The sequence below is a fragment of the Streptomyces sp. NPDC046716 genome (assembly GCF_040645755.1).
Taxonomy (GTDB): domain Bacteria; phylum Actinomycetota; class Actinomycetes; order Streptomycetales; family Streptomycetaceae; genus Streptomyces.
The window spans coordinates 57,672-107,719 of sequence record NZ_JBEYYU010000030.1 but is presented as its reverse complement, the minus strand read 5'-3'; the positions used below and the strand labels follow the sequence as shown (position 1 = coordinate 107,719).

48 protein-coding genes (1 of these 48 only partly in view) are annotated in these 50,048 nt (G+C 72.1%); 29 read left to right on the top strand and 19 right to left on the bottom strand.

Going from position 1 to position 50,048, the window contains the following annotated elements:
- Positions 1-89 precede the first annotated feature (89 nt).
- The 7 genes from ABZ930_RS22880 to ABZ930_RS22850 all read right to left on the bottom strand — a co-directional run bounded on the left by ABZ930_RS22880 (position 90) and on the right by ABZ930_RS22850 (position 8,697).
- A complete protein-coding gene (locus ABZ930_RS22880) occupies positions 90-1,280 on the bottom strand; it encodes an amidohydrolase family protein (protein ID WP_361550545.1) in 1,191 nt (396 codons plus the stop codon).
- A gap of 170 nt (positions 1,281-1,450) precedes the next feature.
- A complete protein-coding gene (locus tag ABZ930_RS22875; RefSeq protein WP_361550543.1) occupies positions 1,451-2,125 on the bottom strand; it encodes a GntR family transcriptional regulator in 675 nt (224 codons plus the stop codon).
- Between the two features lie 85 nt (positions 2,126-2,210).
- Complete coding sequence (locus ABZ930_RS22870; protein WP_361550542.1) at positions 2,211-3,308, bottom strand: amidohydrolase family protein; 1,098 nt, start codon at positions 3,306-3,308, stop codon at positions 2,211-2,213.
- A gap of 124 nt (positions 3,309-3,432) precedes the next feature.
- A complete protein-coding gene (locus ABZ930_RS22865; protein WP_361550540.1) occupies positions 3,433-5,124 on the bottom strand; it encodes an FAD-dependent monooxygenase in 1,692 nt (563 codons plus the stop codon).
- Complete coding sequence (locus ABZ930_RS22860; protein ID WP_361550538.1) at positions 5,085-5,993, bottom strand: alpha/beta hydrolase; 909 nt, start codon at positions 5,991-5,993, stop codon at positions 5,085-5,087. Before ABZ930_RS22860 ends, ABZ930_RS22865 begins: the two co-directional genes overlap by 40 nt.
- 209 nt (positions 5,994-6,202) lie before the next feature.
- Positions 6,203-7,675, bottom strand: coding sequence for an aldehyde dehydrogenase family protein (locus ABZ930_RS22855; protein WP_361550536.1), 1,473 nt, complete (start codon positions 7,673-7,675; stop codon positions 6,203-6,205).
- Between the two features lie 62 nt (positions 7,676-7,737).
- Positions 7,738-8,697 carry an amidohydrolase family protein gene (locus tag ABZ930_RS22850; protein ID WP_361550534.1) on the bottom strand — a complete coding sequence of 320 codons (960 nt, stop codon included), beginning with the start codon at positions 8,695-8,697 and terminating at the stop codon, positions 7,738-7,740.
- Between the two features lie 109 nt (positions 8,698-8,806).
- Between ABZ930_RS22850 and ABZ930_RS22845 the strand changes: the two genes are divergently transcribed.
- Both ABZ930_RS22845 and ABZ930_RS22840 read left to right on the top strand, forming a co-directional pair.
- The gene (locus ABZ930_RS22845; protein WP_361550532.1) at positions 8,807-10,387 is read left to right on the top strand and encodes a bifunctional 3-(3-hydroxy-phenyl)propionate/3-hydroxycinnamic acid hydroxylase; all 1,581 of its coding nucleotides are present in this window, start codon (positions 8,807-8,809) and stop codon (positions 10,385-10,387) included.
- A 59-nt stretch (positions 10,388-10,446) separates the two neighbouring features.
- A complete protein-coding gene (locus ABZ930_RS22840) occupies positions 10,447-11,262 on the top strand; it encodes an IclR family transcriptional regulator (protein ID WP_361550530.1) in 816 nt (271 codons plus the stop codon).
- 68 nt (positions 11,263-11,330) lie between these two features.
- Here ABZ930_RS22840 and ABZ930_RS22835 read toward each other — a convergent pair whose 3' ends face one another.
- The 3 genes from ABZ930_RS22835 to ABZ930_RS22825 form a co-directional block, all read right to left on the bottom strand.
- Positions 11,331-12,182, bottom strand: a complete 852-nt coding sequence (locus ABZ930_RS22835; RefSeq protein ID WP_361550528.1) for a MarR family transcriptional regulator — start codon at positions 12,180-12,182, stop codon at positions 11,331-11,333.
- 416 nt (positions 12,183-12,598) lie between these two features.
- Positions 12,599-13,237: an HAD family phosphatase gene (locus ABZ930_RS22830; protein ID WP_361550526.1), complete on the bottom strand. Its 639-nt coding sequence runs from the start codon at positions 13,235-13,237 to the stop codon at positions 12,599-12,601.
- Between the two features lie 165 nt (positions 13,238-13,402).
- Positions 13,403-14,131, bottom strand: coding sequence for a YoaK family protein (locus ABZ930_RS22825; RefSeq protein ID WP_361550525.1), 729 nt, complete (start codon positions 14,129-14,131; stop codon positions 13,403-13,405).
- 309 nt (positions 14,132-14,440) lie between these two features.
- On the opposite strand from ABZ930_RS22825, the gene ABZ930_RS22820 reads away from it, so the two are divergent.
- From ABZ930_RS22820 to ABZ930_RS22810, 3 genes are read left to right on the top strand one after another with little or no spacing between them, the layout of a single operon-like run.
- The gene (locus tag ABZ930_RS22820; RefSeq protein WP_361550523.1) at positions 14,441-15,313 is read left to right on the top strand and encodes a 4'-phosphopantetheinyl transferase superfamily protein; all 873 of its coding nucleotides are present in this window, start codon (positions 14,441-14,443) and stop codon (positions 15,311-15,313) included.
- Between the two features lie 14 nt (positions 15,314-15,327).
- A complete protein-coding gene (locus ABZ930_RS22815; protein WP_361550521.1) occupies positions 15,328-16,251 on the top strand; it encodes an alpha/beta fold hydrolase in 924 nt (307 codons plus the stop codon).
- Positions 16,248-17,588: an MFS transporter gene (locus ABZ930_RS22810; RefSeq protein ID WP_361550519.1), complete on the top strand. Its 1,341-nt coding sequence runs from the start codon at positions 16,248-16,250 to the stop codon at positions 17,586-17,588. Before ABZ930_RS22815 ends, ABZ930_RS22810 begins: the two co-directional genes overlap by 4 nt.
- Here the strand turns inward: ABZ930_RS22810 and ABZ930_RS22805 are convergent.
- The 6 genes from ABZ930_RS22805 to ABZ930_RS22780 all read right to left on the bottom strand — a co-directional run bounded on the left by ABZ930_RS22805 (position 17,481) and on the right by ABZ930_RS22780 (position 24,334).
- Positions 17,481-18,884, bottom strand: a complete 1,404-nt coding sequence (locus ABZ930_RS22805; RefSeq protein WP_361550517.1) for a response regulator transcription factor — start codon at positions 18,882-18,884, stop codon at positions 17,481-17,483. The genes ABZ930_RS22810 and ABZ930_RS22805 overlap by 108 nt on opposite strands.
- Positions 18,885-18,896: 12 nt before the next feature.
- Entirely contained in the window at positions 18,897-20,558 is a 1,662-nt protein-coding gene (locus ABZ930_RS22800) for an ABC transporter ATP-binding protein (RefSeq protein ID WP_361550515.1), read from the bottom strand.
- Positions 20,555-21,412, bottom strand: a complete 858-nt coding sequence (locus ABZ930_RS22795) for an ABC transporter permease (protein ID WP_361550553.1) — start codon at positions 21,410-21,412, stop codon at positions 20,555-20,557. Before ABZ930_RS22795 ends, ABZ930_RS22800 begins: the two co-directional genes overlap by 4 nt.
- Before the next feature lie 53 nt (positions 21,413-21,465).
- The gene (locus ABZ930_RS22790; protein WP_361550513.1) at positions 21,466-22,419 is read right to left on the bottom strand and encodes an ABC transporter permease; all 954 of its coding nucleotides are present in this window, start codon (positions 22,417-22,419) and stop codon (positions 21,466-21,468) included.
- 49 nt (positions 22,420-22,468) lie between these two features.
- Positions 22,469-24,097, bottom strand: coding sequence for an ABC transporter substrate-binding protein (locus ABZ930_RS22785; protein WP_361550511.1), 1,629 nt, complete (start codon positions 24,095-24,097; stop codon positions 22,469-22,471).
- Between the two features lie 120 nt (positions 24,098-24,217).
- On the bottom strand, positions 24,218-24,334 hold the full coding sequence (locus ABZ930_RS22780; RefSeq protein ID WP_361550509.1) for a putative leader peptide: 117 nt from the start codon (positions 24,332-24,334) through the stop codon (positions 24,218-24,220).
- 198 nt (positions 24,335-24,532) lie between these two features.
- On the opposite strand from ABZ930_RS22780, the gene ABZ930_RS22775 reads away from it, so the two are divergent.
- From ABZ930_RS22775 to ABZ930_RS22675, 21 genes are all read left to right on the top strand, one after another.
- Positions 24,533-25,018 (top strand): nuclear transport factor 2 family protein, encoded by a 486-nt coding sequence (locus tag ABZ930_RS22775; RefSeq protein WP_361550507.1) that lies wholly within the window; start codon positions 24,533-24,535, stop codon positions 25,016-25,018.
- A gap of 810 nt (positions 25,019-25,828) precedes the next feature.
- A complete protein-coding gene (locus ABZ930_RS22770; protein WP_361550505.1) occupies positions 25,829-27,163 on the top strand; it encodes a LuxR C-terminal-related transcriptional regulator in 1,335 nt (444 codons plus the stop codon).
- A 230-nt stretch (positions 27,164-27,393) separates the two neighbouring features.
- The gene (locus ABZ930_RS22765) at positions 27,394-27,930 is read left to right on the top strand and encodes a nuclear transport factor 2 family protein (protein WP_361550504.1); all 537 of its coding nucleotides are present in this window, start codon (positions 27,394-27,396) and stop codon (positions 27,928-27,930) included.
- 36 nt (positions 27,931-27,966) lie between these two features.
- Positions 27,967-28,392, top strand: a complete 426-nt coding sequence (locus ABZ930_RS22760) for a hypothetical protein (protein ID WP_361550502.1) — start codon at positions 27,967-27,969, stop codon at positions 28,390-28,392.
- Between the two features lie 49 nt (positions 28,393-28,441).
- Positions 28,442-29,626: an acyl-CoA dehydrogenase family protein gene (locus tag ABZ930_RS22755; protein WP_361550500.1), complete on the top strand. Its 1,185-nt coding sequence runs from the start codon at positions 28,442-28,444 to the stop codon at positions 29,624-29,626.
- A 9-nt stretch (positions 29,627-29,635) separates the two neighbouring features.
- The gene (locus ABZ930_RS22750; protein ID WP_361550498.1) at positions 29,636-31,129 is read left to right on the top strand and encodes an FAD-dependent monooxygenase; all 1,494 of its coding nucleotides are present in this window, start codon (positions 29,636-29,638) and stop codon (positions 31,127-31,129) included.
- Between the two features lie 31 nt (positions 31,130-31,160).
- Complete coding sequence (locus tag ABZ930_RS22745) at positions 31,161-31,484, top strand: TcmI family type II polyketide cyclase (protein WP_361550496.1); 324 nt, start codon at positions 31,161-31,163, stop codon at positions 31,482-31,484.
- Positions 31,484-32,776 (top strand): beta-ketoacyl-[acyl-carrier-protein] synthase family protein, encoded by a 1,293-nt coding sequence (locus ABZ930_RS22740; RefSeq protein WP_361550494.1) that lies wholly within the window; start codon positions 31,484-31,486, stop codon positions 32,774-32,776. Before ABZ930_RS22745 ends, ABZ930_RS22740 begins: the two co-directional genes overlap by 1 nt.
- Entirely contained in the window at positions 32,773-34,014 is a 1,242-nt protein-coding gene (locus ABZ930_RS22735) for a ketosynthase chain-length factor (RefSeq protein ID WP_361550492.1), read from the top strand. Before ABZ930_RS22740 ends, ABZ930_RS22735 begins: the two co-directional genes overlap by 4 nt.
- 1 nt (position 34,015) lies before the next feature.
- Positions 34,016-34,285 carry an acyl carrier protein gene (locus ABZ930_RS22730; RefSeq protein WP_361550490.1) on the top strand — a complete coding sequence of 90 codons (270 nt, stop codon included), beginning with the start codon at positions 34,016-34,018 and terminating at the stop codon, positions 34,283-34,285.
- Positions 34,286-34,299: 14 nt separating this feature from the next.
- Positions 34,300-35,097 carry a 3-oxoacyl-ACP reductase FabG gene (gene fabG, locus ABZ930_RS22725; protein WP_361550488.1) on the top strand — a complete coding sequence of 266 codons (798 nt, stop codon included), beginning with the start codon at positions 34,300-34,302 and terminating at the stop codon, positions 35,095-35,097.
- A 41-nt stretch (positions 35,098-35,138) separates the two neighbouring features.
- Entirely contained in the window at positions 35,139-36,074 is a 936-nt protein-coding gene (locus ABZ930_RS22720) for an aromatase/cyclase (RefSeq protein ID WP_361550486.1), read from the top strand.
- 3 nt (positions 36,075-36,077) lie between these two features.
- The gene (locus ABZ930_RS22715) at positions 36,078-38,063 is read left to right on the top strand and encodes an SDR family oxidoreductase (RefSeq protein WP_361550484.1); all 1,986 of its coding nucleotides are present in this window, start codon (positions 36,078-36,080) and stop codon (positions 38,061-38,063) included.
- A 42-nt stretch (positions 38,064-38,105) separates the two neighbouring features.
- Entirely contained in the window at positions 38,106-38,276 is a 171-nt protein-coding gene (locus ABZ930_RS22710) for a hypothetical protein (protein WP_361550482.1), read from the top strand.
- Between the two features lie 2 nt (positions 38,277-38,278).
- On the top strand, positions 38,279-39,289 hold the full coding sequence (locus ABZ930_RS22705; protein ID WP_361550480.1) for an LLM class flavin-dependent oxidoreductase: 1,011 nt from the start codon (positions 38,279-38,281) through the stop codon (positions 39,287-39,289).
- A complete protein-coding gene (locus ABZ930_RS22700) occupies positions 39,282-40,493 on the top strand; it encodes an MFS transporter (RefSeq protein WP_361550478.1) in 1,212 nt (403 codons plus the stop codon). The genes ABZ930_RS22705 and ABZ930_RS22700 overlap by 8 nt, the downstream gene beginning before the upstream one ends.
- Complete coding sequence (locus ABZ930_RS22695; RefSeq protein ID WP_361550476.1) at positions 40,490-41,107, top strand: NAD(P)H-dependent oxidoreductase; 618 nt, start codon at positions 40,490-40,492, stop codon at positions 41,105-41,107. The genes ABZ930_RS22700 and ABZ930_RS22695 overlap by 4 nt, the downstream gene beginning before the upstream one ends.
- A 39-nt stretch (positions 41,108-41,146) precedes the next feature.
- Positions 41,147-42,043 carry a TIGR03621 family F420-dependent LLM class oxidoreductase gene (locus ABZ930_RS22690; protein WP_361550474.1) on the top strand — a complete coding sequence of 299 codons (897 nt, stop codon included), beginning with the start codon at positions 41,147-41,149 and terminating at the stop codon, positions 42,041-42,043.
- 23 nt (positions 42,044-42,066) lie between these two features.
- Positions 42,067-42,270: a ferredoxin gene (locus ABZ930_RS22685; protein ID WP_361550551.1), complete on the top strand. Its 204-nt coding sequence runs from the start codon at positions 42,067-42,069 to the stop codon at positions 42,268-42,270.
- Complete coding sequence (locus ABZ930_RS22680) at positions 42,267-43,487, top strand: FAD-dependent oxidoreductase (protein WP_361550472.1); 1,221 nt, start codon at positions 42,267-42,269, stop codon at positions 43,485-43,487. The genes ABZ930_RS22685 and ABZ930_RS22680 overlap by 4 nt, the downstream gene beginning before the upstream one ends.
- Positions 43,488-43,509: 22 nt before the next feature.
- The gene (locus tag ABZ930_RS22675) at positions 43,510-44,703 is read left to right on the top strand and encodes a cytochrome P450 (RefSeq protein ID WP_361550470.1); all 1,194 of its coding nucleotides are present in this window, start codon (positions 43,510-43,512) and stop codon (positions 44,701-44,703) included.
- Between the two features lie 74 nt (positions 44,704-44,777).
- Here the strand turns inward: ABZ930_RS22675 and ABZ930_RS22670 are convergent, their stop codons facing one another.
- Together ABZ930_RS22670 and ABZ930_RS22665 are read right to left on the bottom strand one after the other, a co-directional pair.
- Positions 44,778-45,194 carry a helix-turn-helix domain-containing protein gene (locus tag ABZ930_RS22670; protein WP_361550468.1) on the bottom strand — a complete coding sequence of 139 codons (417 nt, stop codon included), beginning with the start codon at positions 45,192-45,194 and terminating at the stop codon, positions 44,778-44,780.
- 91 nt (positions 45,195-45,285) lie between these two features.
- The gene (locus tag ABZ930_RS22665; protein ID WP_361550466.1) at positions 45,286-46,761 is read right to left on the bottom strand and encodes a DHA2 family efflux MFS transporter permease subunit; all 1,476 of its coding nucleotides are present in this window, start codon (positions 46,759-46,761) and stop codon (positions 45,286-45,288) included.
- Between the two features lie 146 nt (positions 46,762-46,907).
- On the opposite strand from ABZ930_RS22665, the gene ABZ930_RS22660 reads away from it, so the two are divergent.
- The gene (locus ABZ930_RS22660; RefSeq protein ID WP_361550464.1) at positions 46,908-47,597 is read left to right on the top strand and encodes a TetR/AcrR family transcriptional regulator; all 690 of its coding nucleotides are present in this window, start codon (positions 46,908-46,910) and stop codon (positions 47,595-47,597) included.
- A 17-nt stretch (positions 47,598-47,614) separates the two neighbouring features.
- Here ABZ930_RS22660 and ABZ930_RS22655 read toward each other — a convergent pair whose 3' ends face one another.
- Entirely contained in the window at positions 47,615-48,493 is an 879-nt protein-coding gene (locus tag ABZ930_RS22655; protein ID WP_361550462.1) for an SDR family NAD(P)-dependent oxidoreductase, read from the bottom strand.
- Between the two features lie 159 nt (positions 48,494-48,652).
- Here ABZ930_RS22655 and ABZ930_RS22650 point away from each other — a divergent pair, with 159 nt between their 5' ends.
- Positions 48,653-49,258 carry a TetR/AcrR family transcriptional regulator gene (locus ABZ930_RS22650; RefSeq protein WP_361550460.1) on the top strand — a complete coding sequence of 202 codons (606 nt, stop codon included), beginning with the start codon at positions 48,653-48,655 and terminating at the stop codon, positions 49,256-49,258.
- 29 nt (positions 49,259-49,287) lie between these two features.
- Positions 49,288-50,048: the 5' portion of an EamA family transporter gene (locus tag ABZ930_RS22645; protein ID WP_361550549.1), read on the top strand. Its footprint extends 190 nt past the window's final position; only the first 761 of its 951 coding nucleotides appear in the window; it begins with the start codon at positions 49,288-49,290; the stop codon falls past the right edge of the window.

Genomic DNA, 50,048 nt, shown 5'->3' with positions numbered 1-50,048 from the left:
CGCCCGCCTGCTGGACATCCGCACCAGCCCGGTCGCCGAGCGGATCGCCGCCGCCGCGGACTTCCTCGACGCGGGGTACGAGGTCCACTTCAACCGGCGGGCGCGTACTCCACGCCGCCCACCCACACGCGCCGGATCGCACGCGTCGCGGTGATGTCCGCCAGCGGGTCGCCGTCGATCAGCACCAGATCGGCACGGCTGCCGGGACGGACGCCGCCCCGGTCCCGCAGCCCGAAGGACTGCGCGGGCAGGCCGGTCGTGGCGCGCAGGGCCTCACGGGTGGTCAGCCCGGCGCGTACCAGCAGCTCCAGCTCGTGGTGCAGGCTCGTGCCGAACGGCGGCTGCACGGGGATCCCCGGGGTGTGGTTGGAGTCGGTGCCCGCCAGGATCCGGGCGCCGGCCCGGCGCAGCGCGGCCACGCTGCCCTCCGCGGCCGCGTAGCTCCACCCGGGCACGCCGAGGGCGGCGAATCCCTCCATCATGGTGAGGGTGGGCACGGCGACCGTCCCCGTGGCGGCGTAGCGCGCCGCCGTCGCGTCGGAGAGCGGGTTGTCGAGCGGAACGTGGTGGATCATGTCGACGCCCGCGTCCAGCGCGCGGCCCACGGTGAGCGTCGAGGTCGCGTGCGCCATGACGAGCCTGCCGAACGAACGCGCCGCCACCGTGACGGCCTTGATGGTGGCGGGGGAGAGGCCGGGCTCATCGACGATGATCTTGATGTAGTCCGAGCCCTCGCCGATCCGGGCACGGACGAAGGCGACGGCCTGGTCGGGACCGGTCAGAACCGCGTTCGCCGGGAAGCCGGGGATCTGGCTCTGCGGGCTGCCGGGCGCCACGGCGGGGGTGCCCGCGCTGCGGATGTCGGTCAGGCCGGGCCTCCTGCGCAGCGAGTCGACGAGCGACGGCGGGAAGCAGGCCATGTCCAGCCCCGTCGTGACGCCCTGACCGGCCAGCTGCTGCAGCGTGGTGACGTCCTGGAGATGGAGGTGCGCATCGATCAGCCCCGGCAGCAGCACGGCGCCCGCGCAGTCGATCTCTCGCGCCCCGAGCGCGCTCAGCCCGATCAGGCCGTTGTCGATGACGACGGTGCGCGGCGAGGTGAGCCGGTCCCCGTCGAAGACCCGGACGTGCGTGAGCGCGACCTTCGCGGCGACGTCGGCGGAGCGTTCCTGTGCGTGGGCGACGGTGGGGACGGCGAGCGCCGGCAGGGCCGTGGCGCCGGCCGTGGCCGCCGCGGCCGTCTTGAGGAAGTCACGCCGGTTCGTGTGCGGGATACACATGGTGGTGCCTTTCTGCGGGAGGGATGCGGAAAGTGCGGCGTTCGTGCGTGATCGACCGTCACCGCTATATGTGATAACAGCGACGTGATGATGAAGTTCAGGTCAGGGGGCGTCAGGTCCGGGTGGAGCAGGGAGAGGCGCTGCTGCCTGCCTGCCTGCCTGCCCGCCGGTCAGGACAGGGCGGAGAAGGCGATCTTCTCGTTGCGGGCGAGGTGCTGCTCGACGGCCGCGGCGACCTGCTCGGGGTCGCGGGTGCGGAAGGCCTCGAGGAGGGTCACGTGAGCCTTGCCCCGCCGCTCGTGCTCGGTCGGGTCGGGGTCGAGCCGGCCGAAGCCGATACGGATGTAGCGCTCGCCGGCCCGCCAGAGCGTCGTCAGGACGCGGATGTCCCAGGACGTCGCGGCCGGTGCCAACAGTGCGAGGTGGAAGGCGTGATGGTCGTCGTAGATGTCGGCCATGCCGTGCTCCCGGGCGCCGAAGTCGGCGGCCTGGGAGGCCAGTCGGTCCAGGTCCTCGTCCGTCAGCAGCGCGCACGAGCGCCTGGCGATCTCCGGCTCCAGGGCCCGCCGGAGACGGTAGATGCCGTGCAGGTCGTCGAGGTCGAGCGGGGCGATGACCGCGCTGCGGCCGGGCCGCATGATGACCAGGCCCTCGCTCTCCAGGCTGCGCAGCGCCTCCCGGATGGGGATGAAGCTGATGTCGAGCATGCCGGCCAGCTCGCGCAGCGAGTACTCCGCGCCGGGGGCGAGGCCGCCCGCCAGGATCGCGCGCCGCAACTCCTCGGTGGCCTGCTCGGCCACGGACCGTGACGTGATGGGCTGCACGGTCCCTCGGGGTGTCGCCACGCTGATTCCCTCGCTTCGGCCGCCTGCTGGTCGATATCAACTATAGCGAGGCCGCCCGCGCCGGCTGTGGGCATGACAGGAGGCCTCACAGCTTCAGGATCCGCTCGGCGTTGCCGTGCGCGATCTTTCTGCGCTGAGCGGGCGTCAGCGGCGCGCGGCGCAGGAAGGCGACGGCCTGTTCGCTCTTCTCGAAGGGGTAGTCGATGGCGAAGAGCACGTGGTCGATGCCGACGACGTCGATGGCGGCCTGGAGCATGGTGTCGTCCATGACCCCGGACGTGGTGACCGAGATGTTGTCCCCGAAGTACGCGGAGGGCGCCCTCTTGAGCGGTACGCGCGTGGTGATGTTGCGGATCTGCACATCGAGCCGGGGCACGTGGAAGGGGAGGAACTCGCCCATGTGGCCCACGATGAGCCGGGCTCCGGGGAAGTCGTCGAAGACGCCGCCGAGGAGGATCCGCAGGGCGTGCCCGCCCGTTTCGGCCGCCCAGCTGTAAAGGGGGCCGACGAGTTCAGGGCGGTCCTTCAGCAGGCCCCAGTCGCCCGTCGGCGCCGGAGTGGGGTGCAGATAGAGGGCGGCCCCCAGTTCCTCCAGCGCGGCCCACACCGGGCGGAACCGCGGCTCGTCCAGGTACTGGCCGTTGGTGTGGCCGTTGACCAGGAAGCCGGCCATGCCGAGGTCGCGCATCGCCCGCCGGGCCTCCCGGACCGCCGCCGCGGGGTCCTGGAGGGGCAGGGCGGCGAGACCGCCGAAGCGGGTGGGGTGGGCGGCGATGATCCCGGCGAGCGCGTCGTTGGCGACCTGCGCGTCGCGTACGGCGACGGCCGCGTCGGGCTGCATCTGCACGCCGGGCGGGGTGAGGGACAGCACCTGTACGGTCACGCCGTTGGCGTCCATGTCGGCGAGGCGGTACTCGGTGATGTCCGGCAGCCGCTTCAGCCACTCGCGGGTGACCTCGGGCTTGAAGGGGATGGCTCCGCCCAGCGCGCTGCCCTGGGTGATGAGACCGGGCAGCATGACGGCTTCCTCGATCGCGACGATCCTGAGCGGTCCGCCGGGTCCCGGCCGCCCACCGTGCGCCTGCGCGGTCTCGGGGGCCGTGAGCTGGCCGGCGCCGGCCAACGCGGCCGTTCCCGCCGCGGTGTTGAGGACCTGCCGACGGGTCCACGGATGTCTGCTCATGTGCGCTGCTTCCTTCTGGGGAGAGGGGAGATCGGGTGTACGGAGAGAGCCCGCCCCGGCCGCGGGGCAGTTACCTCGGACAGGGCGTGCGGCCGGGGCGGAGTCGGTGGCGGGTGACGGAGCGTCAGGCCCGCTGCGGTGGCGCGCTCGCCGCCCGACGGGCGGCGATGCCGCGCAAGGCGTCGACGAGAGCGGGGGAGTCCTCGGGCAGGGCGTCCCCCAGCCAGCCGATCACCTGGTCCGGACGGACCAACGCCAGGCGCGCGCCGAGTACTTGGGTGCAGCGGGCGGCGACCGGACCGGTCAGGCGCACCACGGTGACAGGCGCGTCCCCGGGCAGGGCGGTCTCGTGGACCGCGGTGTCGCCGAGGACGAGGAGGGTCAGCCGGTCTCCGAGGGTGTCGTAGAGGGAGCGGCCGTCCTCGAGGAACACGTGCGGCAGGCGGGCACCCACCCGCGCCCCGGCGTCAGGTGCGCCGCACGGCACATCGGGTTCCGGTTCCGGGGGAAGGACCGGTGACGCGGTGATGCGCTGACCGAGCACCAGGTCCAGGGAGTGGAACTCCGCCTTCTTGGTCTCCTGGATGCGCCGGGCCGCCGCCTGCCGGGCCTCGGCGCCCGCCGCGTCCGACGCCTCCAGGTTGTCGGCCAGCAACTCGGTCGACAACACCCGCATGTTGGCAGTCGCCTCCAGGATGACGCGTTCCTGGACCGGGCGGCGCTCGACCTCGTAACTGTCGAGCAGTCCCGGCCCGCCCCAGCCGTCGAGCACCGCCGCGATCTTCCAGCCGAGGTCGACGGCGTCGCCGATACCGGTGTTCAGTCCGTGGCCGCCGAAGGGCGGGTTGAGGTGCGCGGCGTCGCCCGCCAGGAACACCCGGCCGCGCCGCATCCGGTCGACGATCTGCATGCGCGCGGTCCACGGGTCGGTGGACAGCACGGTCGCCCGCACCGGGCGGCCCGCGAAGGCGTCGACGAAGCGGAGGGCGTCGCGCTCCCCGGCCGCCCGGTCCACGCCGAAGGCGATCGCCCACCAGGTGTCCTTCCGGTCCAGCGGGCCGACCAGTGCCGGAGCGTCCGGGTGGACGACCCAGTACTGCACGGCAGGCCCGTGCCGTACGTGGTCCCACAGGCCGGGACACGTGAAGACCATGCCGAAGTTCGGGCGCAGGGCCTCGCCGCCGACGTAGCGGGCCCCGATCTCGTCCCGCACGACGCTGCGCGGACCGTCGCAGCCGATCACGTAGTCGGCCGTCACGACGGCTCCGTTCCCGGCGCCGTCCTCCACGGTCACGGACACCAGGTCCTCGCTCTGGCCGACGGCGGCGACCTTCGAACCGAGGACGAGCCGGCACGTGGGCAGCTCGCGTACGGCCTCGCGGAGCACCTCCTCCAAGACGTACTGCGGTGCCTGCTGGCCGACCTCCGCGAACCGGTCCCCGTCGGGCGCGAGCCCCAGGACACCGGTGAAGCGCGACAGTTCCCTTCCCGCGAGCGACGTGCAGAACACGACGTCCTGGGACCAGGAGACGGGCAGCGGCGCGCGCTCCCGCAGCCGGTCGGCCAGACCCCAGCGGCGCAGGTGCTCCATCGTGCGGATGTTGAGGGTCTTGCAGCGGGGGCGCGCCCGGGACACCGTCGGACGGGGCTCGACGACGACACACTCGACACCGCGCCGGCCCAGCTCGACGGCGGTCGCCAGTCCGACGGGGCCCCCGCCGGCGATCAGGACCTGCGTGCGCCGTGGCGGCCCGTGGGTGGGTTCGGCGGCGGACATCAGGTCCCGGCCCCGGCCGGCCGTCGCGTCGCGGCCCACTGCGCGCACTCCTCGGCGAACGCGAGTTGCCGCAGGTGCAGCGCGTGGCCGAGCGTGTGGTGATCGATGCAGTGCCCCGTGCCGCGAGCGACACCGGCGTCGACGAACGGGGCCGCCGTGAACAGGCCGGCGAACCGGGCGACGTTCTGCGGCCCGCTGCTCCACAGGGCGTCGAACTCGGCGAGCGCGTTGTGCACGGGGACGCGGACGTTCGGCGCGACGTGCGGCAGATGCTCACGGGGCCAGGCCGGGGCCTGGACCAACTCCCGCACGGGGACGGGCGCGTAGGACGCGTGTGCCCGCTCCACCGCCTCGGGAGTGCGGGTGTGCGCCGGACCGAACATCACCGAGTCCCGCTCCCCGTACGGCAGATCGACCGTCTCGTCAGGGGGGAGGGAGCCGAGGGCCTCGGCCGCGCCGCCCGGCGGGATGACGGCGCCCATGCCGGTCGCCGAGACCCCGATGAGAGGGAACCCCGGGCCGCCTGCCGCGATCATCAGCGCGATCATGCCGCCGATGGAATGGCCGACCAGGAACACGGCGTCGGCCGTCAGGCGCGCGGCGGCCTGCGCGACCGCGTCACCGAGCAGTTCGGCGTGGCGCGCGAAGGTGTTGGCGTCCGGGGCGAACGGTGTGCTGCCGCCGTATCCGGGGCGGTCGAAGGCGACCACCGGGTGTCCGTGCGCGACGGCGGTGTCGAGGAAGGATCCCTCGGAGGAGCCCGCCACGTCGAAGTAGCGGGCGGTGTACGTGCCGCCGTGCAGGGCGGCGATCAGGGGCTTCCCGGTCGGTTCGGCGGGTGCGGCGGCGAGCGCCGTGATCTTGTGTCCGTCGACCTCGAAGGTCAGAAGGTCGCGCTGCTGGGCCATGTGGCCTCCTGCCAGGGTGTGTTCCAGCGTGCCGCGCGGCGGGAGAGCGGCGCGCGGTGAACGACAACGCACTGTTCGCGGGGGAGCCCGTGGCCCCCGGATCCGCGGGCCCGCACGCCTGGTGCGGGCGGCGGCGGGGTGCTGCGAGCGTAGGCGTTATATGTAATAACAGCAAGGGTCGAGAGCGGCCCGGATACGAAGACCGACGTTCAGCCGTGCTGCTGCGGCAGATAGTCCTGGGTGATCTGCTTGTGCTCCAGGAAGTCCTCCACGGACGCCAGTCCGCCGAGGCGGCCCACGCCGCTCGACTTGTAGCCGCCCTCCTCGAACTCCACGGTCAGATTCGCCCAGCTGTTGACCGAGACGAGACCCGCGTCGAGCTGTCGCGCGACCCGCACCGGCCGGTCGGCGTCCCCGGTCCAGACGCAGGCGCTCAGGCCGTACTCGGTGTCGTTGGCGAGGGCGACGGCCTCCGCCTCGGTGTCGAAGACCTGAACCGTCTGCACCGGCCCGAAGGTCTCCTCCTGGACGATGGGGAGCGAGGAGTCGGACACGGCGAGCAGCGTCGGGTGGTAGAAAGCGCCACCCGCCAGTTCGGGGCGGGTGCTCGGGCCGCCGCGGACGAGCGGTTTGGCGCCGGACGCGACGGCCGCCTCCACGGCGGCGTCGACCCGGGCGACCGCCGCCTTGTCGATCAGGGGCCCGATCTGGCTGGCCGGGTCGGAGGCGGGTCCTGGCCGTACGCTCTCCAGCCGCGCCGCGAGATCGGCGGTGAACGCGTCGGCGATCTCCTGCTGGACGAGGACCCGGCTGCCCGTCATGCAGAACTGTCCCGCGAAGACGGTGCAGGACTGCACGGCCGTGGCGAGGGCGGCCTCCAGGTCGGCGTCCGCGAACACCAGGTGCGGCGTCTTGCCGCCCAACTCCAGGCCCACCCTTTTGAAACGGGCGGCGGCGCCCTGCGCGACCAGGCGGCCGGTCGCGGTACTGCCGGTGAAGCTGATCACGGGCACCCGGGGCGAGTCGACCAGCAGCCGGGCGACCTCGGAACCGGACTCGACGACGACGTTCACGACACCGCTCGGCAACTCCGGTACGGAGGCGAGGATCTCGCTCATCAGCGCCGCGGTCCTGGCCGCCTGCCCCGGCATCTTCACCACGGCCGTGCAGCCCGCCGCGAGCGCCGGGGCCAGCGCGCGGACGCACAGATAGGCGGGGGAGTTCCACGGCACCACGATCCCCGCGACGCCGACGGGCTGCCGGATCGACATCGCCATGCGGCCCGGCTGCGTGTCGGTGACCCGGCCGTGCGGCTGGACCGCCAGACCCGCCGCGAACCGCAGGGCGCGCACGATGAAGTGCGCCTCGAAGCCCGCCTCGTGCCGGAGCTTGCCGTTCTCCCGGCACAGGGTCGCGATCACCTCCGGCATCCGCGCGTCGTAGGCGTCGGCGAGGTGGCTCAGGGCGGTCGCCCGCACCATCGGGTCCAGCCGCCAGGTGCCGTCCCGGAACGCCCGGTCGGCCGCGTCGACGGCACGCCGGCCCACTTCGGCGTCGGCGTCCGCGTAGGTCCCGATGACCTCGCCCGTCGCGGGGTCGATGCTGTCGCGCGTACGGGCGAAGCCGACCCATGCGCCGTCGATCCAGTGCCGTACCGCGTGCTCGTCGTTCTCGTCGGTCATTCCGGCGACTCCTTGCTCGGTCCGGGCCCGGCCCGGAAAGGGGGATGACGTGCGGGGCAGGGCTAAATGCCGAGCAGGCACTCGGCGTTGAGGTGGGCGATCTTCGCGCGGTCCGCCTCGCTGACCGGCGCCGTCCGCAGGAACGCGGTGGCCGTCGCCATGTCCTCGAAGGGGTGGTCGGTGCCGAAGAGAATGTGGTCCGCGCCCAGCGCGAGCAGTGCGCACAGCAGGGGCGGGGCCGAGCAGACGCCGCTCGTGGTGATGTACAGGTTGCGCCGGACGTACTCCGACGGGCGGCCCAGGGCGAGTTCGACCCCGTGGTGGGCGTGGTAGTCCCAGCGGGAGTCAAGCCGCCACAGCAGGTACGGCAGGCCCTCGCCCATGTGCCCGAGGAGCACCTTGGCGCGCGGGAAGTCGTCGAAGACGCCGCCGAAGACCAGGCGCAGGAAGTGCGTCGCGGTCTCCGTCCCCCAGCTCCACATCGGTCCGACGAGTTCGGGGTGGCCCTCGATGACGTGCGGGGTGCCGACGCCGTTGGCGGGGTGCAGGTAGAGCGGTACGTCCAGCCCTTCGAGCCGTTCCCACACTCCGCGCAGGCGGGGGTCGTCGAGGTAGCGGCCCTGCGTGTGCGCGTTCACCAGCACTCCGCGCAGGCCCAGTTGGGAGACGGCGCGCTCCAGTTCCTTCGCGGCGGCCTGCGGATCCTGCAACGGCAGCGCCGCGAAGCCGGCGAACCGGCCGGGATGGTCCGCCACCACCCCGGCGAGCAGGTCGTTCACCGCCGCGGCCCGGGAGACCGCGGTCCCGGCGTCCGGTTCGGCCTGGATTCCCGGGGCGTTGAGGGAGAGGACCTGCGTGTCGAGGCCCGCCGCGTCCATCTCCGCCAGCCGCTCGCCGGTGACGTCGAGGAGCCGCCGGGACGCCTCGCGCCATTTCTCCGGCTGAAGGATCGAGGCCGACGAGGCGCCGTACTCCGCCAACTCCGGTGTAACGAAGTGTTCCTCAAGGCCGATGGTCCGCATCGCGACTCCATTGTCGAGTTTCACTTATATGCATTGACTTCATGGATGGTGAAACCTAGGTTCCGTGGGTGTCAACCCTCTGGAAGGTCCGAGCGAAGGGAAGTGCCCGATGGCAGAGCCGGTGGACGTGGCCGTGGTGGGGTACGGGCCGGTGGGCATGGTGGCGGCCGGGCTGCTGGGGCGGGCGGGTCACCGGGTCCGGGTGTTCGAGCGGTACGCGGGCCTGTACAACCTGCCGCGCGCGGCCAGCTTCGACGACGAGACGATGCGCACCCTGGCGCGGCTCGGCGTCGCGGACGAACTGCTGCCCCGGGTGCGCGTGCAGCCCACGTACGAATGGCGCAACGGCGGCGGCGACCTGCTCATCGAGCAGCACTTCGCCGCGACCGGACGCAGCGGCTGGGCCGAGTGGCACATGATGTACCAGCCCGACCTCGAGGCCGCGCTGGACGGGGTCTGCCGCTCGATGCCGCAGGTGGACGTGCGGCACGCGCACACCGTCGTCGCCCTGGAACAGCACCCGGAGCACGTCGCGCTCACCGTCGAGGGCCCCGACGGGCGCGAGACGACGACGGCGCGGTACGTCGTCGGCTGCGACGGCGGCAACAGCTTCGTGCGGTCGGCCCTCGGCGTCGGCCTGCACGACTACGGCTTCTCCGAACCGTGGATGGTGTGCGACTTCCGGTTCCGCCGCCCGACCCGGGTGCCTCCCGCCCTCCAGCTCGGCGACCCCGCGGGCCCGACCTCGATCATCTCGCTCGGACCGGAGCACCACCGCTTCAGCTTCATGCTCGACTCGGTGGACGACTTCACGGCCGAACGCGATCCGCGGCGGGTCTGGAAACGGGTCGCGCCCCACCTCACGCCTGATGACGCCGACCTCATCCGGGTCGCCACGTACACGTTCAGGTCGCTCGTCGCACGGGACTGGCGCGTCGGACGGGTGCTGCTCGCGGGCGACGCGGCGCATCAGATGCCCCCGTTCCTCGGGCAGGGCATGTGCTCGGGCTTCCGCGACGCGCAGAACCTCGCGTTCAAGCTGGACCTGGTCCTGCGCGGACGGTTGCCGGACACCGTCCTCGACACGTACCAGCGGGAGCGCGAGCCACATGTGCGGGCGGTGACCGAGAAGGGCATCGAACTGGGGCACCTGCAGACGCTGCGGGACCCGGTGCGGGCCGCTGAGCGCGACCGGGTCCTCCTGGCCCGCCGAGCCGAGGGGAGGGCGTCCGAGGCCGTGCGCATGCCGGACCTCGTCGACGGCCTCTTCGCGCGGAACCCGGGCGTCGGCCGGGGACAGCTGTCGGTGCAGGGAGTGGTGGACGACGGCACTCGCCGCGACCGCCTGGACCAGGTCGTGGGCGGCGGCTTCCATGTGCTCGTCGTGCCCGAACGGCTGGCGGCCCTCGAACACGCCGGTCTGCTGGACGAACTGGATCGCGCGGGGGTACGCGTCGTCGTACCCGGTGAAGGAGCGGCCCCGCACCGGCGCGCGAGCGTCGTCCATGACGTCCAGGGCACCTACCGCGTCTGGTTCGCCGAGCTCGGCTGCGCGGCCGCCGTGGTCCGCCCCGACTTCTACGTCTTCGGTACGGCGAACGGCCCGGACGCCGTGACCGCCCTCGTCCGGGAGCTGCTGACCGTGGTGAGCGGCGACACGGACCGGGGCGAGGTGCGGGCGGACGCCTGATGCCGCGACTGCCTCGGTCGCCCTGGGAGGGGGAGGGGCCGGTCACTATGATCGCCGCTGTGACAGATCAGCGCCCCTCCGAACCCGAAGCCGGTGAGGCATCGCCGGCCCGCCAGGGCATTCAGTCCGTCGAACTGGCCATGACGGTCCTCCTGGCTCTCGAAGAGGGCCGTGGGCCGATGAGCCTGACGCAGATCGCCGCGGGCGCCGGCATGCAACCGAGCAAGGCCCACCGCTACCTCGTCAGTCTCGCCAGGGTCGGTCTCGTCGCCCAGTCACCCAGCTCCGGACGGTACGACATGGGGCCGTCCATGCGGCGGCTCGGCGTCGAGTCGCTGCGCAGGATGGACGAAGTCGCGCTCGTCAGCGAGCACTTGCCCGGACTGCGGGACCGCACGTCGCACGCGGTGAACCTGGCGGTGTGGGGCGATCACGGGCCCGTCGTCGTGCGCTGGGAGTACGGCGCCCACGCACTGCCGATCACGGTGCGGGTCGGCGCCACCATGCCGCTGCTGACCTCGGCCATGGGCGGCGCCTTCCTCGCCCACCTGCCCGAACAGATCACCGAGCCCGTTTTGTGCGCGCAGTTGCAGACGGAGACGCCGGACGAGGCGGCCCGGGAAGCGGTCGCCCGGATCAAGGACGAGGTGCTGCGCGAGGGCGTGGCCACCACGGCCGGCGGCGTCATCCCGGGCGTCACGTCCCTGGCCGCCCCGGTGTTCACCGCGGGCGACTCGTTCCCCCTCGTCGTCACCCTGGTGATGCCGGCCCGCGGTGTCACTGAGCAGGACATGCCCCGCTTTGTGACGGAACTGCTGAACGCGACCCGGGCGATGTCCGAGATGCTGGGGCACTCCGGGCGGGCGTCGGGCTGACACCGGTTCGAGGCTCCCGGGCGGTGGGCCGTCCGGGAACACGAAGGTCCGCGGCGATGGTCTGCGGGTCACTGCAAGCCTGCGGCCACCAGGGTCGCGGTGACGGGTTCGAGCTCGGTGATCAGTTCTTCGAGTTCGGCGGGGGACAGGGCGTCGTAGGGCGGGGCGGCGAGTTCATCGGTGAGGTCTTCGATGCGTTGTTTCGTGGCGCGGCCGGCGTCGGTGAAGTGGCCGTCGGTGTCGATCAGCCCGCGTTCGCGCAGGCCGTCCATGACCGCGGCCAGGCGCTCTTTCGGCAGGTGATGGATGCGGCCGAACGACTCCGGGGGATGGATGCCCTGTTCCAGAGCGGAGAGCACGTGGGCCTGCGTGCCGCCGATGCGCGCGCCGACCAGAGCGGCGATGTGCCCGTCGCCGCGGTGCTCGCGCAGCATGGTCGCGGAGTGCCACAGCCGGGCGACGGGGTCGCTGGGGACCTCAAGCGTCCGCATGCCGGCGTACATCACCCGGCCTTCGACGGGGGCGCTCGTCGCGGCCTTGGTGGTCAGGTCCGCGGCGCGCACCAGGCCCGGGGATCCGGCCAGTTCGTTGCCGAGGATGCGCCGTAGGGAGGCCGCGCTGCCCCGCTCCCGCGCGGCGACGGACGCCTCGGGCGGGATCGTCTCCCAGGCGCTGGGGATGTGCCGTGCGGCTTCTCCCTCGGCGAAGTTGTAGAAGGCCGCGTGCACGACGTGGGCCGGCACCCGGCCCAGCGGTGCGGCGCGGCTGGCGAAGTAGCCGTCCCAGTAGGTGCGATGGCCGAGTGCGGCCAGTTCCTCGTTGCACTCGTCGGCGAGGAACGTGACCAGGCAGATCGGCTCCAGGAGCTCGAACATGCGGCGGGCGGTGTGAGTCATCGGATCCAGGCGCGTCGTGCCCATCGGGCTCTCCCCCTTCATCAGGTGTGCCGACTTGGACCGCCCGGTACACCGGAACTCATCGGCGACCGGAGGGAGCCAGTGCGGCCGGGTCGGCGTCTGCGTGACCGTCAGGAGCAGGCGGGCGTGGTCGTCGGGACTCAAGGAGAGTCCGTGAACGCGGTCCGGACGGTCGCGGGCCGCCAGATCTGCACCAGGCAGTACTGGTCCTTGCCATCGAGTTCCGCTTCGTGCCCGACGGGAGTCTCCAATGGCGCGGACGCTCCCCGAAGCGGTGAGGTGAACGGACCGCTCTCACGGTTGAACACCCAGTGCCAGCGCATTCTGTAGGTCCCCGGCGACGGCAGGACCGACGGGATGCTCCGGATTCCGTCTGCCATGGCCGGCCTGACCCCGAAGCGGGGTCGAACCGGCCGACGTCATCCGAGCCGGACACCGCCTGCGACGCGGGGATCAGTGTTCAGATGAGCCGCGATCCGCGCGATCGTCCCGGCGTTGTCCTCGAACAGGTGCGCCCGCATGCCCGATGCCCGGGCCGCCTCGACGTTGACGGCGACATCGTCGATGAAGAGACAGTCCTCCGGCCGTACCTCCAGGTCGGCGCATGCGGCCTCGAAGGCGCGTGGGTCCGGTTTCTCGATGCCGATCTCGTGCGAGTACACGATCCGCTCGACCAGTTCGTCGAACCGGTACAGCTCTGTCTCCCGCTCCCGGGCACCGACGAAACTGTTGCTCAGAATGCCCAGCCTGCAACTGCCCCGCAGCCCTCGTACGTAGGCGATGAGTTCTTCGTTGGGCGTTCCCAGGTACTCCGCCCACAGATCAGCCATGAAGGCTTCCACCTGGCGCGCGTCGAGGCCGAGGCGGGATGCTGCCTCCCACTCCACGTCGTGTTCGCTGATGTGGCCGATGCTCCCGGCCTTCCACACGTCACGCATCCGCTCGTGCACGGTGCCCGGCGGCAGGGCCAGCCGCTCTTCCCACCGCCGCACCCACCCCGTTTCCGGCGTGATCTCCAGGACGCCGCCGATATCAAGAATGACGCAGGTCTCCGTCATGCGAACTCCCCTCATCGTCCGACCGGTTGGCGAGCGCACATCGCCCTCTCACATGATCCGGGATGACGTGACGGGAGAAAACAATCTCGGAGCTTCGTCGCCGAGGAGTCGAGGAGCCGAGGAGCCGAGGACCAGGGAACTGCCTGGCGGGTGTCGCCGTCGCGCTCACGAAGTCCATTCCTTGTCCGAGCGACGGTGGGGGAACAGGGCCGCGGCGGTCCCGACGAGGACGAGGAGGATCACGAGCAGCAGGACCTGTTCCCGGCCGTGGAGCACGAGGGCGGCGCCCGCGAGAGCACCGGCGAACATGGCCGACGCGGACAGCAGCCGCGGTCCTGCCTTCGCGGAGCTGCCCCCCGCGCCACGGCTGTCGGCTGCCATGCCGGTGATGGTCAGGGTCAGCACCGTCGTGGTGAGGTCGGGCACGGCAAGGCGTCGCGCGGCGGAATTCTGCAGGCCCATGGCCGAGCCGAGCAGGGCGATGAGCGTGAACCGTGCCCAGCCGCTGCCCGGAGCCGCCGTGCTCTGTCCCACTCCGAAAGCCGCGAGAACCAGCACGGCCTGCAGGGACACAGCCGTCAGAAGGAAGCGGCCACGGTGGTGCGGGGCGCGGTGGCCCAGACGGCCGCCTCCCAGGGCGCCGACGGCGAAGGCCAGCAGCGCGAGGAGGGACGCGGTCAGCGAGAAGCCGGGGGCACCCGCGAGGGAGAAGGCCATGAAGACGACGTTGCCCGTCATGTTCGCCACGAAGACGTGCCCGAGCACCAGGTAGCTGTAGGCGTCGATCAGGCCGGTGACCACCGTCAGCGCGAGCAACAGCGGCGGCAGCGGCCCATTCTTCCCTTCGAGGTCAGGGATCAGGATGGCGCGGGCGTCGCGCAGGGTGGTGAGCACGTGGTCCTCTCGGTGGACGTGGACGGTCGGCCGGCCACCGGTGATGTTTCCAGGCGGCCAGTCCGCGGAGGCCGCCTGTGGGGTGAAGGGCGCCTGAATTGACGTTCCTCTGACACTGCTTGACGTGGATCGAACCTTTCTGTGTCGCGCCTGTATCCACGCGTGAGGATTCCCGCCGACCGGTGTTGAAGAGCCGCCCCGCGGACCGGGACGCTTGGAGGCGGGTCCGGTACCGCGCCGGTTCCCGTCAGTCCGTGATGCCCCGAGTCCGCGGGGCTCGCGTCCGGTGATGGTCGGGGGAGGGGCACTGTGCGCGAACTGCTCGACGGCTGTCGGCAGGCTCCTCCCGACCCGCCGTCCGCGACGGCCCTCCTGCCCCTCGGCCTCCGTGAAACGCACATCTGGACCCTGAAAGTCCCCGGCGACGGACGGGAACCGCCGAGCCAGGTCCTGCGGGAGCTCGACGGACGTGAACGGCAGCGCGCCGCCGGGTTCCTGCGCACCCGCGACCGGCTCCGCTATGTCGCGGCCCACGTCGCGCTGCGCCGCGTACTGGCGCTCTATCTGGGGCGGGCGCCGCAGGCCGTCCGGTTCGGCCGGGCCGACTGCCCGCGCTGCTCCGGGCCGCACGGACGGCCGCAGGTGCGGGATGTCGAGGATGCGCCCCACTTCTCGCTGTCGCACAGCGGGGGCCTGGCGACGGTGGCCGTGGCGAGGACGCCGGTCGGTGTCGACGTCCAGACCGTTCCGTCGCCCAGAACCATGGAGCTGTGCGCCCATCGACTGCACCCGCGGGAGCGGGCCGATCTGAGTGAACTCCGGCCGCCCGGACGCCCGTTGGCCTTCGCCAGGTTGTGGTCCCGTAAGGAGGCCCACCTGAAAGGGGTCGGGATCGGTCTGGCCCGAAGGCTCGACGCCGACTATCTCGGCGGACGCGCAGGCCCGGCCGGAGCGGTGGGCGGTTGGCTCGTGCGCGATCTGCCGGATGATGCCGCGGGAGGCGCCGATGCCCGGGACGCCGTCGCGGCCGTCGCTGTCCGCACGCGGCACGACCACCGCGTCGTACTGCGCGCGGTTCCCGTGCAAGGGATCTATGCATCCGGCGCCGACGCGGCAGACCTGATGGCGGCGACGGCACCGCTCCACGTGACGGACGTCCGCGCTTCCGGCCGGTCGACATGAGGCGGGTGGCAGACGTGCGCGGAACCACCGAGGCCGGGACGAGGTCTCGCGGCGTACGGGCCGTCACGCTCGACTCCGCGGACGGACCGCTGTCCGCGCTGCTCTCCGAACCGACCGGCGAACCCCCGCGGGCCGCGGTCGTCGCCCTGCACGGCGGGGGCATGCGAGCCGGCTACTTCGACGGCACGGCCCACCCCGATCTGTCCCTGCTCACCCTCGGGGCCCGCCTGGGCTACACCGTCCTCGCCGTCGACCGGCCCGGCTACGGGCGGTCCGCCGAGCGCTTCCCCGACGGCAGGAGCCTCGAGGAGCAGACAGCGACGGTCCGCTCAGCGATCGAGGAGTTCGCCGCCGGCCATGTCACCGGAGCGGGCGTCCTGCTGCTCGGGCACTCCTACGGCGGCAAACTCGCCCTGAGCACCGTCGCCGCATCCGCCCCGGATCCCGTGATCGCCGTGGACGTCTCGGGGTGCGGGCGTCGTCCGGCCGTCGGTCCGGACGAAGCGGCGGGCGGCGCCCGTGGACTGCGCGGACGACGCCTCAACTGGGGCCCCTCGCAGCTGTATTCGCCCGGCGCCGTCGGGTCGAGCGCGTACATCGTGGCCCCCGTGCCGCCCCGGGAGAGGGAGGACATGGCGAACTGGGAGCGGCGCAGCGAGGAACTGCTGCCCCGGATCCGGGTGCCGGTCCGGCTGACGTTCGCCGAGTACGAGGCGTGGTGGCGGCACACCGACGAGGACCTGGCCGATCTCCGGGAGCGGCTGTCCCGCGCGCCCCGCGTCGTCCTGGACCGGCTGCCGGGGGCCGGTCACAACATCAGTCTCGGCCTGGCAGCCCGCACGTACCACCTGCGCGCCTTCGCCTTCCTGGAGGAATCGCTCCGCATGAGGCGCCTTGCGAGACCGTCCGTCGGCGCGGCCCGGGGCGGCGGATCGTGACGTCGACCGCTGCCCGGGCGACGGCCTCGCTGCGGTCCCGCAACTTCCGGCTCTTCGTCATCGGCCAGATCGTGTCGGTCGCGGGCACCTGGATGATGGTCGTCTCCCAGGACTGGCTCGTCCTCGGCATGACCGACGACTCCGGCACCGCCCTCGGTACGGTGACCGCGCTCCAGTTCGCGCCCGTGCTGCTGTTCACGCTGCAGGGCGGCCGGCTCGCCGACCGGTTCGACAAACGGCGGCTGCTGATGGCCGCGAACCTGGCATCGGGCGCCCTGGCCCTGACCCTTGCCGTGCTGGTGCTCACGGGCTCGGCCCGCTTGTGGAGCGTGTACGGGTTCGCCTTCGCCGTCGGTCTGGTGAACGCCGTGGAGATCCCGGCCCGGATGTCCTTCGTGGGCGAACTGGTCGGCTCCGAACTCCTCCCGAACGCGTCGGCGCTGAGCGCCGCGTACTTCAACGTCGCCCGGATCGTGGGCCCCGCCGGAGCGGGAGTGCTGATCAGCGTCGCCGGCACGGGCTGGGTGATGCTCCTGAACGGACTCAGCTATCTGGCGACGGTGGTGGCGCTGCGGCTGATGGACCCGGCCCGGATATCGCGCACCGCACGCGGGCCGGACAAGGCGGGGGTGCGCGACGGACTGCGGCACGCGACGCGCAGCCCCGATCTCCTCGTGCCGCTGGCGCTGGTCGCGGCGGTGGCGGTGTTCGGCATGAACTTCCAGCTCACGCTGCCGCTCCTGGCGAAGACCGTGTTCCACGCCGACGCCTCGTCCTTCGGCCTGGTCACCGCGGCCTTCGCCGCCGGATCTCTGGCGGCGGCGTTCTCCGGGACACTGCGGCGCGGACGGCCCTCGCAGCGACTGGTGATCGGATCGGCGGCGGTGTTCGGAGCGGCGGAGGCCGCCACCGGCTGGGCGCCCACCTATCCGGCCGCGATCGCCCTGCTGTTCCTCACCGGCTTCGCCACCACCCACTTCGCCCAGGCCGCCAACCACCGCATCCAGTTGGGCAGTGACCCCCGCTACCGAGGGCGCGTCCTCGGCCTCTACACACTCATCCTGCAAGGCTCGACGCCGGTCGGCGCCCTGCTGGTGGCACGGCTCAGCGAACAGGCGGGGGCACGCTCCGGATTCGTCGCCGGGGGACTGCTGTCCCTGGGAGCGGCAGGGGCGGCGGCGGTTTTCGCGGCGGTACGGGGCGCGTCCCCTGGCCGCGCACCTGATGCCTCACGCCTCGCCGAACCTGAACCCCACCCCCCGCACGGTGACGATGAGGCCCGGCAGGCCGATCTTGGACCGGAGCGTGCTGACATGCGTGTCGAGCGTGCGCCCTGAGCGGGAGCCCGATCCCGAGCCCGGGGAGCCCGCTTCTGCGCCCCAGATGTCGGCGATGAGACCCGCCCGCCCGTGCACCGTGCGCGGCTCCGACGCCAGCCGGTGCAGCAGCTCGAACTCTTTGCGCGTCAACCGGACCGCCCGGTCGGCGAAGCGCACGTCCCCGGTCGTCGTGTCCAGCCGCAGCCGACCCCGGCGCAGTGCGGATCCGCGGGTGTGCGGGCGGCCGGACCGGGCGCGGCGCAGCACGGCCTCGACGCGGGCCAGCAACTCCCGCTGACCGTCCTGGTGGGCGACGCAGTCGTCGGCTCCCGCCCGCAGAAACAGGATCCGGTCGAGCGTCCGGCCGGGCGCGGTGACGGCGATGACGGGCATGTCACCCGCGGCCCGTACCCTCCGGCACACCTCGACACCGTCCATGTCCGGCAACGGGGCGTCCACCAGCAGCAGATCGAACGCCTCGCGTACGGCCAGCGCCTCGGCCCCGGTGCCGCAGGTACGGGTGTGACAGCCGTGCCTGCGCAGCTGGTCGGCCAGCGCCCTGCGCGTGTCGGCGTCGGCCACCGCGACCAGCACTCCGGAGGGAGGCGACGTCCGGGGGAGCGCGGCCGCAGCGGCGGGTTCGAGGGCGAGCCGGAACCCGACACCTCGCACGGTGCGGATCCACTCGCCGTGACCCAGCTTTCCGCGCAGCGAGGCGATGTGGGTGTCGAGCGTGCGCGATGTCCGTGCCCCGGCCTTCTCGCCCAGCGGCCAGACCTCCCGCATGAGGTGCTGCCGGCCGACCACCGAACCGGCGTGCCGGGCCAGGCAGTGCAGCAGGTCGAACTCCTTGCGGGTGAGTGCCACCGGCGCTCCGGCCACACGCACCTCGCGGGCCCCGGCGTCGATGTGCAGGGGGCCCAGCGTCATGGGGGCGAGGGCCGGGCCCGCGGTCGGGCGGGTGTCGGACCTGCGGGCCAACGCCTCGATACGGGCGAGGAGTTCCTGGAGCGCGCACGGCTTGTCGAGGCAGTCGTCGGCTCCCGCGCGCAGCGCGAGAACCCGCTCGATCCCGCTCGCCCCGTCGGTGAGGGCGATGACCGGTACCCGTGTCGTCTCCCGGACACGGCGGCACACCTCCAGGCCGTCCATGTCCGGGAGCCGCAGGTCGAGCAGGACCAGGTCCGTCTGCCGGCAGGCCGTGAGGGCGGCGCGTCCGGTGCCGACGACGACGGTCCTGTGCCCGTTGCGCCGCAGACCGCCCACCGGCGACCAGCTCGTCGCGCGGGTGTCCTCGGCGACCAGGATGCGCACGGCGGTCTCCTCTCACGGGGTCCGGGCGCGGCCCGGCACGGCGTCCAGCAAGGCGCGGGTGTACGGATGGGCGGGTGCGGTGAACACGTCGCCGGTCGGCCCGGACTCCACCAGCCGGCCCGAGCACAGCACGGCGACGCGGTGGGCGATCCGGCGGACCACGCCGAGGTCGTGCGAGACGAACAGATACGCCACACCGGTGTCCTCCTGGATGGTGGCGAGGAGGTCGAGGATCTGCGCCTGCACCGCGACGTCCAGCGCCGACACCGGTTCGTCGCAGATCACCAGCTCGGGGGAGAGGGCCAGCGCGCGGGCGATCGCCACGCGCTGGCGCTGCCCGCCGGAGAGCTCGGCGGGCCGGCGTGCCGCCACGTCGGAGGGCAGCGCGACATGGTCGAGCAGCTCGCGGACCCGTCCCGCCCTGGCCGCGCGGTCGCCGACCCGGAAGGCGCGCAGCGGTTCGGCCACGATGTCGGCGATGTCCTGGCGCGGGTCCAGGGAGGCGTACGGATTCTGGTGGATCAGCTGGATGCGTCGGCGCATCGCGCGCAGCCCGCTGCCGGTGGCCTCGGTGACATCGTCGCCGTCGACCCGGATCCGGCCGGCGGTCGGCGCGAGCAGCCTCAGGATCAGCCGGGCCGTCGTCGTCTTGCCGGAGCCCGATTCACCGACCAGCGCCAGGGTCTCGCCGCGGCGCAGCGTCAGGCCCACGTCGTCGACGGCGCGCACGGTGCGTGGTCCGGCGCCGGACCGGGGCAGCGGGAAGTCCTTGGTGAGGTGTTCGACCTCCAGCAGCGGCGTCGCACCCTCGACGGTCGGCAAAACCGGCACCAGGGCTGGTTCGACGTCCCACCGGGGAGTGGCGTCGAGGAGGCGGCGCGTGCGGGCGGCGGCCGGTGCGGTCAGGATTTGTGCGGTCGATCCCTGTTCGACGATCCGTCCGTCCGCCATGACCGCGATCCGGTCGGCCCGGTCGGCGGCGACGCCGAGATCGTGCGTGACGAGCAGCACCGCCGTTCCGGAGTCCCGGGCCAGAGACTGCAAGTGGTCGAGAACGCCTTGCTGCACGGTGACGTCGAGAGCGCTGGTGGGCTCGTCGGCGACGATCAGGCGTGGGCCCGCCGCCATCGCGATCGCGATGAGGACACGCTGCCGCATCCCGCCCGACAGCTCATGGGGATGGCGCCGCGCCTGGGTGCGGGGCTCGGGCAGTCCGACCAGTTCGAGCAGTTCGACGGCCCGTTCGCGCGCGTCACGCCGGGACGCGCGACGGTGGATGCGCAGCACCTCGGCGACCTGCGTCCCCACGCGCCGTACCGGATTGAGGGAGACGGCCGGATCCTGCGGGACTAGGCCGATATGAGCGCCGCGCAACGCCCGCAGCTCCCGCTCCGGCAGTCCGGTCAGCTCACGACCGCCGAAGGCGATCCGCCCGGCGTCGACCCGTCCGCCGGGCGGCAGCAGCCCGGTGATCGCGTGGGCCGTGCTGCTCTTGCCCGATCCGGACTCGCCGACGAGCGCGACGATCTCCCCGGCCGCGATGTCGAGGTCGACGCCCCGCGCGGCTTCCACCCGGCCGGCGCGGCTCCGGTAGGAGACTGTCAGACCGCGGACCGACAGCAGGGCCGGGTCCGTGCGTATCTCGTGGCTCTCGCTCTCGCGTACCGTGCTCACCGGCTCTCCTCCCATTCGCCGCCCAGCGCACGGGAGATACGGTGCGTGGACAGGACGAACGCGGCGACGACGAGACCGGTGATCGTCGACATCCACCACGCGTCGGACAGATAGTCACGGCCGTCGGCGATGAGGGTGCCCCACTCGGGCGCGGGCGGCGGCGCCCCGTACCCGAGGAAGCTCAGCGACGCCACGGACAGGACGGCCGTGCCGAGGTCGAGCACGGCCAGGACCAGGACGGGCCCGGCCGCGTTCGGCACGATGTGACGGCCCAGGACGGAGTACCAGCGGGCCCCGCCGAGACGGGCCGCCTCCACGTACTCGGCGCCCCGCACCCGCAGCACCTCCGCGCGCGTGACCCGGGCGAACCCGGCCACACCTGCCACGCCGACCGCCAGCGCCACCGGCACCGTGCCCCGGCCGAGCGCCGTCACCACGGCGAGGGAGAGGAACAGTCCCGGCACGGCGAGGAGTACGTCGACGATCCGCATCAGCACGCTTTCGACCAGCCCTCCGGCGAATCCGGCGATGAGCCCGAGTCCGCCGCCCACGACGAACGCGACGGCCACGGCGACGAGCGTCGCCCGCAGCGAGACCCCCGCACCGTGCACCACCCGCGCGAACAGGTCACGGCCCAGCTCGTCGGTGCCGAACCAGTGCGTGCCGCTGGGCGGTTGGAGTATGTCGGCGGGCGTGCCGCGCAACGGATCACGGCCGGTGAACACCTCGGGCCAGAACGCGGCGACCACCAGTGCGGCCACGACGAGCAGCGCCAGCACGAGCCCCGGGCGGCGGGCCAGGAAACGCGGCAGACGCCGGCCGCCGGCTCCGCGCCCGCGCCCGGCGAGGGGCAGCGCAGGGACGAGGTCCACCTGTTTCGGCACGGTCGCCGCCTCGGTGTCCTGACTCACGCGGGGCTCCTTCGCACGGAGGTGGCGATACGGTGGTCGAGCAGCGGATACAGCAGGTCGACCAGGAGATTGACGAGCACGAAGACCAGCGCGCCGAACACCACGACGCCCTGGACCACCGGCACGTCCTGGACGGTGACGGCGTCCGTGGTGACACGGCCCAGACCGTGCCGCGAGAAGACGTTCTCGACGACGACGGCGTTGGCCGTCAGCTGCCCCGCGAGCACCCCGACCACCGTGAGCGCGGGCAGCGACGCGTTGCGCAGCGCGTGATGGAACTGAATGCGGGCCCGCCCCGCGCCCTTGGCCCGCGCGGTGCGCACGTAAGGGGTACCGAGCTCGGTAAGAAGGCTCTTGGAGAGCACCTGAGCCACGAGCACCGCCGCGGGAAGCGCGAGGGTGACGGAGGGCAGCACGAGCCCTGCGGGACCGCCCTCACCGAACGCGGGGAACAGCGGGACCCGGAACGCGAACAGCTGGACGAGCATCAGACCGACCCAGAACGACGGCAGGCTGATGCCCACGGCGGGCACCGAGAGCAGCAGATCGCGCAGCCGGCGCCGTCGGACGGACGTCGCGGCCAGCGCGAGCCCGCCGCCGAGCAGCACCGCCAACGGCAACGCCACGAAGGTCAGTTGAAGCGTCGGTGGCAGTGCGTCCGAGAGGATGTGCGTCACGGGGCGGCCGGTCGCCAGGGAGTTCCCGAAGTCACCGTGCAGCGCACGGCCGAGCGCGGTCGCGTACCGGACCAGGACCGGCTCGTCGAAGCCGTACTGGGCCCGCAGTTCGTCGAGCCGCCGTTGATCCACGGGTCCGGAGTCCGACCCGGTCCCCGCCATCGCCGCGACCGGGTCGCCCGGCAGCAGGTCCAGCAGGAAGAAGGTCAGCGTGTACGCCCCCCACAGCACGCCGGCCGTCTGCGCCAGACGCCAGGCCACGTACCGTCCCATCTCGTCCTCCCCACGTTCCGTACGATCCCGATCCCGCCCGGTCGGCGCTTCAGCGCTTCCATGTGTCGTGCAGCTGCACTCCGCCCGACGCGCCGATGGTCAGTCCGTGCACCCGGGCGGAGGTGCCGATCAGCGTCTCCTGGTCGGCGATCGGTACCACGTATGCCTGACGGACGATCAACTTCTGTGCCTGGGAGACGAGACCGTCGCGCTTCTCGGAATCGAGGGTGGCCGCCTGCCGGTCGAGCAGGGAGTCGAGCCCGGTGCCGTCCTCGATGCGGTAGGAGTTCACGAGCCGCGTGGAGTAGAGGGTGCGCAGGCCGTCGGGGTCGGCCCGGGTGAGGTCGCCGCCCCACAGGGCGTCGTACTTGCCGGCCCGTATGGTCTGCGGAAACTGCGGTACCTGGAGCTGCCGGACGTTCAGCTCGATGCCGACGTCCTTCAACTGCTGCTGCACCAGTTCGAGAGCGGTGCGCTGGGCTCCCGCCGTGCTGAACGACACCACGGTCAGGCTCAGCCGCTGCCCGGCCCTGCGCCGGACACCGTCGCCGCCCTCGCGCCAACCCGCTTCTTCCAGAAGGGACTTGGCCCGCGCCGGGTCGAAGTCGAGATCGGTCGCCAGGTCCACGTGGCCCGGTGTCGTCCGGGACAGCACACTCGTCGCGGGCCGGGTGCCGGAGGGGAAGACCGCCGTAGTGATCTCCTGGCGGTCGATCGCGACCTGCGCCGCCTGCCGCACGCGGACGTCGCGGGTGAGCGGACGGCCGTTGTTGAAACCCAGGTTGAGGACCACGCCCGGGTTGGCCCGCCGGGCGACCGCCGCTCCCGAACGGCGCAGGGCCACCTCGTCCTGCCTGCGGATGCCGCCGATCACATCGACCTGCCCGGAGCCCAGGCTCCCGGTGCGTACCCCGGGTTCCGCGACGACGTCGAAGGTCACGGTGTCGAGATACGCCGCGCCCTTCTTCGTCCACCGCGTCGGTCCCCAGTCGTACGCGGCGCGCTTCTTGAGGACGAGGGACTGGTTGGGGCGATAGCGCGAGACGGTGAAAGGGCCCGAGCCGTGCACCCCGTCGGTGCAACGCTGCTGCGGGGTGCGGGCGGTGTCGGCGGGTGACACCAGCCCGAGCGCAGCCGTCGAAGTGGCTTGCAGGAACTGGGCGTTGGACCGGTCGAAGGTGACCTTGACGGTGTGCTGGTCGACGACCTCGGTCCGGCGGTAGCCCGCCAGATGGCCCTGGGCCAGGATGGCGAGGCCGCCGAGCTCGGGTATCGCGTCGAAGTTCTTCTTCACCGCGGCCGCGTCCACCGGAGCCCCGTCGCTGAACGTGGCACCGGGGCGCAGCCGGAAGGTGAAGGTTCGCGCGTCGTCGCTCACCCGCCAACTGCTGGCGATCCAGGGGACGATGCGACCCGAGGACGGGTCCTGGTCGGTGAGCGAGTCGACCGTCTGGCGCAGCGCGTACAGCGTGTCGCTGCTGCCGACCTGCTGCGGGTCCAGGCATCCGGCGTCGGTGCCCACGGCGAATCTCAGGTTCCCGCCCGACCGCGGGGGACCGGCGTCGCCTTTCTGGCTGCCGGACACGGCGCCGCCGCAGGCACCGACGGAGACCATGGTCGTCAGGGTCAGGGCGGGGAGCCAGAACATCCGGGCAGGCCGGGATCGCAACGTCTTCACGGGCGCAACTCCATGCGGGAGGGGCGCTGCGCCCGACAGGGCGGCAGCGCACGGGAGAGGTGGAGTACGGGAGTCGTCACCGCGGAAGAGGAACCGCCGGGACGAGAGGTGGAGGGTCGGTCAGCCGGCGGGACAAGCGGCGCTGCTGACGCGCGCCAGATCGATGTGACGCCGCGAGAAGAAGAGGCGGGCCGCCACGGGCACACCTGAGAGGGCGGGGAAACACGACTTCCGCATGGTGAATGAACCTCCTGCCTGCGGATGCCGGACCGCCGAATGCCGGGAACCATACAGATGTCCCGGGAACCCGGTCAATAGCACCCTGCGCGAATACGCGTTCGCGGCAATTCCTCAACAGTGCGCCATCTGCCGGACGTCGGGCAACGCCGTGTCATCATGAGCGAGCCATTGCCGCACCTGTCCGAAAGGAAAGAAGTGACGTCAACGAACGACGAGCTCCTCGCCACCCTCGCCGCGGAGCGGGAGATTTACCAGACCTTCTACAAGTTCTTCCGGCTGGTGGACACCAACCGGTACGAGCAGCTGGTCGAGTGCTTCACGAAGGACGCACTGATCGAGTACGACGTGATGCCCGGGCCGGTCCAGCGGTTCCACGGACGGGACGAGTTCACGGCCTTCATGTCACGGAGCCTGCCGTGGAAGCGTGAACCGACCGTCGCCCACGTACTGGGCCAGACCATCGTCGAGTGGAACGAGGGCAAACCGCACGTACAGGCCTACGCCACCGTCTGGCACTGGAGCGCGACCCGCACCGCCGACGGCCGGGACCGGCCCGCCGACTGGACCGTGGTGGGCCTGGTGGAGGACGACTTCGAGCTGGAGGACGGGCGCTGGCTGATCAGCCGGCGCTACGTCTCGCCGGTCGCCGGACTCGTCGCGGCGGGGAGGGGGCCGATGTAGCGACGCGCCGGTGCCGCCGCGGTGCGGCGCACTGGTCTGCATTCACCTGTCACCCATGTCTGCGAATGACTGTCACTCATGTCCACGAATGCCCTGGCCATTCTCGGTTTTATGGCAAACCGCTCTCGAGCGCCTGTCACCGATGTTTCCGAATAACTGTCACCGATGTTCCCGGAACATTCCGCGGGCGGCGGACGCAATTGTCCGTGGCGGGGTTCTCGTTGTGGCAACCCTCACGTTTCAAAAAAGGGATCCGGACCTGTTCGATGCTTTTCGGACAGCGCTGGAGAGCGAGGAGAGCCGGGCTCGAGGTCCGCTCAAGAACTGATGGAGCCCTCGCGCGACCGGATGTCCACCGAGTGCGACCCGCACTTCCCCGCCGGCGGCCGCCGCACTGTGACAGAAATGAGCCACCGCCGACCCGTCGGCCGTTTCACACAGCAGCAATGTCAGGAGTGTACGGTCGGCACGAACCATCCCGGCCCCGCCCCGGCGGAGGCCACGTCACCACAGTGAGACTCGGCCACGTCGAGCCCCTCAAGGGCACGGTCGGGCGCGCGGACGACGATGTCCGCCCACAGCCGCCGCACCCCGGGCACCGGCCGCCTCCTCCAACGCACCGCGCGCCACGCCGTCGAACCGAACCCACTCGTGAGGGCGCGTCCGGCGCCGATGCCGACCCCACGTCCGATCGGCGATCAACTTCCCGGCATCGCGCAGGTGTTGACGTCCGGGCGCGGCCGAGGCCTCGCGCACGAGAAGCACCCGCGTCACGAGAACGGGATCCACAAGCCAGGCCAGGGGGAATTGATGATGAAGACGACCGCGGGCGTGAGGTCCATGGTGATGCCCGGAGCCGCTGAGACCCCGGCCGCACCGCTGGGCCGGACGCGGGGCGGTGCCGGCCTGTTCCGCGAGGGCTCGGCGATCTACATCCCAGGCCGTCCCGACGCCCCCGACACCGAACGAATACCGCCCGACGAGTTCTGCTCGTCCCTGCACAGCCTCGAGCTCGCCCACCTCGGCGTCCGCCGGGCCATCGTGCACGAACAGGTCGAGAGCGTCCTCGGCGCCGACGACCGACGCGGCCACGCCTACTGCATGTGGCTCGCGATCCTCACCCTCCTCTACACCGGAGACCTCCCCTCCGCCCACGAGGAGTGCCGTCAACTGGCCCGCGACCCCAGATGGCTGGGCTCGCCCCGGCATCAGGTCATGCTCACCCTGCTGCGCGCCCGGATCAGCCTGCTCGCCGGCGACGGCGTCAAGGCGGCCGCACTGCTCGCCGACGCGCTCGGCAGGGGACTGCCGGAATCGGTCTCCCGGCTGGCCGCCGCCTGGCTCGTCGAGGCCCAGATCCTCTCGGGGCGCATCGAGGACGCCCATCGAACCCTGCTCCAGCAGGAGTTGGCGGGCCGGCTCACCCCGGATCTGCCCGACGTCGTCCATGTCCTCGCGGCCCGCGGATCCCTGCACATGGCGACCGGCCACTTCCAGCACGCCCTCGACGACTTCACCGCCTGCGGTCGGCTCCTCGTCACCTGGAACGTCGCCAACCCCGCCGTCATCCCCTGGCGTTCCCGCGCCGTGTTCGCCGCCCTCGGCACCGGACGCCGCGACCTCGCGGGTGCCCTGGCCGACGACGAGCTCACCGCGGCCCGCACCTGGGGTGCGCCGCGCGGCATCGGCCTCGCCCTGCACGCCGTCGCGGCGGCCCGCAGGGACGGGCCCGCGCCGGCCCTCCTGGAGGAGGCCGTCGAACTGCTCGATCTCGCCCACGCCCGCGGCGAGTTGATCCACGCCCTGCACGATCTCGCCGAGCTGGAGAGCGAGCGCGGCGACCCGGCCGCCGGACGGGGGCGGCTGGAGACCGCCGCCGCGGTGGCTCGCGAGAGCCGCAACGGCCTGTGGCTGGACCGCATCAGAGCCGCCCTCGACCGGCAGGAGGCCCCTCTGCTGACGAGCCAGGAGCTGCGCATCAGCCAGCTGGCGCGGTCGGGATACAGCAACCGGGAGATCGCCGAAGCGCTGTTCCTCGCCGTCCGCACCGTCGAGTTCCATCTGTCCAGCGTCTATCGCAAGCTGGAGATCTCCGGCCGAAGGGAACTGCATTCCGCCCTCGGCCCGGTCCATTCCGGGCAATAAGCCGCTCGGTCCCCGCTTTCCGAACGGCCGCGCGCCGCTCACCCGAACATCGGGTGAGCGGCGCTCTCGCGTTCCCCGTACGGCCGCCCGCGGCGAACCGCAAAAGACCCTACGGTCGAACCGTAGATTGTCCCGGCGTCCCTTGTGAGGAACCGGCCCCGGCTGCGAAGGTCGAATGGCCGGACAGCCTTCCCGATGACCGTTCCATCGACCGAGGGGCCCATTCGTTCATGTCGCAGGACACGAGAAACGCAGAAGAGCCGGAACAGGCGCAACTCGCCGACATCGTGAAGTCGCTCGGCGAGCGGGTCCTTCTCCTGGAGGATGTCCAGGAACTCCATCGGTTGCGCGCCGAGTTGCCACGCCGTATCAACGACGAGCGGTGGGACCGGGTCGCCGACCTTTTCGCGCAGGACGCCCACCTCGACTACGCGCACCTCGGCCAGGCCGAGGGGAAGAGCGCCATCCACGACTACTTCACCGCGCTGCCGGGCCTCATCCAGCAGGACAAGCCCGGCTCCCGGCTGCTGGTCAAGCAGTTCCTGCACGCCCACGACGTGGAGGTGCTCGGGGACCGGGCCACCGGGGTCAGCTTCTTCGAGGAGCGGGTCGTCTTCGACGACGACAGCGCCATGGTCGCCGGCAAGTTCACCGACACCTATGTGCGCGAGAACGGCACCTGGCTCTTCTCCCGCATCGAACTCACCCTCTACTGGGTTCTTCCGCACCCCGCGGGCCTCTCCGCGCAGGACGGTTCAGCCGCGTAAAGCCGTACACCCCAGAGCGAGGCAGGCGGAATCACCATGCTCCAGCAGAACACCACGAAGCGTCTCGGTTATTGGCTGCTCCATCTCCACCGCCTTTTCGACGAGGCGACCGCACACGCGCTCACGGAGGAGAAGCTCAATCGGCGGCAATGGCAGGTGCTGCACGCCATCAGCATCGGACTCCCCACGGTCTCCGCGATCGACAGTGCATTCTCCCCGTTCCTCGCCGTCGACGGCGAAAAGACCTATCAGCCCGTCGTCGACGATTTCATAGGGCGTGGCTGGGTCGCGGCCACCGGAGAGCAGATCGCTCTCACCGACATCGGACACTTCGCACACGAGCGGGCCGAAAGGCTCGTCAACGCACACGCCGAGAATTCCCTGGCCGGGATATCCGAAGCCGAATTCCTGGCCGCCAACGACGTGCTGGCCCGCATCGCCGCCAACCTCGAGAGCGAGTGACGGAGCGCCACGTGCCCGAGACCGCGACAAGCCACCGCCGGAGGAACTGATGCCGCACCCCAACGCCCCGAGCCGCGACGAACTCGTCGACGCCGCAGCCAAGTTGGTGCCCCTGCTGCGCTCGCGCGCCCTGTGGATCGACGAACACCGCCGGCTGCCGGACGACGTCATCGAGGCGATCGAGGACTCCGGACTGCTGAAGATGCAGGTGCCGGCCCAGTACGGGGGATACGAGTCGGACATCCGCGCCTACGTCGACGTCCTCGCCGAGGTGGCCCGGGGCAACAGCTCCGTCGCCTTCTGCCTCTCCGTGTACGCCTCGCTCGGCTGGATGACCGGACTGTGGCCCGACGAGGCGCTCGACGAGGTGTACACCGACCCCCAGGTGCGGGTGAGCGGCACCACGGCGCCCACCGGAACCGCCCGCCGCGTCGAAGGCGGCTATGTCCTCAACGGCAGCTGGGGCTTCAACAGCGGCGTCCTGCACAGCCAGTGGAAGATCAACGTCGCTCTGCCCGAGGACGACCGCACCGGGCCCCCGGTCCCGCTCTTCTGCCTCGTCCCCGTCGCCGACCTCCGGATCAAGGACGACTGGTACACCACCGGACTGCGCGGCTCCGGCAGCGTCACCACCGTCGCCGAGGACGTCTTCGTCCCCGAGCACCGGGTGATCACCGGCGCCGACTTCTACCAGAGCGGCGGCAAATCCCTGGCCAACGCCGCCAAGCCCGCCTACGGCGTCCCCGTCCTCGTCACGACCAACGCCATCCAGATCGGCCAGCTCCTCGGCGCGGCCCGGTACGCGCTGTCCGCGTTCCTGGAGCGGCTCCCCGGCCGTCCGATGACGTACACCGACTACCCGAGCCAACGCGAGGCACCACTCACCCACCTCCAGGTCGGCGAGGCCGCGCTGCTCATCGAGGACGCCGAGAACCGCGCCCACCGCTTCGCCGACACGATCGCCGGCAAGACCGAGCGGAACGAGCCGTGGAGCACGGACGAGCGGGTCGCCTCCCGGGTGCAGATCGGCTGGATCGCCCAGCAGTGCAGGAAGGCCGTCGACATCCTCGCGCAGGCCGGCGGCGGGTCCTCGATCCACCAGGACGTCCCGCTCACCCGCATCCAGCGCGACCTCCACGCCGCCACCCTGCACGCCATGATCACGCCCGGCGTCAACGTGGAGCTCTACGGCCGGTCCCTGTGCGGCCTCGAACCCAACTCGGCCTACCTCTAGGGGGATCGGATGGACCGCACGGACACCTCTGTCATCGTCGTCGGCGCGGGCCCCGCCGGGCTCATGCTGGCCGGTGAACTCCGCCTCGCCGGCGTCGACGTCATCGTGCTCGAACGCCTGGAACGGCCCACCGGCCAGTCCCGCGGCATCGGCTTCACCGTCCGCACCATGGAGATCTTCGACCAGCGGGGACTGCTGCCCCGGTTCGGACCCATCGAGACCAGTACCGCCGGGCACTTCGGCGGTCTGCCGCTCGACCTCACGATCCTCGGCGCCGCCCACGAGGCCGCCCGCACCGTCCCCCAGTCCCGCACCGAGGCCGTGCTCGAAGCCTGGGCACGCGAGCTGGGTGCCGACATCCGCCGCGGCCAGGAAGTCACCGGGCTCACCGAGGACGCCGACGGGGTGAGCGTCGCCGTCAAGGACGCCGACCGTGCCCTGCGCGGGCGCTACGTCGTCGGGTGCGACGGCGGCCGCAGCACCGTCCGCAAGCTCACCGGCTTCGACTTCCCCGGCACGCCCGCGACGACCGAACTGTTCGTCGCCGACCTGCGCGGCGTGGACCTCGCACCGAAGATGACCGCCGACCCGTCCGCAGGCGGCCTGGTCATGGTGGCGCACCTGCCCGACGGAATCACGCGGATCATCGCCGCCGAGCGCGGCGCGCCCCCGGTGCGACGCACGGGGCCGCCGGAGTTCAGCGAGATCGCGGACGTCTTCAAACGCCTCACCGACGTCGACATCTCCGCCGCCCGGCCGGTCTGGCTGAGCGCCTTCACCGACGCCGCACGGCAGGTCACCGAGTACCGGAGCGGGCGGGTGCTGCTCGCCGGAGACGCCGCCCACATCCACCTCCCGGCCGGCGGCCAGGGCATGAACACCTCGCTCCAGGACTCCGTCAACCTGGGCTGGAAGCTGGCCTCCGTGGTCCGCGGCACCGCCCCCGAGACGCTGCTGGACACCTACCACGAGGAACGGCACGAGGTCGGACGACGGCTGCTCGCCGGCACCCGCGCCCAGAGCCTGTTGATCCTCGGCGGCGACGACGTGGCACCGCTGCGCGACGTGCTCGGCTCTCTCCTCGACATCGACGAGGTCGCCCGCAGGCTCGCCGAACGCGCCGCCGGACTCGACATCCGCTACGACGTCGGCGGCGGCCGGCACCCACTGCTCGGCGCCCGCCTGCCCGAACTCGCCCTGCACGACGGGCGCCGCGCCACCACCTCCACCGAACTGCTGCGCCCGGGACGCGGACTGCTCCTCGACCTCGACGACAGCGCGGGCCTGCGGCGCCGGGCGGAGCCGTGGAACCACCGGATCGACGTCGTGACGGCCACCGCGCGCGACCTGCCGCGATCCGGCCTGCCGACCGGGACCACCGGCGTGCTCGTGCGCCCCGACGGACACGTCGCCTGGGCCGCGCCCGGCAGCCACCACGACCTGCCCATGGCACTGACCCGTTGGTTCGGCCCCGCCCGTGCCGCACGGGCGTCCGCCGCCTGAGCGTCCGCCGTACAAGCGACAAAGGAGAACCATGCACAGCACACTGATCGTGGCCCGGATGGCCCCGGCCTCCGCCGAGAACGTCGCTGAACTCTTCGGCGCCTTCGACCGCACCGACATGCCCGGCCGGATGGGCACCCGCCGCCGCCAGCTCTTCGCCTACCGCGGCCTCTACTTCCACCTCCAGGACTTCGACGAGAACGACGGCGCGGGACGCATCGAGGACGCAAAGACCGACCCGCGGTTCACCGCCATCAGCCAGGACCTCAAGCCGTACATCGAGGCGTACGACCCGGCGACCTGGCGCTCGCCCGCCGACGCGATGGCCCACCGCTTCTACGCGTGGGGTGCCTGATGGGACCCGCCACGCGCCGCGCCGGTGAGCGGCGGGTCGTCATCACCGGCGTCGGCGTGACCGCACCGGGCGGCGTGGGGGCCAAGGCCTTCTGGGACCTGCTCACCGACGGCCGCACCGCCACCCGCCGCATCTCCACCTTCGACCCCTCGCCGTTCCGCTCACAGGTGGCCGCCGAGGTCGACTTCGACCCCGAACTGGCCGGCCTGACACCGCAGGAGATCCGGCGGACGGACCGGGCGGCGCAGTTCGCCGTGGTCACCGCCCGCGAGGCGGTGACCGACAGCGGACTCGCCTTCGAGGCGCTCGACCCGAGCCGCACCGGCGTCACCATCGGCAGCGCGGTCGGTGCCACGACGGGCCTCGACCAGGAGTACCGGACGGTCAGCGACGACGGCCGCCTGGAACTCGTCGACCACACCTACGCGGTGCCGCATCTCTACAACTTCATGGTGCCGAGCTCCTTCGCGACCGAGGTCGCCTGGGCGGTCGGTGCCGAGGGCCCGGCCACCGTCGTCTCGACGGGCTGCACCTCCGGCCTCGACGCGATCGGCTACGCCGCCGACCTGGTCCGCGAGGGCACCGCCGACGTCATGATCGCGGGCGCGTCCGACGCGCCGATCTCCCCGATCACCGTCGCCTGCTTCGACGCCATCAAGGCCACGACTCCACGCAACGACGACCCGGAGCACGCCTCCCGCCCCTTCGACGCGAGCCGCAACGGCTTCGTCCTCGGCGAGGGCGCCGCCGTGTTCGTCCTGGAGGAGCTGAACAGCGCCCGTGCCCGCGGCGCCCGCGTCTACGCCGAGGTGGCCGGCTACGCGACCCGCTCCAACGCCTTCCACATGACGGGTCTGCGCCCCGACGGCAAGGAGATGGCGGAGGCGATCCGGGTCGCGCTCGACGAGGCCCGGATGAACCCGACGGACATCGACTACATCAACGCCCACGGCTCGGGCACCAAACAGAACGACCGGCACGAGACGGCCGCCTTCAAGCGCAGCCTCGGCGATCACGCGTACCGCACCCCGGTCAGCTCCATCAAGTCGATGGTGGGCCACTCCCTGGGCGCCATCGGCTCCATCGAGGTGGCCGCCTCCGTCCTCGCGATCGCCCACGACGTCGTACCGCCGACCGCGAACCTGCACACGCCCGACCCCGAATGCGATCTGGACTACGTGCCGCTGACGGCCCGTGACCAGCTCACCGACGCGGTCCTCTCGGTCGGCAGCGGGTTCGGCGGATTCCAGAGCGCGATCGTGCTCGCCGACCCCGAGCGGGAGCAGCGATGACCCGACGCACACTCGTCACCGGGCTCGGCGTGCTCGCGCCGACCGGCCTGGGCGTCGAGGAGTACTGGGCGGCGACCCTCGCCGGGCGCGGCGCCATCGGCCCGGTGACCCGGTTCGACGCCTCCGGATACCCGGCGCGCCTGGCGGGCGAGATCAGCGGGTTCGACGCCGCCGACCATCTGCCCAACCGGCTGCTGCCGCAGACCGACCGGATGACCAGGCTCGCCCTCGTCGGCGCCGACTGGGCGTTCGCGGACGCGGGTGTCGTCCCGGCCGAACTGCCCGACTACGACGTCGGCGTCATCACGGCGAGCCACTCCGGCGGCTTCGAGTTCGGGCAGAACGAACTGCGGGCGCTGTGGAGCCAGGGCGGCCAGTACGTCAGCGCCTACCAGTCGTTCGCCTGGTTCTACGCGGTCAACAGCGGCCAGATATCGATCCGCGGCGGACTGCGCGGGCCGAGCAGCGTGGTGGTCAGCGACCAGGCCGGCGGCCTCGACGCCGTCGCCCAGGCCCGCCGGCAGATCCGCAAGGGCACCCGCATGGTGATCTCCGGCGGCGTCGACGCCTCCATCTGCCCCTGGGGCTGGGTGGCCCAGCTGACCAGCGGACGCCTGAACACCGGCGACGACCCCGAGCGCGCCTACCTCCCGTTCGACGGCCGCGCCGCCGGACACGTCCCCGGAGAAGGCGGAGCGCTCCTCGTCCTGGAGAACGCCGACGACGCCTACGAGCGCGGCGCCGCACACGTCTACGGCGAGATCGCCGGCTACGCCTCCACCATGGACCCGCGACCCGGCAGCGACCGCGGCCCGGCGTTGCAGAGGGCCGTCGAGCTGGCCGTCGCCGACGCCGGCCTGACCCCCGACGACATAGACGTGGTCTTCGCCGACGCCGCCGCCGTCCCGGAACTCGACCGGATCGAGGCCGAGGCGATCACCAAGGTGTTCGGCGTGCGCGGCGTGCCCGTGACCGCGCCGAAGACGACGACCGGCCGCCTGTACTCGGGCGCCGCCCCGCTCGACCTCGCCGCCGCCCTGCTCTCCCTGCGGGACGGCGTCATCCCGCCCACCACCGGATCAGTGCTCTCCCCGGCGTACGAGATCGACCTGGTGACCGGCTCCCCGCGGCCCTCCGCGCCGGGCACCGCCCTCGTCCTCGCCCGCGGCCACGGCGGATTCAACTCCGCGGTGGTCGTGCGGGCCGCCCGACCCTCCACCCCCGTACGAAAGGCCTGACATGTCAGCCAGCGCATTCACCCTGAACGAGCTCAGGACCGTCCTCCTGGAGGCCGCGGGCACCGACGAGGACGTCGACCTCGCGGGCGACATCCTCGACACCGACTTCGAGCAGCTCGGCTACGAGTCGCTGGCGCTCCTGGAGACCGCCGGCCGGATCGAGCGCACCCACGGGATCGCCCTCGACGAGGAGGCGCTGGCCGACGCCAGGACGCCGCGTCAGCTCATCGACCTCGTCAACACCCACCTGACCGCCGTAGCGACGGCCTGACCGGAGGACGAGCCATGACGGACAGCACCCACGGCACGGCGGCCCGCGTCGCCCTCGTCACCGGGGCCACGAGCGGCATCGGCCTCGCGTCGGCCCGGCTCCTCGCCGAGCAGGGACACCGCGTCTTCCTGTGCGCCCGCGACGAGCAGACGGTCGCGGAGACGGTCAAGTCCCTCCAGGACGAGGGCCTCGACGTCGACGGCACCACCGGCGACGTCCGCTCCAGGGAACAGATCGAGGAGGTCGTACGGGACGCCGTCGACCGGTTCGGACCGATCGACGTCCTCGTGAACAACGCGGGCCGCTCCGGTGGCGGGGTGACGGCCGACATCGAGGACGACCTCTGGGAGGACGTCCTCGCGACCAACCTCACCAGCGTCTTCCTCGTCACCCGCGCCGTCCTGACCACCGGCGGCATGCGCGGCAAGGACCGCGGCCGGATCATCAACATCGCGTCCACCGCGGGCAAACAGGGCGTCGTGCTCGGCGCTCCCTACTCCGCCTCGAAGCACGGAGTCGTCGGCTTCACCAAGGCGCTGGGCAACGAACTCGCTCCGACCGGCATCACCGTCAACGCCGTCTGCCCCGGCTACGTCGAGACACCGATGGCCCAGCGCGTGCGCCAGGGCTACGCGGCCGCCTACGACACGTCCGAGGACGCGATCCTCACCAAGTTCCGGTCGAAGATCCCGCTCGGCCGCTACTCGACACCCGAGGAGGTCGCCGGCCTCGTCGGCTATCTCGCCTCCGACACCGCCGCCTCCATCACCTCGCAGGCCCTCAACGTCTGCGGCGGTCTCGGCAACTTCTGAACCCACCACCGAAGTCACCGACCGCTGAAGGGATCCCCTCCATGACCGTCCGTGAGGTCGAACACGGCATCACCGTGCACGCCCCGGCCACCGACGTCTACCGACTGCTCGCCGAGGTGGAGAACTGGCCCCGCCTCTTCCCGCCGAACGTCCACGTCGAGTACCTGGAGCGGGAGGCCGACCACGAACGCATCCGGATCTGGGCCACCGCCAACGGCGAGGCGAAGAACTGGACCTCACTGCGCGAGCTCGACCCCGAGGCGCTGCGCATCACGTTCCGCCAGGAGGTCTCCGCACCGCCGGTCGCGGAGATGAGCGGTACCTGGATCGTCGAACCGCAGGGCCCGGACGAGACCCGGCTGCGGCTCCTGCACACCTACCGCGCCGTCGACGACGACCCCGACGGGCTCACCTGGATCGACCAGGCGGTCGACCGCAACAGCCGCGAAGAACTCCCCGGTCTCAAGGACGGCCTCGAACAGGCCGCGCAGAACGACGAGTTGACGCTGTCGTTCGTCGACTCGGTCCGCGTCGAGGGCTCCGCGAAGGACCTGTACGACTTCGTGAACGAGGCCGACCGGTGGACCGAGCGGCTGCCGCACGTGAGTGAGGTCCGGCTCACCGAGGACACCCCCGGCCTCCAGGTCCTGCGCATGGACACCAAGGCCGTCGACGGCAGCACCCACACCACGGAGTCCGTACGGGTCTGCTTCCCCCACCAGAAGATCGCGTACAAGCAGACGACGCTGCCGGCGCTCATGGCCCTGCACACCGGGTACTGGGAGTTCCGCACGGACGACGACGGCGTCACCGCCAGCTCCCAGCACACCGTCGTGCTCAACGCCGACAACATCGGCAAGGTCCTCGGCCCGGACGCGGGGGTGCCCGAGGCCCGGGCCTTCGTCCGCAAGGCGCTCGGTGCCAACAGCCGGGCCACCCTGGAACACGCCAAGCGGTACGCGGAAGCGCGGCGCTGACCCGTGTCCGACGACGGAGTGGTGATCGTCGGCGCCGGACCGGTCGGGCTGCTCCTCGCCGGAGACCTGCGCACGCACGGCGTACCGACGGTCGTGGTGGAGCGGCTCACCGAACCGATGACCGAGTCGCGGGCGTCCACCCTGCACACCCGCACGATGGAACTGCTGGCGCGGCGCGGCATCCTGGAGCGCCTCGGTGATCTGCCGAACGGCGGACCGGGCCACTTCGGCGGCATGCCCCTCGACCTCACCACCGCCGACCCCGCCCACCCGTACGCCGGACAGTGGAAGTGCCCGCAGACCCGGCTGGAGGCGGTGCTCCAGGAACGTGCTATGGAGCTGGGCGCGGACGTCCGGCGCGGCCTGCGCCTCGTCGGCCTGCGCGACACCGGCGACGGGATGGCCGTGGAAACGGTCCACGCCGACGGCCGCCGCGAGACGCTCACCTGCGGCCACGTCGTCGGCTGCGACGGCGGCGACAGCACGGTGCGCCGACTGTGGGACTTCGACTTCGCCGGCACCGACGCCCGACGCGAGATGCTCCGGGCCGACGTCGAGGGCCTCGACATCCCGGACCGCCGCTTCGAACGCCACCCCCGCGGTCTCGCCACCGCCCACCGCTGGCCGGACGGCAGCACCCGCGTGATGGTGCACGTCTTCGGCACGACACCCGGCCGGCGCACCGGCCCGCCCGGCTTCGACGAGATCGTGCACGCCTGGGCCGAGGTGACGGGCGAGGACATCGGCCACGGACGGCCGACGTGGCTCAACGCCTTCGACGACACACGTCGCCAGGCGACCCGCTACCGCAAGGGCCGGGTCCTGCTCGCCGGGGACGCCGCCCACGTGCAGATGCCGGTCGGCGGACAGGCCCTCAACCTCGGCCTGCGGGACGCGGCCGAACTAGGCGTCCGGCTCGCCCGCCGCCGGGGCGCCCCGCACGACCGGGACCCGCTCGACACGTACGACAGGACCCGCAGGGCGGTCGGCGCCCGCACCCTCACCGACATCCAGGCCCAGTCCTTCCTGCTCCTGGGCGGCGCGGAGGTGGAGCCGCTGCGCGAACTCGTCGGCGAACTCCTTCAGTCCGGGGCCGTACGCCACCGCCTCGCCCGGTCCATCAGCGGCCTTGCCGCGCCGCCCGACCCCGGCCCGGCGCCGAGCCCCACCACCCGCACCCCCGCACCCTCCGACACACCGACAACCGAGAGGACTCACCCCATGGGCAGGCTGACCGACAAGACGGCACTGGTGACCGGATCGAGCCGGGGCATCGGCCGGGCCATCGCCCAGCGCCTCGCCGACGAGGGCGCCCTGGTCGCCGTGCACTACTCCAGCGGCGAGGAGGCCGCCCGCCGGACCGTCGAACTGATCGAGCGCGACGGCGGCCGCGCCTTCACCGTCCGGGCCGAACTCGGCGTACCGGGTGACGTGCACGAACTGTTCCTCGGCGTGGAGCAGGGACTGAAGGAGCGCACCGGGGACACCGCGCTCGACATCGTGGTCAACAACGCGGGCATCACCACCCCGGCCGGCATCCAGCCCGAGGACGTCACGGCGGAGGAACTGGACCGGCTCTTCGCCGTCAACGCCCAGGCGCCCTTCCTCATCGTCCAGCGCGCTCTGGGACTGCTGCGCGAGAACGGCCGCATCATCAACATCTCCTCGGGCCTCACCCGGTTCGCCAGCCCCGACCAGGCCGCGTACGCCATGACGAAGGCGGCCGTCGAGCAGATCTCCCTGCACTTCGCACGGCACCTCGCACCCCGCGGGATCACCGTGAACAGCGTCGCGCCCGGCATCACCAACAACGGCAGCGCGCTCTTCGACATCCCCGAGGCCGTCGAGCAGATGGCCCAGTTCTCCGCCTTCAAACGGGTCGGCGAGGCCGTCGACGTCGCCGACGTCGTCACCTTCCTCGCCTCGCCCGACGCCCGCTGGGTCACCGGGGCCTTCATCGACGCGAGCGGCGGCACCCTCCTCGGCTGACCGCCCCGCAGCCCGCCCACCCGCGAAGGAGCGTGACCGACCATGACCACCGCCCACATCCTGTGGCCGCCCTCCCCGTACCGCACCCCCACGGCCCCGGCCCGCGAACCCGACGAGACCGGCGACCTGCGCGCGCTCGTCGCCCGCGTGTTCGCCACCGTCCCCGACCAGCGGGGCGCCCGACCGCCCCGCGCCGCCCGAACGGAGACCTGAGGATGGACGTCGGACTTCTCTTCGACCTGCGCAACCCCCAGCAGTGGCACCGCCCGTGGGCCGACCACTACGCCCGCTCCCTGGAGTACTGCGAGGAGGCCGACCTGCGCGGCGCCGGCGGTGTCTGGTTCACCGAGCACCACCTGTTCGACGACGGCTATCTGCCGCAGCCGCTGACGTTCGCCGCCGCGGCGGCCGCCCGGACCCGCCACGTCCGCATCGGCACCTCGGTGCTCCTGCCGAACCTCCACCACCCCGCCCGGATCGCCGAGGACGCCGTCGTCGTCGACCTCATCAGCGGCGGCCGCCTCGAACTCGGCCTCGGCGCCGGCTACCGGGTGCCCGAGTACGAGCTGTACGGCGCGGACTTCAAACGGCGCATCGACCAGGTCGGCGACAACGTCCGCGAGATCCGGCGCCTCTGGGACGAGGGCGGCGTCACCCCGGGCCCGCTCCAGTCGCCCGTGCCCGTGTGGGGCGGCTTCTACGGGCCACGGGGCGCCCGCCTCGCCGGCCGCCTCGGGATCGGCCTGCTGCACATCTCCCGCGAGATGTACGGCCACTACCGTGCGGGCCTCGCCGAAGGCGGACACGATCCCGGCACGGCCCGCGTGTCCGACCTGCTCCCCGTCATCCTGGCCGACGACCCCGAGGCCGCCTGGCCGCGCGTCGCCCCGCATCTCGCCCACCAGATGAACAGCTACCGGCAGGGCTCCGTCGAGGGCACCGACGCGCCGCGCCCGCCCCTGCTCGACGCGGACGACTTCCCGCAGCCGCCGGCCGCGGACGGCTCCTGGTCCCTCCTGGAGATCCTCACTCCCGAGGACGCCGCGACCCGGATCGCCGAGCGGATCAGGGGACTTCCGGTCCGTCACCTGATCTTCTGGGCGAGCGTCGCGGGCATGCCCGACGACCTGGTCGTACGCAACATCGAGCTGATCAGCGAGCGACTGCCCGTGCTGCTCGCCGAGCGGCTCGGAGCCGTGCCAGCCGGGGTGCCGGCCGGTGACTGAGATCCTCGCCGCACCGACGCGCGCCGAACGCGGCGCGGGCCGGATGCTGTTCGTCCTGTCCGGCAACATGGTCCTCGACGCGATCGAGGTCTCCGTGGTCCTCGTGGCCCTGCCGTCGATCGCCGCCGATCTGCGGCTGTCGGTCTGGACCGTGCAGTGGCTGATGAGCGGCTTCGCCCTCGGGTTCGCGGCCGTCCTCCTCGTCGGCCCCCGGCTCACGGCTCGCTGGGGCCTGCGCCGCTGCTATCTCGGCGCGCTCCTCGTCTTCGCACTGGCCTCGGTGGCGGGCGGACTCAGCGACTCGACGGGGCTGCTCATCGCCTCGCGCGTACTCAAGGGAGGCTGCGCCGCGCTCACCGCTCCGGCCGGTCTGACGCTCATCGGCGCTACCTTCCCCGAAGGCCCTCGACTGCGCCGGGCGGTATCCGTCTACTCGCTGTTCGGCGCCACCGGGTTCACCCTCGGCCTGCTGCTCTCCGGAGTGCTGACCCCGGTGAGCTGGCGGTGGACCTTCCTGTTCCCGGCGCCCGTCGCGCTGATCCTCCTCGCCTGGGGCCTGCGGGTCATCCCGGGTACCGGCCGGGGGAGCGCGCCCCGCAGGACCCCGGCACCGCGGAGACATGGCGCGCTGATCCGCGCCACGCTCGTCGCGGCCGGTCTCAACGGCACGTACGCCAGTCTCCTGCTGCTCGTCACGTTCCGCGCCACCGGACAATACGGCTGGGAACCCTGGCAGTTGGCGCTCGCCCTCCTGCCGGCCTGCGTCCCGCTCGCGCTGTCCGCCGCGTTCGCGGGACGCCTCGCCGCACGGTTCGGCACCGGGGGACTCGTCGCGGCGGGGGCGGCGGCCGCGTTCGCCGGACAGCTGCTGCTCCTGCTGCGCCCGGGGACCGGGTCCTACCCGGCGGTGCTGCTGCCGACGCTGCTGCTGGTCGGTGTCGCGTTCGTGCTCGCCTTCGGGGCGCTCAACCTCCAGGCGACGCAGGGACTCACGCCGTCGCAGCGCAGCTCGGCCGTGCCCCTCTACCAGACGGGCGTCCAGCTCGGCGGCGTCCTGCTGCTGCCACCGGTCGGCGCGCTGCTCACCCACGGCGACGGCGGCCGCGCCGCGCCGCTCACGATCGCGCTGGCCGGGGCGGCCGCACTCGCCGTCGCCCTCACCGGCCTGCGCGGCCCTTCCACCCCAGGGAGCCAACCGTCGTGACCGCACACGAGCCGTCCCCGACACCGCCCACCGGGCCGCTGACCGTGGCGGTCCTCATCGGCAGCGTCCGCACCGGCCGCTTCGGGCCCACCGTCGCCCGCTGGTTCACCGCTCAGGCCGCCCAGCGCGACGACGTGGCCGTCGAACTGATCGACCTGATCGACTACCCGCTGCCACTGGAACTGGCCACGCCCGGCGACGCGCCCGACGAGACCACCGGCCGGCTCCGCGACGACCTGGCCGCACGGCTCGGCCGGGCCGACGCGTTCGTCGTCGTCACCCCCGAGTACAACAACACGATCCCCGCCGCCCTGAAGAACGCCATCGACTGGATCTTCGACGAATGGGCCGCGAAACCCGTCGGCTTCGTCTCCTACGGCGGGATGAGCGGCGGCCTGTGGGCCGTCGCCCACCTGCGCCACGTCTTCACCGAGCTGCACGCGGTGCCGCTGCGGGAATCGCTCGTCTTCCACCAGGCGTGGAACAAGTTCGACGGCGACAGCCCTCGGGACGCCGAGGAGAGCGAGGTCGCCGCGAAGACCATGCTGAGCCGGCTCGTGTGGTGGGCCGACGCCCTGCGAGCCGCCCGCGCCGCGCGCCCCTACCAGCGCTGACGCCTCCGGGTTCGGCGCATCCGACAGAAGGGTTCCCCCGTGACCAGCCTGCACAACCGGCCCCTGCGCTTCGGCCTCGGCGTTTTCACCCCCCGCACACGGGCGGACTGGGTGGCCAGGGCCCGCCAGGCGGAGAGCCTCGGCTTCGACGTCGTGTCCGTCTCCGACCACCTCGGCATGCCCGCCCCGATCACGACCCTGGCGCTGGCCGCCGAGGCCACCGAACGGATCCGGGTCGGCACCCTCGTCCTCAACACGCAGTTCTACAACCCCACCGTGCTCGCCCGTGACATCGCGACCGTCGACCACTACACGGGCGGCCGCGTCGAGATAGGACTCGGCGCGGGCTACGACAAGGCGCAGTTCGACGCGGCCGGCCTGCCCTGGTCGGGACCGCGCGAACGCGTCGACCACCTCGAGCGCACCGTCCGTGAACTGCGCGCCGTCCTCGGCGGACCCGGCCGCTCCGGTCTGACCCCACCGCCGGACCAGCCGCAGGGACCGCCGCTGATGATCGCCGGACGGGGCCACCGCGTGCTGCGCCTCGCCGCCGAGCACGCCGACATCATCGGGTTCACCGCGACCGCGCCCGTACGCGACGGCGAGGGGCTGCGGCTCGGCGGTCTCGACGAGATCACCCGGCAGATCGACGAGGTGCACGCACTGCTCGGCGACCGCGTCCGCGACGTCGAGCTGAATGTCCCGATCCACCGCGTGCTGCCGTCGGGACCGCTCGGCGACGTCACCGACGTGTGGCAGAACAGCCTCGACCTCGGCCCCGCCGACCTCGCCCAGCTCCCCTCGATCCTCATCGGCTCGCCCCGCGACTGCGCCGACCAGCTCCGGGAGCGCAGGGAACGGTTCGGGCTGACCTACTTCAGCGTGCTCGAACCCGAGATGGAGGCCTTCGCCAAGGTCATCGAGGAGCTGCGATGAACGCACCGCACGAGGCCGGAACGCTGCGCGTCAGCATCGCGGAGGACCGCTGCGTCGCCGCCGGGCACTGTGTGGTGGCGGCCCCCGAGATATTCGACCAGCGGGAGGACGACGGCGTCGTCGTCCTCCTCGACCCACGGCCTCCGGCAGCCGTGCGCGAGACGGTCGAGGAAGCGGCCCTGCTGTGCCCCGCCGCCGCCATCCGCCTGGTGAACGGCGCGTCATGAGCGCCGGCCCGGCCCGTACGGACGTGGTGATCGTCGGCGCCTGTGTCGGCGGGCTCACCGTGGCGCAGGCGCTGCGCCGACGGGGCTTCCGCGGCACCCTCGCCCTGATCGGCGCCGAGGACGAACTGCCCTACGACCGGCCGCCGTTGTCGAAGGAGGTGCTCTCCGGCCGGTGGCCGCCCGAACGCACCAGGCTGCGCGACCGCCCGGAACTCGACGGCCTGGACCTCGACCTGCGCCTCGGCCGTCCGGCCGTCGCCCTCGACGCGGCGCGGCACCGCGTCACCCTGAGCGACGGCAGCACCCTGCGCTACGGCCGGCTGGTCGTGGCGACCGGAGCGCACGCCCGCCGTCTCCCCGGCCAGAGCGGACTCGCCGGTGTCCACACGCTCCGGACCCTGGGCGACAGCGCCCGGCTCCGCGACGACCTGCGCACCGCCCGGCGGACCGTCGTCGTGGGCGCCGGCGTTCTCGGCTGCGAGATCGCCGCGACGGTGCGCGGCCTCGGCCTGCCGGTGACGCTCGTCGAACCGGCCGCACATCCCATGGAGCGGCTGCTCGGCGCCACGATCGGCGGCGAGCTCGCCCGGCTGCACACCGAGCACGGCGTCCGCCTGCTGACCTCGACGCCGGTGACGGGTCTGGTCGGTGCGGCGGGCCGGGTGACCGGCGTGCGCACGGCTTCCGGTGCGGTGGTGCCCGGTGACGTGGTCGTCGTCGCGATCGGCGCCCGCCCCGCCACGGACTGGCTGGCGGGCAGCGGCCTCACGGTGGACGAAGGCCTGGTCTGCGACGACCGGTGCCGCGCGGCCGACGACGTGTACGCGGTCGGTGACGTCGCCCGCTTCGGTGCCTCGCGCACCGGCGGGCGCGGTGTCCGCCTGGAGAACCGTACGAACGCGACCGAGCAGGCGATGTTCGTGGCCACGGACATCCTCGGCGGCGCCGCTGCCGTCCGCTACCGGCCGGTGCCCTACTTCTGGTCCGACCAGTACGGGGTCCGCGTCCAGGTCTACGGGTCCGTACCCGCGCGTTCCTCGGTCCGGATCGTCGAAGGGTCCCTCGCCGACCGCCGGTTCGTCGCCCATGCCGAGGCGGCCGGTCGGCTCGTCGGCGTCGTCGGCTGGAACTCCGCCGGCCGCGTCCGCACGGCCCGCCGGCTGCTCGACGCCGCCGGGCCCGATCCGGCGGCGCCCCTCTCCTCCCGCCCGCTCTGAACCCCTAGCAAGGAGGCCCGCCATGACGGGTTCCGTACCCATGCCCAACAATCGGCGCCCCGCAGGCTGCCCGTTCCTGCCCGACCCGGAACTGGTACGCGTCCGGGAGGACCCGCGGATTCCCCGGGTGCCGGTCAGCAATCCCCAACTCGGCTCGTTCGACGCCGTGCTGGTGACCCGCGCGGCCGACGCCCGCGAGGTGCTGTCCGATCACCGGTACGAGGCCGGCTTCGCCTTCGACCGCACCGCTCCCCGCACCGTGATGAACCAGCCGGGGATCCTGCTCAACTACGACGGGGAGGAGCACGCCCGCTACCGGCGGATGCTCACCGGGGCCTTCACCGTCAAGCGGGTCAGGTCGCTCGCCCCCGCCGTTTCGCGCATCATCGAGGCCCGGCTCGACGCCTTGGAGCAGGCCGGTCCCGGCGTCGACCTGATCGAGACGTTCGCGGGACCGGTCCCGCTGCTGGTCATCTGCGAACTGCTCGGGATCCCGCCGGAGGACCGCGACGGCATCCAGCGACGCAGCGCCACCGGTACCGATGTCGCCAACACCCTGGACGACCAGCTGGAGAACTTCGCGGCGATGGCCGCCTACATGGGGGATCTGGTCCGTCGTCAGCGCCGGCGGCCCGGCGACGACATCCTCGGTGACCTGATCCGCAGGCACGGCGACGTCCTCAGCGACGACGAGCTGATCGGCATGGGCAACAGCATCCTCGTCGCGGGCCACGAGACCGTGTCCAGCATGATCGGCCTGAGCACCCTCGCGCTGCTGCAAGACCCCGAGCAGCTGGCGATCGTCCGCGACGACGAGGCGGCGGCGCCGGACGCCGTCGAGGAGCTGCTGCGGCTGCTGTCCGTGGCTCCGCCCCTGGTGCGCCAGGCCGTCGCCGATCTGGACCTCGGTGGTCAGAGCGTCAAGGAGGGGGAGCGGGTCGTCCTGTCGACGCTCGCCGCCAACCACGGCACCGATCTGGTCCCCGAGGACCCCGACCGGCTCGACGTCCGGCGCAAGCCGGTGGCGCATCTCGCCTTCGGCTACGGCGCCCACCAGTGCATCGGACAGCAACTCGCCCGCCTGGAACTGCAGATCGCGCTGCCCGCCCTGCTGCGACGCCTGCCCGGGCTCCGGCTCGACGTCGACTTCGACACCGTCGAGTACCGGGAGGACGCCCTGGTCTTCGGAGTGAACCGGCTGCCGGTGGCCTGGTAGCGGCGGCCTCGACGCACGACAGCGGGTGGGCCCAACGACCATGGTCGGTGGGCCCACCCGCCGCGTCGACCGGTTCAGGCCCGCGCACACTCCTGCGCGCCACCTGTGCCGCGTACGTCCGTGTCACGCGCGTCCGGGGCGAACGGGTTCGTCAGCAGTCCGCGCCGACGCAGGATCGCGTGCACCGTCGACACGGCGGGCACCGGCGAATGGCCCTGCCGGACCAGCTCGTTGCGGATGCGGCGGGCGCCCCAGGCGGGACGTGCGTCGCGGATCTGCGTGATGAGCTGCTCCGTCGAACGCGACGTCCGCAGGGGGGAGTTCAGCGGCCGGCGGGAACGCGGGGCGAGACCGTCCGGGCCCAGGGCGCGGAACCGGTCGCGGTACACGTAGAAGGTCTTGCGGGAGATTCCGTTGCGTCGACAGACCTCCGCGACGGACAGCCGGTCGCGCTCCGGGGAGAGGAGGATGTCGATCCACCGCTCGGACATGAGGCATCACCTTCCATGACGGGCTGTCCTGTCGAGGCGTGCCGGGCGGCGGCGTGGACGTCGTGGATGCCGCCGCCCGGCACGCCGGCGTTCATCTGGCGGGCTGTTCGCCGCCGACCCGGGCGGCGGCCGGGGTGACCTCGGCGTCGTCCGGCCCGGCGGGCGGCGCGGGCGGGGGAGTGGCCTTCCCCGGGATGAAGAAGGTCGCGACGATCATGACGACCAGCGCCGCGATGACGGCCACGTACGCGTGCTGGAATCCGGCGACGGGACGGTCGGTCCCGGCGTTCTGCATGAGCAGCGCCACCAGGGCGATGCCCAGCGAGGCGCCGAGCTGATTGAGCATGTAGAGCACGGAACTGCCCTGCGGGACGAGGGCCGGCGGCAGCGTCCGGTACACGGAACCGATGACGGGCGCCCCGGCCGACCCCGTGCCGATGCCGAGCGTGAACGCGGCCAGCAGCGGCCAGAACTGGTTGGTGCCGGCGTCGAAGCGGGAGAACGCCAGCGAACTGAGGAGCGCGATCACGGCACCCGTCAGCGCGAGATTGCGTGAGCCCCAGCGGTCGGACAGGCGGCCCGCCAGCGGCATGACCAGCGCGGATCCGACGCCGAACGGAGCGAGCCGGAGCCCGGCCTCGAACACCCCGGTGCCGCGCACCTGCTGGTAGTAGAGCGGGATCACGAAGATGCTCGCGAACGTGGCGATGCCCAGGATGGCCGCGGCGACGACGCTCGCGGTGAAGCTGCCGCGCGTGAACAGCCGCAGGTCGATCAGCGGCGGCGTCTCCCGCCGTCGCAGCGCGTGCACCGCGTAACCGGCCAGCAGGACGACGGCGGCGGCCAGCGGGAGCAGCACCTGCCAGGTGGTGAACGTGCCGCGAAGCGCGACTTCCGACAGTGCGAGCACCCCGACGGCGACGCCCGGGCCGATGAGCGCGACGCCGACCACGTCGAGCCTGCCGACGGACGCCTGCTCGCCGGGGGAGTCGGCGGGCAGAGCACGGCGGGCGAGGAGGAACGCGGCGATCACGATCGGCACGTTCACGAAGAACATCCAGCGCCATTCGAGGCCCTGGAGGATGACACCGCCGACGATCGGGCCGAGCACCGGCCCGGTCGAGCTGACGATGCCCATCACGCCCATCACCCGGCCGATCCGGGTCGGTCCCGCCGCGCGCGCCAACAGCGTGAGCATCAGCGGATCGAGGATCCCGGCGCCGAAGCCCTGCAGGACACGGAAGGCGATGAGGCTGCCGATGTTCCAGGCCAGTCCGGAGGCGACCGAGCCGACCATGAACAGCACCAGGCCGGACAGCCACAGCTTCTTGCCGCCGACCTTGTCGACGGCCCAGGCCGTGACGGGGATCGTCACGGTCAGCGCCAGCAGATATCCGGTGGAGACCCAGCCGGTGGCACTGATCGAGGCGTCGAATCTGGTGGACAGGGTGTCCACCGCGACAGCGGTCATGGAGCTGTCGAGGATGCCCATGATCCCGCCGACGAGGATCACACCGATCGTCCGACGTAAGGCTGAATCGAGCTTGTCTTCCGCAGGGTTGGCCATGGTCCTCTCCTGGTGTCCACTCACGTTGGCAGCTTCAAATTGAACCAGCGCGTTCAATCTAGCAACCCCGCGAGGAACGCAACAGGCGGGTCAGAAAATCTGTATCCGCCGGTTCACTCGGGGAGGTCGGCGGTTACCCTGGTGGTATGGCATCAGCAGCGGCACCGGCAGCGAAGACGCCCTCGCGCGGGCGCATCGACAAGCGGAACGCGATCCTCGGCGCGGCGTTCGACGTCTTCGCCGCGCACGGCTACGCGCAGGCTCTGGTGCAGGAGATCGCCGAGCAGGCGGGCGTCGCCAAGCCGACGGTCTACAACCACTTCACGGACAAGGAGACGCTCTTCCGTGCCAGCCTCACGGCGGAGGCGGAGGCCGTGATGCAGAGGAACATCGAGGTGCTCGACCGGTTGCGCTCACCCGGTGACGATCTGCGTGCGGCGCTCTCCGAGGTCGCGCTGCGGCTCGCCCGCTCCTGTTGCGACAAGCGCTCCCGCTCGCTGCGCTGGCTGACCTACGCGCAGGTCGCCCGGTTCCCGGACCTCATCGAGGTCGTCCAGGGCTGCACCTCGCTGCGGATCAGCGAGGCCCTCGCGGACCGGCTCGCCCGGCTCGCCGTCTCGGGCCTGCTGCGGCCCTGCGACCCCGCACTCGCGGCCGAGCAGCTCCTCGCGCTGATCACCGGCCCGCTGGAGGTCCGCTCGCGGCTCGGCACCCGCAGGATCGGCTCCACGGAGCTGCACGAGCTGGCCGACGCCGCGGTCGACACCTTCCTGCACGCCTTCGGGGCCGTGCCCCCCGCGACGGACCGGCCTGCCCGCCGTGGTGGCGGATCCTGACGGTTCCCCGAGCCTCCTCACGCCGACGCGTTCTCGAGGAACGCCTCGGTCACCTCGTCCAGGCGTCGTGCGGCCGTCACGTCGAAGTCCGCTGTCCGCACGTCGAGTTCGCGCCCTTCGACGAACGCGCTGAGCGGCTGTCCCGGCGCACGGTCGACGACCGCGGCGATCGGCTCCAGCGCCTGCGTGATCGGCTTCGCGGTGCGCTGCATCTCCTCGATGTGCCGGCGCGTCGCCTCGTCGTACTGACCGGCGAGGCTGGTCACGGTCGCGCCCGGGTGGACGAGCACGTACCGCAGCCCGGCCTCGGCGTACCGCTCGGCGGAGGTCACCCCGAGCAGATCGTTGAGCTTGCCGGCCTGCCCCAGGGCCGCGCCTCCGTGATAGCCGTCCCGGAACTCCAGGTCGTCCCACCGGATCACGTCCAGACCGGCGCCCGGCCCCGCCACGTTCACGACGACAGGGTGCGCCGACCGGCCCAGCGAGTCGGCCAGTCCGTGCCCGAACAGATACCTGCTCAGGTAGAAGTGCGCGAACGTCTCCTCGATGCCCTCGGCCGTCTCCGCCCGGTCGGCACGGTAGTAGCGGGCGCAGAACACGAGTGTGTCGATGACCGGGAAGGCGTCGCGCAACCGGTCGATCACCCGTCGGTTCTCCGTGAGGAGCCCCAGATCGGCGCGGATGAAGTGCGCACGGTCCGCGGCGCCGGTCCTCCGGGCGTGAGCGAGGAACGCCTCGCCCTTGTCCCGCGACCGCCCGATGACGGCGACGGTGTCGCCCAGCCCGAGCCGCCGCTCGGCGAGAGCCCGCCCGATGCCGTCCGTACCACCGGTGACGACGAGGATTCCGGGACCTCGTGGGGCCGTCCGCTGCGAGGCGTAGGTCGGCTGACTCATGGCTCTCCCTGGGCGATGGACATCAACTGACCTGACGGTAACGGGAGGTGGCACGGACGGTACGGCGTCCGCGCTCCGCGACACACACACTTCATCTGGGCAACCCCGTAATACGCACGCTAAAGTAGGTAGCCCTGTCTACCTACTATGGGGTTCGTGATGAGTGAGGTCGTCGAGGAGACGGGTGGGACCGCGCGGCGGCGGCCTGCCCGGGAGCGGCTGCTGGAGGCTGCGGCGCGTCGCTTCTACGCCGAGGGCGTGTCGGCGACCGGGATCGACACGATCACGGACCAGGCGGGCGTGGCGAAGAAGAGCCTGTACAACAACTTCGCCTCCAAGGCCGACCTGGTGCGGGCCTACCTGGAGGCGCGGCACGAGGAGTGGCTGGGCCTGTACCGCGTACGACTGGACCAGGCTCAGGACGCGCGCGGACGGGTACTGGCGGTCTTCGACGCCTACGTCGACCATGCGGAGTTCGAGTACGAGCAGGGCTTTCGTGGGTGCGGGCTGCTGAACATCGCCGCCGAGCTGCCTGCCGGGCACGAGGGACGGGTGGCGGTGCGCCGCTACAAGGAAGACGTCGAAGCCCTGCTCGCGGGACACCTTGAGGAACTGCTTCCCGGGCGTCCCGAACAGGTGCGTGCGACGTCGGAGCATCTGGCGTTCCTGCTGGAGGGCGCGATGGTGCGCTCCGGTCTGGAAGGCGGGAGCGCCCGTGTCCGGCGGGCCCGTGCCCTCGCGGCGGACCTGCTGGAGAAGCTGTGAGCCGAACTGCGGGGGCGGGGGCGCTGTGCGTGCTCGCGGCGTCGGTGCTGTGGGGCACGACGGGCACGGTCGCGACGTTCGCCCCGGCCGTGGGGCCGCTGGCGATCGGGGCCGCGGCGATGGGGCTCGGAGGACTGCTCCAGGCGTTGGTCGCCGGGCCACGGATCGTGAGGCAGGCCGGCGAGCTGCGTGCCAAGGCTCCCACAGTGCTCCTGGGCGCGGTGGCGGTGGCCGTCTACCCGTTGGCGTTCTACAGCTCCATGCATCTGGCCGGAGTGGCGGTGGGAACGGTGATCTCGATCGGGACGGCGCCGCTGGCGTCGGCCCTGATCGAGCGCGTCGTGGACCGCAGACGGCTCACCCGTCGCTGGATGCTCGGAGCGGCCATCGGCCTCCTCGGTACGGTCATGTTGTGCGTGGCGGAAGCGGCGCGGACCCACGACGAGCCCGGCGCGGCCTCGATGGGGGCCACGGTGCTCGGTGTGGTGCTCGGCCTGGTGGCCGCCGTGACGTACGCGGTCTACTCGTGGGCGGCACACCGGCTCATCAGCCGTGGAATCGCCTCGCGCGCGGCGATGGGATCGGTCTTCGGGCTCGGCGGACTGCTGCTCCTGCCCGTCCTGCTCGCCACGGGCGCGCCGCTCCTCGGCTCCTGGTCCAACGCCGGCGTCGGCGCGTACATGGCGGTCGTGCCGATGTTCGCCGGATATCTGCTGTTCGGCTGGGGCCTCGCGCATGTTCCCGCGAGTACGGCGACCACCCTGTCGCTCTTGGAGCCGGCCGTCGCGGC

Bases quoted from the DNA above. Each gene is read 5' to 3' on its own strand.
- ABZ930_RS22880 (WP_361550545.1), bottom strand. From the start codon at position 1,280: ATGTGTATCCCGCACACGAACCGGCGTGACTTCCTCAAGACGGCCGCG.
- ABZ930_RS22870 (WP_361550542.1), bottom strand. From the start codon at position 3,308: ATGAGCAGACATCCGTGGACCCGTCGGCAGGTCCTCAACACCGCGGCG.
- ABZ930_RS22860 (WP_361550538.1), bottom strand. From the start codon at position 5,993: ATGGCCCAGCAGCGCGACCTTCTGACCTTCGAGGTCGACGGACACAAG.
- ABZ930_RS22855 (WP_361550536.1), bottom strand. From the start codon at position 7,675: ATGACCGACGAGAACGACGAGCACGCGGTACGGCACTGGATCGACGGC.
- ABZ930_RS22850 (WP_361550534.1), bottom strand. From the start codon at position 8,697: ATGCGGACCATCGGCCTTGAGGAACACTTCGTTACACCGGAGTTGGCG.
- ABZ930_RS22845 (WP_361550532.1), top strand. From the start codon at position 8,807: ATGGCAGAGCCGGTGGACGTGGCCGTGGTGGGGTACGGGCCGGTGGGC.
- ABZ930_RS22835 (WP_361550528.1), bottom strand. From the start codon at position 12,182: ATGGGCACGACGCGCCTGGATCCGATGACTCACACCGCCCGCCGCATG.
- ABZ930_RS22830 (WP_361550526.1), bottom strand. From the start codon at position 13,237: ATGACGGAGACCTGCGTCATTCTTGATATCGGCGGCGTCCTGGAGATC.
- ABZ930_RS22790 (WP_361550513.1), bottom strand. From the start codon at position 22,419: ATGGGACGGTACGTGGCCTGGCGTCTGGCGCAGACGGCCGGCGTGCTG.
- ABZ930_RS22780 (WP_361550509.1), bottom strand. From the start codon at position 24,334: ATGCGGAAGTCGTGTTTCCCCGCCCTCTCAGGTGTGCCCGTGGCGGCC.
- ABZ930_RS22770 (WP_361550505.1), top strand. From the start codon at position 25,829: ATGATGAAGACGACCGCGGGCGTGAGGTCCATGGTGATGCCCGGAGCC.
- ABZ930_RS22765 (WP_361550504.1), top strand. From the start codon at position 27,394: ATGTCGCAGGACACGAGAAACGCAGAAGAGCCGGAACAGGCGCAACTC.
- ABZ930_RS22760 (WP_361550502.1), top strand. From the start codon at position 27,967: ATGCTCCAGCAGAACACCACGAAGCGTCTCGGTTATTGGCTGCTCCAT.
- ABZ930_RS22755 (WP_361550500.1), top strand. From the start codon at position 28,442: ATGCCGCACCCCAACGCCCCGAGCCGCGACGAACTCGTCGACGCCGCA.
- ABZ930_RS22750 (WP_361550498.1), top strand. From the start codon at position 29,636: ATGGACCGCACGGACACCTCTGTCATCGTCGTCGGCGCGGGCCCCGCC.
- ABZ930_RS22745 (WP_361550496.1), top strand. From the start codon at position 31,161: ATGCACAGCACACTGATCGTGGCCCGGATGGCCCCGGCCTCCGCCGAG.
- ABZ930_RS22740 (WP_361550494.1), top strand. From the start codon at position 31,484: ATGGGACCCGCCACGCGCCGCGCCGGTGAGCGGCGGGTCGTCATCACC.
- ABZ930_RS22735 (WP_361550492.1), top strand. From the start codon at position 32,773: ATGACCCGACGCACACTCGTCACCGGGCTCGGCGTGCTCGCGCCGACC.
- ABZ930_RS22730 (WP_361550490.1), top strand. From the start codon at position 34,016: ATGTCAGCCAGCGCATTCACCCTGAACGAGCTCAGGACCGTCCTCCTG.
- fabG (WP_361550488.1), top strand. From the start codon at position 34,300: ATGACGGACAGCACCCACGGCACGGCGGCCCGCGTCGCCCTCGTCACC.
- ABZ930_RS22720 (WP_361550486.1), top strand. From the start codon at position 35,139: ATGACCGTCCGTGAGGTCGAACACGGCATCACCGTGCACGCCCCGGCC.
- ABZ930_RS22710 (WP_361550482.1), top strand. From the start codon at position 38,106: ATGACCACCGCCCACATCCTGTGGCCGCCCTCCCCGTACCGCACCCCC.
- ABZ930_RS22705 (WP_361550480.1), top strand. From the start codon at position 38,279: ATGGACGTCGGACTTCTCTTCGACCTGCGCAACCCCCAGCAGTGGCAC.
- ABZ930_RS22680 (WP_361550472.1), top strand. From the start codon at position 42,267: ATGAGCGCCGGCCCGGCCCGTACGGACGTGGTGATCGTCGGCGCCTGT.
- ABZ930_RS22675 (WP_361550470.1), top strand. From the start codon at position 43,510: ATGACGGGTTCCGTACCCATGCCCAACAATCGGCGCCCCGCAGGCTGC.
- ABZ930_RS22670 (WP_361550468.1), bottom strand. From the start codon at position 45,194: ATGTCCGAGCGGTGGATCGACATCCTCCTCTCCCCGGAGCGCGACCGG.
- ABZ930_RS22665 (WP_361550466.1), bottom strand. From the start codon at position 46,761: ATGGCCAACCCTGCGGAAGACAAGCTCGATTCAGCCTTACGTCGGACG.
- ABZ930_RS22660 (WP_361550464.1), top strand. From the start codon at position 46,908: ATGGCATCAGCAGCGGCACCGGCAGCGAAGACGCCCTCGCGCGGGCGC.
- ABZ930_RS22655 (WP_361550462.1), bottom strand. From the start codon at position 48,493: ATGAGTCAGCCGACCTACGCCTCGCAGCGGACGGCCCCACGAGGTCCC.
- ABZ930_RS22650 (WP_361550460.1), top strand. From the start codon at position 48,653: ATGAGTGAGGTCGTCGAGGAGACGGGTGGGACCGCGCGGCGGCGGCCT.